At 72.5% G+C, this 57671-nt stretch carries 38 protein-coding genes (2 of these 38 cut by a window edge); 22 read left to right on the plus strand and 16 right to left on the minus strand.

Translation table 11 applies throughout. The features are described 5' to 3' along the window. The 5 genes in view from ACIPUC_RS15335 to ACIPUC_RS15355 are tightly spaced (at most 41 nt apart) and all read left to right on the plus strand, a layout consistent with a single transcriptional unit that may run on beyond the window. Positions 1-755, plus strand: partial view of an oligosaccharide flippase family protein gene (locus tag ACIPUC_RS15335; RefSeq protein ID WP_446589790.1) — the end only. 814 nt of this gene lie to the left of the window's left edge; only the last 755 of its 1569 coding nucleotides appear in the window; its start codon lies off the left edge, out of view; it ends in the stop codon at positions 753-755. 5 nt (positions 756-760) lie between these two features. After that, complete coding sequence (locus ACIPUC_RS15340; RefSeq protein WP_446589791.1) at positions 761-1798, plus strand: hypothetical protein; 1038 nt, start codon at positions 761-763, stop codon at positions 1796-1798. Positions 1799-1827: 29 nt separating this feature from the next. Next, positions 1828-2607 (plus strand): glycosyltransferase family 2 protein, encoded by a 780-nt coding sequence (locus tag ACIPUC_RS15345; RefSeq protein ID WP_446589793.1) that lies wholly within the window; start codon positions 1828-1830, stop codon positions 2605-2607. 41 nt (positions 2608-2648) lie between these two features. Beyond that, entirely contained in the window at positions 2649-3326 is a 678-nt protein-coding gene (locus ACIPUC_RS15350) for a class I SAM-dependent methyltransferase (protein ID WP_446589794.1), read from the plus strand. After that, positions 3320-4327, plus strand: coding sequence for a class I SAM-dependent methyltransferase (locus ACIPUC_RS15355; protein WP_446589795.1), 1008 nt, complete (start codon positions 3320-3322; stop codon positions 4325-4327). Before ACIPUC_RS15350 ends, ACIPUC_RS15355 begins: the two co-directional genes overlap by 7 nt. Here the strand turns inward: ACIPUC_RS15355 and ACIPUC_RS15360 are convergent. Then, positions 4311-5216: a glycosyltransferase gene (locus ACIPUC_RS15360; RefSeq protein ID WP_446589797.1), complete on the minus strand. Its 906-nt coding sequence runs from the start codon at positions 5214-5216 to the stop codon at positions 4311-4313. The genes ACIPUC_RS15355 and ACIPUC_RS15360 overlap by 17 nt on opposite strands. 11 nt (positions 5217-5227) lie before the next feature. Next, the gene (locus tag ACIPUC_RS15365; RefSeq protein WP_446589799.1) at positions 5228-7246 is read right to left on the minus strand and encodes an O-antigen ligase family protein; all 2019 of its coding nucleotides are present in this window, start codon (positions 7244-7246) and stop codon (positions 5228-5230) included. 95 nt (positions 7247-7341) lie between these two features. On the opposite strand from ACIPUC_RS15365, the gene ACIPUC_RS15370 reads away from it, so the two are divergent. Continuing rightward, positions 7342-7953, plus strand: coding sequence for a hypothetical protein (locus ACIPUC_RS15370; RefSeq protein ID WP_446589800.1), 612 nt, complete (start codon positions 7342-7344; stop codon positions 7951-7953). A 17-nt stretch (positions 7954-7970) separates the two neighbouring features. Here the strand turns inward: ACIPUC_RS15370 and ACIPUC_RS15375 are convergent, their stop codons facing one another. From ACIPUC_RS15375 to ACIPUC_RS15405, 7 genes are read right to left on the minus strand one after another with little or no spacing between them, the layout of a single operon-like run. After that, positions 7971-9020 (minus strand): glycosyltransferase family 2 protein, encoded by a 1050-nt coding sequence (locus ACIPUC_RS15375; protein ID WP_446589801.1) that lies wholly within the window; start codon positions 9018-9020, stop codon positions 7971-7973. Continuing rightward, complete coding sequence (locus ACIPUC_RS15380; protein ID WP_446589802.1) at positions 9017-12316, minus strand: DUF4082 domain-containing protein; 3300 nt, start codon at positions 12314-12316, stop codon at positions 9017-9019. The genes ACIPUC_RS15375 and ACIPUC_RS15380 overlap by 4 nt, the downstream gene beginning before the upstream one ends. A 29-nt stretch (positions 12317-12345) precedes the next feature. Then, the gene (locus tag ACIPUC_RS15385; RefSeq protein WP_446589803.1) at positions 12346-13464 is read right to left on the minus strand and encodes a DegT/DnrJ/EryC1/StrS family aminotransferase; all 1119 of its coding nucleotides are present in this window, start codon (positions 13462-13464) and stop codon (positions 12346-12348) included. Next, positions 13461-14291 (minus strand): NeuD/PglB/VioB family sugar acetyltransferase, encoded by an 831-nt coding sequence (locus ACIPUC_RS15390; RefSeq protein ID WP_446589805.1) that lies wholly within the window; start codon positions 14289-14291, stop codon positions 13461-13463. The genes ACIPUC_RS15385 and ACIPUC_RS15390 overlap by 4 nt, the downstream gene beginning before the upstream one ends. Continuing rightward, positions 14288-15430, minus strand: a complete 1143-nt coding sequence (locus tag ACIPUC_RS15395; protein ID WP_446589807.1) for a DegT/DnrJ/EryC1/StrS family aminotransferase — start codon at positions 15428-15430, stop codon at positions 14288-14290. Before ACIPUC_RS15395 ends, ACIPUC_RS15390 begins: the two co-directional genes overlap by 4 nt. Next, on the minus strand, positions 15427-16422 hold the full coding sequence (locus tag ACIPUC_RS15400) for an SDR family NAD(P)-dependent oxidoreductase (RefSeq protein WP_446589808.1): 996 nt from the start codon (positions 16420-16422) through the stop codon (positions 15427-15429). Before ACIPUC_RS15400 ends, ACIPUC_RS15395 begins: the two co-directional genes overlap by 4 nt. A gap of 59 nt (positions 16423-16481) precedes the next feature. Further along, on the minus strand, positions 16482-17567 hold the full coding sequence (locus tag ACIPUC_RS15405; RefSeq protein WP_446589809.1) for a Gfo/Idh/MocA family protein: 1086 nt from the start codon (positions 17565-17567) through the stop codon (positions 16482-16484). 354 nt (positions 17568-17921) lie between these two features. Here ACIPUC_RS15405 and ACIPUC_RS15410 point away from each other — a divergent pair, with 354 nt between their 5' ends. From ACIPUC_RS15410 to ACIPUC_RS15450, 9 genes are all read left to right on the plus strand, one after another. After that, entirely contained in the window at positions 17922-18785 is an 864-nt protein-coding gene (locus ACIPUC_RS15410) for a glycosyltransferase (protein ID WP_446589811.1), read from the plus strand. A 2-nt stretch (positions 18786-18787) separates the two neighbouring features. Next, complete coding sequence (locus ACIPUC_RS15415; protein ID WP_446589813.1) at positions 18788-20089, plus strand: MFS transporter; 1302 nt, start codon at positions 18788-18790, stop codon at positions 20087-20089. Next, on the plus strand, positions 20086-21099 hold the full coding sequence (locus tag ACIPUC_RS15420; RefSeq protein ID WP_446589814.1) for a TolB family protein: 1014 nt from the start codon (positions 20086-20088) through the stop codon (positions 21097-21099). The genes ACIPUC_RS15415 and ACIPUC_RS15420 overlap by 4 nt, the downstream gene beginning before the upstream one ends. A 100-nt stretch (positions 21100-21199) precedes the next feature. Next, positions 21200-22978, plus strand: a complete 1779-nt coding sequence (locus ACIPUC_RS15425) for a VanW family protein (protein ID WP_446589815.1) — start codon at positions 21200-21202, stop codon at positions 22976-22978. Positions 22979-23122: 144 nt separating this feature from the next. Beyond that, positions 23123-25723, plus strand: coding sequence for a SpoIIE family protein phosphatase (locus tag ACIPUC_RS15430; protein WP_446589816.1), 2601 nt, complete (start codon positions 23123-23125; stop codon positions 25721-25723). Positions 25724-26072: 349 nt separating this feature from the next. Beyond that, on the plus strand, positions 26073-26312 hold the full coding sequence (locus ACIPUC_RS15435; RefSeq protein WP_446589817.1) for a hypothetical protein: 240 nt from the start codon (positions 26073-26075) through the stop codon (positions 26310-26312). 89 nt (positions 26313-26401) lie between these two features. Further along, positions 26402-27208 (plus strand): HlyD family efflux transporter periplasmic adaptor subunit, encoded by an 807-nt coding sequence (locus ACIPUC_RS15440; RefSeq protein WP_446589818.1) that lies wholly within the window; start codon positions 26402-26404, stop codon positions 27206-27208. Between the two features lie 131 nt (positions 27209-27339). Next, a complete protein-coding gene (locus ACIPUC_RS15445) occupies positions 27340-29457 on the plus strand; it encodes an NHLP family bacteriocin export ABC transporter peptidase/permease/ATPase subunit (RefSeq protein ID WP_446590424.1) in 2118 nt (705 codons plus the stop codon). Between the two features lies 1 nt (position 29458). Beyond that, entirely contained in the window at positions 29459-32341 is a 2883-nt protein-coding gene (locus ACIPUC_RS15450; RefSeq protein WP_446589820.1) for an NHLP bacteriocin export ABC transporter permease/ATPase subunit, read from the plus strand. Positions 32342-32351: 10 nt separating this feature from the next. Here the strand turns inward: ACIPUC_RS15450 and ACIPUC_RS15455 are convergent, their stop codons facing one another. Next, a complete protein-coding gene (locus ACIPUC_RS15455) occupies positions 32352-32912 on the minus strand; it encodes a hypothetical protein (RefSeq protein ID WP_446589821.1) in 561 nt (186 codons plus the stop codon). Positions 32913-33134: 222 nt separating this feature from the next. Here ACIPUC_RS15455 and ACIPUC_RS15460 point away from each other — a divergent pair, with 222 nt between their 5' ends. Together ACIPUC_RS15460 and ACIPUC_RS15465 are read left to right on the plus strand one after the other, a co-directional pair. After that, positions 33135-37079: a Pls/PosA family non-ribosomal peptide synthetase gene (locus ACIPUC_RS15460; RefSeq protein WP_446589822.1), complete on the plus strand. Its 3945-nt coding sequence runs from the start codon at positions 33135-33137 to the stop codon at positions 37077-37079. A gap of 22 nt (positions 37080-37101) precedes the next feature. Continuing rightward, entirely contained in the window at positions 37102-38460 is a 1359-nt protein-coding gene (locus ACIPUC_RS15465) for a M1 family metallopeptidase (protein ID WP_446589823.1), read from the plus strand. An 83-nt stretch (positions 38461-38543) separates the two neighbouring features. Here the strand turns inward: ACIPUC_RS15465 and ACIPUC_RS15470 are convergent, their stop codons facing one another. Together ACIPUC_RS15470 and ACIPUC_RS15475 are read right to left on the minus strand one after the other, a co-directional pair. Beyond that, entirely contained in the window at positions 38544-39356 is an 813-nt protein-coding gene (locus tag ACIPUC_RS15470) for a CbtA family protein (RefSeq protein ID WP_446589824.1), read from the minus strand. 12 nt (positions 39357-39368) lie between these two features. Next, positions 39369-39596, minus strand: a complete 228-nt coding sequence (locus tag ACIPUC_RS15475) for a CbtB domain-containing protein (protein ID WP_446589826.1) — start codon at positions 39594-39596, stop codon at positions 39369-39371. Positions 39597-39889: 293 nt separating this feature from the next. Between ACIPUC_RS15475 and ACIPUC_RS15480 the strand changes: the two genes are divergently transcribed. Beyond that, a complete protein-coding gene (locus ACIPUC_RS15480) occupies positions 39890-40471 on the plus strand; it encodes a histidine phosphatase family protein (protein WP_446589828.1) in 582 nt (193 codons plus the stop codon). A gap of 59 nt (positions 40472-40530) precedes the next feature. Here ACIPUC_RS15480 and ACIPUC_RS15485 read toward each other — a convergent pair whose 3' ends face one another. Next, complete coding sequence (locus ACIPUC_RS15485; RefSeq protein ID WP_446589829.1) at positions 40531-41967, minus strand: aminotransferase-like domain-containing protein; 1437 nt, start codon at positions 41965-41967, stop codon at positions 40531-40533. Here ACIPUC_RS15485 and ACIPUC_RS15490 point away from each other — a divergent pair. Beyond that, positions 41966-43204: an aminotransferase class V-fold PLP-dependent enzyme gene (locus ACIPUC_RS15490; RefSeq protein ID WP_446589831.1), complete on the plus strand. Its 1239-nt coding sequence runs from the start codon at positions 41966-41968 to the stop codon at positions 43202-43204. The two genes, ACIPUC_RS15485 and ACIPUC_RS15490, sit on opposite strands and share 2 nt — an antisense overlap. Continuing rightward, positions 43201-44556 (plus strand): MFS transporter, encoded by a 1356-nt coding sequence (locus ACIPUC_RS15495; protein ID WP_446589832.1) that lies wholly within the window; start codon positions 43201-43203, stop codon positions 44554-44556. The genes ACIPUC_RS15490 and ACIPUC_RS15495 overlap by 4 nt, the downstream gene beginning before the upstream one ends. Positions 44557-44738: 182 nt before the next feature. Here ACIPUC_RS15495 and ACIPUC_RS15500 read toward each other — a convergent pair whose 3' ends face one another. Both ACIPUC_RS15500 and ACIPUC_RS15505 read right to left on the minus strand, forming a co-directional pair. Further along, positions 44739-46235 carry a hypothetical protein gene (locus tag ACIPUC_RS15500; RefSeq protein WP_446589833.1) on the minus strand — a complete coding sequence of 499 codons (1497 nt, stop codon included), beginning with the start codon at positions 46233-46235 and terminating at the stop codon, positions 44739-44741. A gap of 95 nt (positions 46236-46330) precedes the next feature. Then, the gene (locus ACIPUC_RS15505) at positions 46331-49297 is read right to left on the minus strand and encodes a BTAD domain-containing putative transcriptional regulator (protein WP_446589835.1); all 2967 of its coding nucleotides are present in this window, start codon (positions 49295-49297) and stop codon (positions 46331-46333) included. A gap of 92 nt (positions 49298-49389) precedes the next feature. On the opposite strand from ACIPUC_RS15505, the gene ACIPUC_RS15510 reads away from it, so the two are divergent. Further along, entirely contained in the window at positions 49390-50577 is a 1188-nt protein-coding gene (locus ACIPUC_RS15510) for a winged helix DNA-binding domain-containing protein (protein WP_446589836.1), read from the plus strand. Positions 50578-50651: 74 nt separating this feature from the next. Here ACIPUC_RS15510 and ACIPUC_RS15515 read toward each other — a convergent pair whose 3' ends face one another. Beyond that, complete coding sequence (locus ACIPUC_RS15515; RefSeq protein WP_446589837.1) at positions 50652-51125, minus strand: MmpS family transport accessory protein; 474 nt, start codon at positions 51123-51125, stop codon at positions 50652-50654. A gap of 325 nt (positions 51126-51450) precedes the next feature. Between ACIPUC_RS15515 and ACIPUC_RS15520 the strand changes: the two genes are divergently transcribed. Next, positions 51451-57671 carry the 5' portion of a golvesin C-terminal-like domain-containing protein gene (locus ACIPUC_RS15520; protein WP_446590426.1) on the plus strand. The gene runs 2311 nt beyond the window's last position, so the window shows 6221 of its 8532 coding nt (coding positions 1-6221); its start codon is at positions 51451-51453; its stop codon lies off the right edge, out of view.

Consider the following 57671-nt stretch of genomic DNA (forward strand, 5'->3'; position numbering starts at 1 on the left):
TCTACGTGCTCGCCTTCAACATCTCCGGCTGGCCCGTACGGATCATCTCCGAGGCCGCCCGCAGGGTCTCCTTCGCCGGCTTCTCCCGCCTGGCCGACTCACCACAGGCGCTGGCCGAGGGTTTCAGCCGAGCCCTGGGCGTGGTGATCACCGCCACCGTCCCGCTGTGCGTCCTGCTGGCCGCCCTCGCCGGGCCGGCCGTCCAGCTGATCTACGGAAGCCAGTGGGCTCCCGCCGCCGCGGCACTGCCCTGGCTGATGGCCCTCGGCCTGATCCGCATCGGCAGCGAACTCGCCTACGACTGCCTCGTCGCGATCGGACAGCGCCGGTCGCTCTTCCTGGTGCAGGGGCTGTGGCTGGCAGCCCTGATCCCGGTGCTCCTCGTCGGCGCCCGCCTGAACGGAATCGTCGGGGTCTCGCAGGCCCATGTCGTGGTCGCCGGCGGCATGGTGGTGCCCGTGTTCCTGTACGCGCTCAGCCGTGGAGGCATCGGTGTCGGCCGGGTCGCCAGGGCCTGCGCGTGGCCCTTCCTCGGCGGGGCCGTGATGGCCGCGATCATCCTCGGCCTGCAGCGCCGGCTGGGCGACGGCCCGCTCGCGCTCCTCGCCATCAGCGCGATCGCCCTGGCCGGCTACACGCTGTGCGTCCTGCCCAGCCGCGGCTTCCTGCGCGGCGCCGGCCGCGGCGACCGGCCCCACCGCGGCCGGCAGCGGTCCTCCGCACCGGTGCGGCCCACCCCACAGGACACGAGGTGAACCCGATGCCACGGCGCATCAGCCGGAACCCGCTCGCGGCACTGCTGCTCGCCGTCCTCCTGGCGGTCCTGGGCGCGGCCTGCTCGGGACCGGACCGGTCCGTATCGTCGGACTGTCCGGATGACGCGCCGACCTGCCCTGCGAGCGGGTCCTCGGCGTCACCGGGCACCGGTCCGCCGACCGCGGCCGGCAGTGCGTCCGGCGCCCCCGCGGCCGAGACCGCGTGCGCCTCTCCCCGCGACTGCGGGTTCCCCGACGCCGGCACCACCGGTCCGCGGATCGCCCTCACGCCCCACGAGACCGGGTACATGGCCGTCCGTACCGACGGGCTCGTCATCCGGGGGTGGGACATCACCGGCTCGCTCGACATCTACGCGAACGACGTCACCGTCATCGACACCAAGATCACCTCCGACAACTGGTGGGGCATCAACCTGCGCCCCGGCTTCAGCGGCCTGCGGGTCCTGCACTCCACCATCACGGCCGTGCCCGGCAAGGGGCCGGACAACGGCGGCGTGGACTACGCGGTGTCGAACATGGGAGGCAGTTCCATCGAGGTCGGCTGGTGCGACGTCTCGGTGTTCGGCGACGCCCTGTCCATGGGACAGGGCGATCTGCACGACAACTACGTGCACGACATCGTTCCGTTCGTCAACCTCGGCGGCGAGTGGCAGCACACCAACGCGGTGATCAGCGGCGGGGGCAACACCGGCCACCTGATCATCCGCCACAACACCCTGCTCAACGCGACCAGCGTCCAGCAGGGCGCCTCGGGGAGCATCGGCCTGTTCGCGGACAACGGGGTGGTCCGCAACGTCACCGTCGACAACAACTGGATCGCCGGCGGCGCGTACGCCCTCTACGGCGGTAGCACCGGCGCCACCGAGATCAAGGTCACCGACAACGTCTTCTCGACGCAGTACCACCCCTCCTCCGGCGGCTACGGCGTGGTCGCCCACTGGAACCACAGCGGCGCCGGAAACGTGTGGCGGAACAACCGGATGTCCGACGGCCGCCCGATCCAGCCCGAGCCGGCCTCGTGAGCGGCGCCGGGACGCGCCGTGTCGCGCGGGTGCCCTGGACACTGCTCAAGGCGTTGTTCGGCTGGCTGGTGCTCTTCGAGGCCAGGAACAAGGTCCTGCTGGCCCCCACCGCGGTGCGGCTGCGCCGGATCGAGGACGCCGAGACGCGACGGCTGGCCGCCGCCCTGCCGTCGCCGCCCTCGGCGCTGGTCGCCACGGTGATAGCGACCCACCGGCGCCCCGAGGCGCTGCGTGCCGCGGTGCGCTCGGCCCTGGACCAGACCGTTCGCGACCAGGTCGTCATCGTGGTCGACGACGGCGCCGGACTGCCGGAACTCCCGGACGACCCGAGGCTGTTCGCGGTCTCGCTGGCACGCAACACCGGCGTGGCGGGCGTCGTGCGCAACGTGGGCATCCGCCTCACGCGCTCGCCGTACGTGGCCTTCCTGGACGACGACAACCTGTGGGAACCCGACCATCTGGAACGGGCGTTGGCCGTCCTGGACAGCCCCGGAGGGCCCGACGGCGTCTACACGGCGCTGCGCCGCGTCCTGCCCGACGGCACCGAGAAGGACGTCCTGTCGGTGCCGTACGACCGCCGCCGCGCCGCCCGCGAGGCCTTCCTGGACACCAATGCCTTTGTCGCCCGCCGCAATCGCTCCCTGCACTTCAGCCGGCTGCGCCGGACACCGCAGGTGCTGCCCCGCGAGGACTGGGAGCTGATCCGCCGCTACGGCCGTCGGCACCGGGTCCTCCATGTCCCCCACCCCACCGTCCGATACCTCATGAACCCGGACAGCTTCTACACGCAATGGCAACAGCCCCGCTGAGGCTCGCCCCTTTTCCGCTCCGACCACAGGTGGTTGATCCCGTGCCCCGATCCCGCGCCCTCAGAAACAGATTCGTCGACGCACCCGGCTCGCTGGGCGAACGACTGCGCACCGCCCGCTGGGAGCGGTTCCACCGCTGCTTCCCCGGCATCGAGAGCATGAGCGTCGTGGACCTGGGCGGGACGGCCGAGATGTGGCTGCGTGCACCGCTGCGCGCCAAGCACGTCCACCTGATCAATCTGGAGGAACATCCCGCCGAACTGCCCGACTGGATCACTGCCGAGGTCGCTGACGTCACCGACCCGGCGGTCGCCGCCGCACTGAGCAGCCACGGCGGCTACGACCTGGTGTTCTCCAACTCGACCATCGAGCACGTGGGGGGCCACAGCCAGCGCCGGCGGTTCGTCGCCGCTGTCGAGTCACTGGCGCCGCTGCACTGGATCCAGACGCCGTACCGCTACTTCCCGGTCGAGCCGCACTTCGTGGCGCCCGGCTTCCAGTTCCTGCCGCTGGCCGCCAGGACCCGCCTGGTACGGCACTGGCCGCTCGTCCACAGCCGTCCCGACAGCCCGGAGTCGGCGATGAACGCCGTGGTCAACATCGAGCTGCTGACCGGCGCCGAAATGCGCTACCTGTTCCCCGGATCGGTGCTCCTCAGCGAGCGGGTGCTCGGTGTCACCAAGTCGCTGACAGCCGTACGAACGGAGCTCGCATGCTGAACAACCTGATCAACAGACATGACGCGGACCGGCTGCTGCGCAAGGTGCGACGGCTGGAACTGGACCCGGTGCTGGCCAAGCTGCGGGTGCGCGGCGGCGCACGGGTGGTCCAGCACTGGTCCCGGGTCGACCCGTCGCTGACCGAGTGGTGGGCGATACCGGGGGTCGTCAAGCGGTGGAACCTGCTGATGACCGGGGACGCGGACACCTCCTATCCCCAGTACGTGGCCGCGAAGCACTTCGCGCCGCGCACCGATCTGCGCGGCCTTTCGCTGGGGTGCGGCACCGGCGGAAACGAACTGCTCTGGGCGAAGACCGGTGCGTTCGGCCTCCTGGAGGGCGTGGACGTGGCGCAGCAGCGGATCGACTTCGCCACCCGCGCCGCCGCCGAGCACGGCCTCGCCGGTGTCCTGCGCTTCCGGGTCTCCGACGTCAACCGGATGGCCGGCGACGGGGAGCGCTTCGACGTGCTGCTGGGCCTGCAGTCGCTGCACCATTTCGACGACCTCGACGAGACCCTGCCACGGCTGTCGCAACTGATCGAGCCCGGCGGGACGTTCGTGGTCGACGAGTTCGTCGGTCCCACCCGCTTCCAGTGGACCGACGGCCAGCTGGAGGCGGCGAACGCGCTGCTGGCCCAGCTTCCCGAGGAGCGGCGGCGCCTGGCCGACGGCCGGATCAAGCGCCGCGTCGTACGGCCCAGCAGGCTGTCGATGGTGTTGGACGACCCCTCGGAGGCGGTCGACGCGGCGGCGCTGCTGCCGGGCCTGCGGCGCCATTTCGAGGTCGTCGAGGAACGGCCGTACGGGGGCACGGTGCTGCACATCGCGTTCTCGGGGATCGCGCACCACTTCCGTGACCAGGAGCCGGAGACGCTGGCGCTGCTGGAGCGGTGCTTTGCCGCGGAGGACGCGGCGCTCCCGGATGTCGGGCACGACTTCGTCGCCATGGTCTGCCGCCCGCGCAGCGACGGTCAGGCGGCGGTCAGGGCCCCGGCGTAGTGCGCAGGGCGCCCGGCCGGGCGAGTGCGGCCGCGGCCGCGCGGCTGGCCGGGCGGCCGAGCGCGGCTCGCGAGGCCTCCCGGAGCAGGACGGCGGCGCGGAACGCGGCCGTGGCGAGGGCGCCGTGCCGACGGCGGTACAGGCGGACGCGGTTGAGGGTGAGCAGGGTCCAGAGCCGGGGCGAGATCCGGGAGTCGCCGCCCAGGTGCACGGCTTCGGCGGCCGGCTCGAGCCGGGTGCGGTAACCCCGGTCCCGCGCACGCAGGCAGTATTCGGTCTCCTCGGAGTAGAGGAAGAAGGACTCGTCCCAGGGGCCGCAGGCGGCCAGGCAGTCCGCGGACAGGGCCATCAGGGCTCCGGTCGCCCAGTCCGCGTACGTGGGCCGCTCGTACGCGGCGGGGTCGGTGACCAGTTCGCTCAGGCGGGGGAAGCGCCCGGCCCGGCGGTTGCCGATGACGGCCTCGCCGAGGGCGCGGGTCACGCTCGGCTCCCGGCGGAGGGAGCGTACGAGGGTGCGCCCGTCCTCCTCGTACAGCAGCGGGACGCTGATCCCGATCCGGCCGCCGCGGGCCGGCGGGGCGCCGAGCCCGTCCACGAGCACCTTGGCGCAGCCGGGCCGCATCCGTACGTCCGGATTGCAGACCAGGGCCGCACGGAAACCGCCCTCCCACCCGGCGGCGGCCCCGAGGGCGGCGTTCACCCCGGCCGCGTAGCCGGCGTTGCGGCCGGTCTGGACGACCGTCGCGTCCGGGGCCAGCGAGCGGACCAGGTCCACGGTGCCGTCGGCCGAGTCGTTGTCGGCGACGACCAGGCGCCAGTCCAGCCCGGCCATGCCCTCCGGCAGCGAGGCGAGGAACTCCGCGAGCACCCCGGCGCTGTTCCAGGTCACGACGAGAACGGCTACCGGGCCGGAGCCGGGGAGGGGCCGAGGGGAGGCCGGTCGGCGGGAAGACATGGGAACTCCACGGGTCGGGGCTTCGGCGCCGCGCGCCGGATGAAGCCGAGGTAGCTGCCTCCGGCGGCGATCGTCAGGAAGAACATCCCGGCGAACATCGGGAAGCTGAGTGCGTCGAAGGTGGCGCTGATGACCAGGGAGACGAGGGCCGAGGCGAAGAAGGCCTGTCCGAGCTCACGGTCGGACTCGGTACGGGCCAGCCTGCGGATGGCACCGCCCTGGTGGATGCCGGTGAAGAGGAGGACCAGGAGCGCGATGAGCCCCAGGAAGCCCATCTCGGCCAGCGTCAGCATGTACTGGTTGTCGGTGAAGAAGAACAGCTCGGGCAGGAAGGTGCCGAAGCCGCGCCCGAAGAAGGGACGTTCGCCGACGTAGGGGACGATCGCGCCGTACTTGACGGTGCGCGCCTGGGTGCTGCTGTCGGAGTTCGCCAGGAAGGACCCGAACAGCGTGGTGATGGTGCCGATCAGCCCGGGGACGATCACCTTGAAGCAGGCCACCGAGACCAGCAGCAGACCGATCGCGGCCCACCTGCGCTGCGGCTTCCAGCGCGGCACCATCACCAGGATCACGATGAGCGCCCCGATGATGGAGGTCCGCGACACCGTGAGCGGCAGGGCGCCCCCCATCAGCACCACCGGCCCCCAGCGGCGCCACGCGCTGAGGTGCCGCCGTACCGGATCGAAGGCCTGCTGCACGGCGAAGGGCAGCAGGATGGCGAGCATCCCGCCGAACTCCAGGGGCTGCGCCGTGGTGGAGCGCGGCCGGGTGAAGGAGCCGCGGTCCAGGGTGGTGATCTGGGCGGCGGCCGACTTGAGCCCCGGGATGCTGATCCGGTCGGCGATGTTGGTCGCGGTGAAGAAGTCGTAGTAGCCGATAGCGGCCACCACCGCCCCCATCACGACGGCCCGGCGCAGCAGTACGTCCAGGCGCGCCCGGTCCTGGATCCCCGCCGAGACCAGCACCACCAGGGACACCCACACGAGCAGCCCGATCAGGCCGCGGTCCGCCGCGAGGACCTCCTTCTGCGAACTGCCGCGCGTCGCGTTCGCGAGGTACGAGGCCAGCACCGACACGGCCAGCAGGCACATCACGACCCGGGGCAGCCGGGTGCCCGGGGCCGGCCGGATGCGGCCGGTGATCCAGGCCGCCAGGTACCAGAACAGGCCCAGCAGCGCGAACACGTTGGCCGGGGTGCCCACCCCGCCCATCCCCGGCAGCGTCAGGTTCGAGGGGATGAAGAAGGCCAGCGCCAGATAGCCGCTGAGCAGCGCGACCGCGTCCAGCGGCCGGCCCCGGGCCCGCCGGTGCGCACGCCGGGCGCGCACACCGGACGACCCGTTCGCGCGCCTGCGGCGCAGGGCCGCCACCAGGCTCTCGGTCACGAAGGACAACGTGAAGCCGGCCGTCGTGCAGAGGATGATGACGCCCAGCACCTGCTGGTAGCGGCTCTTGAGCTGGGGCCGCGGCGTCTGCGGGAGCACTACGGGCGTGGTCTGCACGAAGTACGCCGGCTCGACCTTGGCCGCCGCCTGGAGCGCCCCCAGCTGCTCCCCCGCGAAGCCGGTGAGGATGTTGGTCTCCCGGAGCACCTTCTCCCGGTCGGTGCCCGTGACGGTCAGCGTGAGCATCGGGCCGGAGGTGTTCGCGGCGAAGGAGACGGTGTACGGGTCCGTGACGCCGAGCCCGTGCAGATCCCGCGCCGCATCCGTCCCCGACAGGGTTCTGATCAGCACGTCCGCGGTCACGACCAGGGAACCGCCGGCGTTGGCGATGGGATTGCCGAAGGCGGGTGCCAGTTCGGCCACGGCCTTGGAATCGATCAGCGCCACCGAACTCTGCGACTGGTACGCCACGGGCACCGACCGGTACAGGTGGACGGCCGCCAGGAGTCCGATCAGCGTCAGCGGCGCCATCACGTACCAGCGGCGCCGCAGCACCGCGAGTATCTCACCGATGGTCACCGACGGCCCCTACGAGGTACGGGATTTGATGGCGTGCCGACCCGTGCCCTGCAAGGATCGATCACGACGAAGGGAATCGTGTGTCGCCTGGTGAGATGGTTCGCGCGCTGCGCCGGCGCTGGTACGTCCTGTTCCTCGCGATGGTGCTCGCGGCCGCCGGCGCCTACCAGGTGCTCCGCCCCTCCGTGACGTACCTGAGCACGGCGATCGTGGTGCTCAAGCCGCCGGTGACCGGCAGCCAGCCGAACCAGCTCGCCAATCTGCAGCCGCCGCTCGCCGCCGTCTCCTACGCGGCGGTGCAGCAGCTGGGCTCGCCCGCCGGGCAGGCCGAGCTCAGGGCCGCGGGAGTCACCGGCACCCACCGGCTGATCCCGCGCAACAGCGGCACGAGCGTGACCCCGCGCTACCTGATCCCCTCCCTGCAGATCCAGGCCGAGCAGTCCGGCCCGGCCGCGGCCGACACCGCCGTACGGAAGGTCATCGAGCTCTACACGAAGCACCTGGCGGACCTGCAGACGGAGCAGGGCATCCCCGAAGCGGCGCGGATGAGCGTCACCCTGCTGGTGCCGCCGAACGCCGTGGCGCAGACCGGAACCAAGAGCCGGGGGCTGGCCGGATCGGTCCTGCTGGCCGGGATCGCGGGAGTGCCGGCGGCGCTGTGGACCGACCAGTTGCTCGCCCGCCGGGCGCGGCGGGCGGGCGACTGAGCGGAACGGACGGCCCATCAGATCCCCCGGCGCTTCCACGACTGCCACCACAGCCACTCGCGCCCCCGGTCGGCGACCGCCGAGAGCACCAGCGGCTGGAGGTAGGGCATGGCCCGCGCCCCGATGCGCCGGCGCCTGACCAGCGCCCGGTACTCGGGCAGCGACGCGTACCCGCCGGGCAGGCACTGCGCGGCGAACTCCACCAGATCGTCCACCGGTACCACCGCAGTGCGTCCCCGGTCGTACGCGCGGTAGGCGCGCCGCAGCGCGTACCGGGCCAGCCGGGTGCGCGCCGCCACCGACAGCCGGTCGGCCTCCGGGAGCAGCCCGGCGCACTTGTCCAGCACCGAGTCGAAGGCGACGAGCCGCTGGCGCAGGTCGTCGAGCTGTCCGCCGAAGTCCGTGGTGGACATGTTGCCGCCGTGGACCCGGTAGAAGGCCTGGTCGGCGCCGCGGACGTAGCCCACGTCGGCGTGCGCCGCGAGCCGCATCCACATCTCGATGTCCCCGGCGTGCGGGAGCTGCGGATCGTAGCCCCCGACCTTGCGCTGGAGGCTGGTCCGGACGACCACCTCCGGCGAGGTGATGCACCCGGTGCCCTCACGGAAGCGCCGCTCCAGCCACCACCGGCCGGGGTAGACGACCGACCCGGTGGCGAGGGTACGGGCCGCGGGCAGCGGTCCGCCGTGCTGGAAGCGCAGCGGCCGGCCGTAGGCGAAGCCCGCCTCCGGATGCGCGTCGAGGAGGGCCGCGGACCGCACCAGGGCCCCGGGGACCAGCCGGTCGTCCGCCGAGAGCAGGGCGACGTAGTCCCCGTCGGCCCACTCCAGCAGGCCCTCGTTGTACGTGGCGATGTGGCCGCGGTTGGTCTCGTGGACCCGGACCTCGATCCGCGGGTCACCGGCCGCCAGGTCCCGTGCGACCGCCGCGGAGTCGTCGGGCGAGGCGTCGTCGATGATCAGCACCCGGACGTCGACGCCCTCCTGTTCGTCCAGGACGCTCTTGACGCAGTCGGCCAGGAAGTGGCCGTACTTGTAGCAGGGGATCACCACGCTGACGGTGCTCACGGGCCGGCCACCTCCGTGGACCCGTCCGACTGGACGCCGTTCGGCAGGGTGGTGGTGAAGAGGGGACCGACCCAGTAGTTCACCGAGCCGAAGGTGTTCGAGGGGAACGCCGTGGACGCCCCGTACTTGTAGAGCCCGTTGGCGCTCCCGGGCGCGTCGGCCGGGGCCACCAGCGGATAGGAGCGGTGGGCGCCCGTGAAGTAGCCGCCGTCCACAGAGTAGTTGCCGTTCGGCGCGTGGTACGAGGCCACGTACGAGGTGCCGGCCGTGATGGGCACGGGAGTGGCGAACTGCAGCTGCTGCCAGCCCGACAGGGTCTCGCTGCCGAAGGTGCCGGTGGCCAGCAGGGTGCCGGAGGCGGACCACAGGCTGCCGGTGTGCGTGCCCGTGTTGCCGGGCCCCTTGTAGAAGGTGACACCCGTGACGTAGCCGTTGACCGCCGACTGGAACCGGGTGCCCAGCTCCACCGAGTTGGTGTCGTCGCCCATGTTGGCGGTACTCGGCGTCGCGCTGCCGCTCCACAGGGTGCAGGGGCAGGTCACCGTCGGAGGGCTCGCGCTGGTCGTGAAGTTCCACGTGACCGGCGCGGTCATGGCGTTGCCCCACAGGTCGGACGCCTGGACGGACGCCGTGTACACGGTGTTCAGGGCCAGCTCCGAGGACGGGGTGAAGGTCGCGCTGTTCGACGCGCCGAGGACTTTGGTGCCCGGGACGGTGGCGCCGCCGGAATCCTTCACGGTGAACACCAGCGAGTCCGCGTCGACGGCGGTGCTGAAGGTGGCCGTCACCGCCGCCGTGATCTGGGTTCCGGTCGCCGCGGACTGCGGCGAGGTGGTGCTCACGGCGGGCGGGGTCGTGCTCGCGGTGGAGGTGTCCAGGACCGCGTCCACCCAGTAGTTGCTGCCCGAGGCGGCGGTGGACGGGAATCCGCCCGTGGCGCTGTAGCGGTACACGCCGTTGCCGCCGTCGGTACCGCTGCGCAGCGCGGTCAGCGGAGCCAGCCCCGCGTCGCCCGCGGCGAAGGTGGTGTCGAAGGAATAGCCGCCGCGGGGCGCGAAGTAGGAGGCTATGTAGGTGGTGTTCGGCTTGACGGGCACCGGGCTGGAGAAGTTCAGCTGCTGCCAGCCCGAGGCCGTCTCGTTGGTGAAGGTGCCGGTGGCCAGCCGCTGGCCGGAGCTGCTCCACAGGCTGCCGGTGTGGGTCCCCGTGTTGGCGGGGGACTTGTAGAAGCGGACACCGGTGATGGATCCGGGTACCGAGGAGCGGATCTTCACGCCGAGTTCGACGGCGCTGCCGTCACCGGCGTTGACGGTGCCCGGCACGGCCGCGGCCGGCCACACGGTGCACGGGCACTGTTGGGGTCCGACGGTCAGCTGCACGGTGGTGGTGGCACCGATGTTGACGCTGTCGTCCACCGCCCGCACCTTGATCTGCACCGGGCCCGGGGCGGTCGGGGTCCACGTGTAGGTCCAGGAGCCCAGGCCCGTGGTCGCCTTCCAGGTCGTGCCGCCGTCGGTGGACACCTCCACCCGGGCCACGACACCGCCGCCGGTGTCGGCCGCCGTTCCCGTGACCGTCACGGGCCGCAGCGCCGGTACCGTGGCGTTCGCCGCCGGGCTGGTCACGGTGACGGCCGGGCCCACGGTGTCCGTGGAGGCGCTCGCCGCGACCAGGTCGCCCTGCAGGGACTTGGGCTGGACGCCCATGTCGGCGAACACGTTCACCGTGGCCTGCTGCATCCGCTTGTCCTCGGTGACCACCGCGTCGTCCGGGTTGCCGGTGGGCATGTTGGTCAGGCCCCAGGACCACTGCACCGTGCCCGCGCCGAAGACGAGGGCGCGCGAGGTCTGGTCCCGGAACGCCACCAGGCTGTGCGTCGCGGTGCCGTTGCCGTACGTGTTGCCGTAGTCGAGCAGGAGTTTGCCGTCGCTGACGTCCACCGTGGTGGAGGACATCTGGATCTGCCCGGCCGGCCGGCTGGCGTTCTCCACGTCGCTGTCCCACTCGTAGCCGAGCGTGCCGTTGGGGAACGTGGCCGTCTGGGAAGGGGTGAGGGCGGCGACCGAGGTGTGCCGCCACAGCCGCTGCTTGGCGAAGGAGCCCGGCACGGTGATCGCGTCGCTGCGGTAGCCGTTCACGCTGAACATCGAGCCGGTCAGCTGGTTCTGGGGCTGGAAGGGCCGCCCGTTGGTGCCGCTCGCCGGGTCCATGAAGGTGCCCGTCCAGATCCCGCTCGGATCGGGGATGCCGTTCGGCTGGGGGAAGGACAGCTTGGTCTCCTTGTAGCAGACCAGCGTCCGGTCGGCGGTGGAGGTGCCGTCGATGCTCGGGGCGAGGCGGGTCTTCCAGAAGACCTCGTTGCCGCTGAAGTACGTCTGGTGGACGCCGGCGCGGCGGGCGTTCAGCGCGTTCGTGAACTGGTCCTGGGTCCAGTACTCGTCGTGCCCGGAGGACAGGAACACCTTGTGGTTCGTCAGCTGGGCCGCGCCGCGGGTCGACATGTCGATGCCCGACATGTAGCTCACGTCGTACCCGTTGCGTTCCAGCCAGGAGATCATCTGGAACTCGGACCCGTAGATCCCGTTGTCCCCGCCGATGTCCATGGGCCGGTTGTAGCTGACCTCGTACGCCCGCCCGTCCGGGGCCGGGCCCGCGCCGTCGTAGAGGTCCTGGCCGCCGTAGTTGTTGTACGCCTGCCAGGTCTGGTCACTGGTCTGCACCAGGATGTCGGAGCGGCTGGAGTCGTTGCGGACCACGAACGGGTAGGGCATGACCCCGTTGCCGTCCGCCTGGTCGAAGTTGGCCACGTACAGGCCGGAGACGGCGTCGGCCGGCACGCTCCAGGCGGCCGTGACCGGCCAGTTGCCGCAGTCGACCAGCCCGGTGGCGGGCTTGGTGGCGCAGCTGCGCGGATTGCCGCCCGGGGCGAAGTTCGCCGGGTACGTCTGAGCGGCCTGGGCCGCCGTCGACATCAGGCGGGCCCCGTCGCCGCCGTAGTGGCCCAGCCGGTAGACCGACACGCGGTACGGCGTCGGCGACTGGACCTTGAACTGCAGGGTGTCGCCCGCCTGGACGCTCATCTGGGCCGGGAAGCCCTTGATGTCGCCGTACGCGCTGGGCGCGAACCATTCGGACATCGGCGTGCCCGGCTTGGAGTTCTCGCACACGATCGCGTTGGTGCCAGGGCCGCAGGGGTCGGCCGCGCCGGCCACCGCGGACGGGGGGAGGACCGTGGCCATCAGGGCCGCGATCACGGTGAAGAGACCGTACCGGAGCAGCCTCGTCCGTCTGTTCATCTGGACCTCATCTACGTCGGCACGGGGCGTCAGCGCAGGGCGTCGGCGAGCGCGGCCACGACCCGCTGCTGTTGGGCGGCGGTGATCTGCGGGAAGAGCGGAAGGGAGAGCATCCGGTCCGCGGCCAGCTCGGCGTGCGGGAAGGCACCGCGGCCGTGGCCGAGGTGGGAGAAGGCCGGGGTGAGGTGGACCGGGGCCGGATAGTGCACGCCCGCGCCGATGCCCTCGGCGTTGAGCTTGCCGATCAGGGCGTCGCGGTCCGCGCCCGCGGCGACCCGTACGACGTACAGGTGCCACACGTGGACGTTGCCCCGCGCCGTCACGGGCAGGGTGAGGCGTCCGGCGGCCACCAGGTCGCCCAGCAGCGCGTCGTACCGGGCCGCGGCGGCCCGGCGGGCCGCGTTCCCCCCGGCCAGCCGGGCCAGCTTCGCCCGCAGCACCACCGCCTGCAGAGCGTCCATGCGGCTGTTGAACCCGGCCACGTCGTGCCGGTACTTGGCGGTGCCGCCGTGGTTGGCCAGCGCCCGTACCAGTGCGGCCGTCTCCTCGTCGTCGGTCACCACCGCGCCCGCGTCCCCGTACGCGCCCAGGTTCTTGCCCGGGTAGAAGCTCGTCGCGGCGATCCCGCCGCTGCCGGGGGAGCGGCCGTCCCGGGTCGCGCCCTGGCTCTGCGCCGCGTCCTCGACGACCCTGACGCGCGCCGGCAGCTCCGCCGCCAGCTCCGCGGTGGCGGCGCACTGCCCGTACAGGTGGACCGGGACCACCGCGCGGGTGGCCTTGCCGACCGCGGCCAGCGCGGCCCGCGGGTCCATCAGCAGCGTGTCGGGCAGGCAGTCGACCAGGACCGGCCGCGCACCGATCCGGGCGACGGCGCCCGCGGTGGCGATGAACGTGTTGGCGGGCAGCACCACCTCGTCGCCGACGCCGACCCCGCTCGCGCGCAGGGCCAGCTCCAGGGCGTCGGTGCCGTTGGCGACGCCCACGCAGTGCCCGACCCCGGCGAACTCCGCGTACTCGCGCTCGAACGCGCGGACCTCCTCACCGCCGATGAAGCCGGTGCCGGCCAGCACCCGGTCGAATCCGGCCCGTAATTCCTCCGCGACCTCGGCGTGCGCCGCCTTCAGGTCGACGAGCGGTATCTGGTTCATGCGACTGGGCTCCCCATCCGTGTCCCCGGCCACCGGCCGGCGCCGTCTTCCGTGCTGTGCGCCGATGCCCGTGCGGGCACCGGCGCGTCCGCGGCAGGCCCGTCCGGCGCCTCGGCGTCGCGGGCCAGTTCGGCGAGGGCCGCGTCCGCCGCCCGGCGCAGGCGGCGGGCCGGGGTACCGGCCCAGACCTCCCCGGCGGGGACGTCCGCCAGGACGGTGCTGCCGATACCGGTCAGCGACCAGGCGCCGACCTCGGCGTACTCCCGGACCAGCGCCCCCGCACCCACATAGGCGCCCCGCCGCACCCGCACCCCGCCGCCCAGGCGCACCCCCGAGGCGAGCGTGGCGAAGTCCCCGACCGTGTCGTCATGGGTCAGGACCACCTGCGGCATCACCGCCACGTGGCACCCGACCCGGACGGCGGCGGTCAGCACACAGTGAGCGAGCAGCACCGAGCCCGCGCCGAGCACCGAGGACCCCGACACCGCCGCCGTGGGGTGGACCACCGTCGCGTAGCGGCTCGCGGGGAGCCCCAGGCGCCGCACCAGGCGGGCCCGTACGGCGTAGTCGCGCGGACTGCCGACGCAGACCACCACCCGGGCGTCCCCCAGCTCGTGCACGCGCTGCGAACCGCCCAGTACGACCGCCCCGTCGACCTCCCGGCCGTGCAGGGCCGGGTCGTCGTCGAGGTGCCCGGCGAGCCGCCACCGCGGGGCGCGGCCCTGCGCCCGGTCCGCGGCGGCCACGTCCCGCACCGCCTGGGCGGTCTCCCGGGCGAACCCGCCCGCACCGACGATCAGCAGGTCCTCCGTGCCGGGCCCGCTCATCCGCCGGCCTGCTCGCGGAGCACCGCCACCACCCGGTCCTGCTGATCCTCCGTCATGGTGTGGAACAGCGGCAGGATCAGCGAGTCGCGGCTGATCCGCTCGGTCACCGGCAGCGGCGCCGCACCGTGCCCCGCGTACGCCGGCTCCAGGTGCGAGGCCATGATCCCGCGCCGGGCCGAGACGCCCGCCTCGGAGAGCACGCCGAGCAGCTCGTCCCGGCCGACCGGGAACCCCTCGGCCAACAGCACCCAGTACGACTGGAAGTTGCCCTCGCCGTGGCCGGGGTCCCGGACCGGGTGCACGCCGGGGACGGCGCGCAGCAGCTGCGCGTACCGGGCCGCCAGCTCCCGCCGCCGGGCCACGATCGCGTCCAGCTTGCCCAGCTGCACCAGGCCGACAGCGGCCTGGATGTCGGTCATCCGGTAGTTGTAGCCGACCTCCAGGTAGCTCTCGACGATGGGCTTGGTGCTCGCGTGGCGCTGCGCGGCGGACACGTTCATCCCGTGCTCGCGCAGCCGCCGCAGCCGCCCGGCCCACTCGGCGTCGTCCGTGGTCAGCATGCCGCCCTCGCCGGTGGTGATCACCTTGCGGGGGTGGAAGGACCAGGCGGCGAGCAGCGCGCCGTGGCCGACCGACGTGCCGCCCACGGTCGCGCCGATGCCGCAGGCCGCGTCCTCCACCAGCGCCAGGTCCCAGTCGGCGCACGCCGCGCGCAGCGCGTGCACGTCCGCGGGCACCCCGGCCTGGTGGACGGCGAGCACCGCCTTCGTACGGGGCGTGCGGACCGAGTCCACGGTGGCCGGGGTCAGGTTGCCGGTGGCCTCCTCGACGTCCGCGAACACCGGCCGCGCGCCAACGTAGCGCACCGCGTTGGCCGTGGCGATGAACGACAGCGAGGGCACGACCACCTCGTCGCCCGGCCCCAGCTCCAGCGCCACGAGGGCCAGGTGCAGGGCGGTGGTGCACGAGCTCACCGCGATGCCGTGCCCGGCGCCCACCCGCTCGGCGAAGGCCCGCTCGAACTCGGCGACCCGGGGGCCCTGCGCGACCCAGCCGGACAGCACCGCGTCGGCGGCCGCCCGCGCCTCCTCCTCGCCCAGCCACGGCACCATGACCGGGATCCGGGCCTCGGCGCTCAACGGCCGGCCTCCGTGTCTCCGGCGGCGGCGCGCTCGGCCCGCCACCAGGCGACCAGGTCCCGCAGCCCGCTGCGCAGATCGATCTCCGCCGTGAAGCCCAGGCGCCGCGCGGCCTGCGAGGTGTCCGCGAGGCGGCGGGTCACCCCGTTCACGGCGCGGGCCGGGCCGTGCTCCGGCACCAGGTCCGCGCCCGCGCCCATCGCCTCCAGCAGGCCGAGCGCGAGCTCGAGCAGGCTGGTCTCGGTCCCGCTCGCGACGTTGAACACCTCGTCGGTCAGGTCCGACTCCGCCGCCAGCAGATTGGCGCGCGCGATGTCCCGCACGTCCACGAAGTCCATGGTCTGGGTGCCGTCTCCGAGGATCAGCGGCGGTTCGCCCGAGGCGATCCGCTCCATCCAGCGGATCAGCACCTCGGTGTACAGCCCGTGGATGTCCATCCGGGGCCCGTACACGTTGAAGTAGCGCAGCGCGACGTAGTCCAGCCCGTACATGGCGTGGAAGCTGCGCAGCATGCCCTCATTGAAGGCCTTCGCAGCCCCGTAGAAGGTGTCGTTGTTGTAGGGGTGGTGGCGCTCGGTGGTCGGGAAGGCCTCGGCCAGCCCGTAGACGGAGGCCGAGGAGGAGGCCACCACCTTGCCCACCCCGGCGGCGGCGGACGCCTCCAGCACGTTGAACGTGCCGTCCACCATCACCTCGTTGGCCAGCCGCGGTTCCTCCGCGCACTGGGTGATCCGGATGGCGGCGAGGTGGAACACCAGGTCGGCGCCCTCCGTCGCCTTGCGGACGGCGGCCGCGTCCCGGATGTCGCCCTCGACGACCTCCACCACGCCGCTCGGCAGGGCGCGGGCCAGGTTCGCCGCCCGCCCCCGCACGAAGTTGTCGAGCACCACGACCTCGCGTGCCCCGTTGTCCACCAGCAGGTCCACCAGATGCGAGCCGATGGTGCCCGCCCCGCCGGTGACCAGAATCCTCTTGCCTCGTACGCTGCTCAACGCCCTGCCCCTACTGAGTCGGTCACGGTCGTGCGTGGAAAGGGTCTGCGGACGTCTGGTCAGCGGCCGGTGCGCAGTCCGACGACCGCGCCGCGGAACTCCAAGCTCCGCGAGGCCGCTTCGAGAATGTCCAGCACCTTCAGGCCGGCCCGGCCGTCGGTCAGCGCCGGACGGCCCGTGCGGATCGCGGCGGCGAACTCCTCGACCATGCTGCGCAGCGCCTCCTTCTCGCCGAGCGCGGGCGCGACCATGTCGCCGGTCCGGTAGGAGACGAGCATGTCCCGGCGCTCGTCCGCGCCGATCTCCTGCGGGGCCGTCAGGTCCACTCCGCGGTCGAACACCGCCACCCGCTGGGAGGGGTTGAGGTCGTCCCACACCAGCGTCCGCTTGGAGCCGCCGACCATGGTGGTCCGCACCTTCACCGGCGAGAGCCAGTTGACGTGGACGTGCGCGATGGCGCCGGTGCTGAGCTGGAGCGTCAGGTACGCGACGCAGGACTGGCCGGTCCCGATCGGGTCGGCCCCGTGGGCGGCGACGGCGACCGGCTGGACGTGGTCCGGGAGGATGAAGTCGAGGACCGACAGGTCGTGCGGGGCCAGGTCCCACAGGACGTCGATGTCCTTCTGGACGAGCCCCAGGTTGATCCGGACCGAGTCGACGAACTGGATGTCGCCCAGTTCGCCGGAGCGGACCATCTCCCGGATGCGGCCCACGGCCGGGGTGTAGCAGTACGTGTGGTCGCACATCAGCGTGAGACCGCGTTCCTCCGCCTCCCGTACGAGCTTCAGCCCGTCCTCGTACGTGGCCGCTAGGGGCTTCTCGACGAGGACGTGCTTGCCGGCGCGCAAGGCGGCCAGTGCCACGTCCAGGTGCGTCCCGGCCGGCGTGGCCACGGCCACCGCCTCGACGGCCGGGTCGGCGAGGACCGCCGCGTAGTCCGAGGTCGCCTGCACCGTGGAGTACCCGCCCAGCACCCGCCGGGCCCGGTCCACGTCCAGGTCGCAGAGCCAGCGCAGCCGGAACTCGGGACCGGACTGGAAGTTGCGGACGAGGTTGGGGCCCCAGTAGCCCGCGCCGACCACGGCGACACCCAACGGTTCCGCGGGCCCCGGGCCGGCGGCGGCGTCCTGCGCAGTGTCCTTCACGGCGTTCTCCTTCGCTCCGCGCGACGCGCCGGCCGGCGCGTCGGCCACTCGTGGCCGGGACCCGTGCGAGGGAAGGGCGTGCCGTCGACGGCAGGCGGGAAGCCCGCGCGCCCCGTGCGTAACCTGCTCAACGGTGATGGCCCCCCACAACCGATGGAGGCTCCGCGACATCCGCGTGCCTCCGCCCCCCGGCCGCCCGGCGCTCCCCACGCGCCGGTCCGGCCACGGGCAGGCTGCGTGTTCCCCCAGGCAGCCGGCCCCGTAACGAGCGTCAATCTAGTCCACCGGGCCTGCGCCCGGGGAGAGTTGGGGACAAACGCCTGGCGTGGGTGTTCGACCGTGCATACTTCCGGGGTGACCAGCATCGTGATACCGGCCCACAACGAGAGCCGGGTCATCGGCCGCCTCCTCGACGCCCTCCTGGCAGGCACCCCGGCCACCGGAACCGACATCGTCGTCGTGTGCAACGGCTGCACGGACGACACCGCCCGGGTGGCCGGGGAACGCGGCCCGCGCGTGCGGGTGGTGGAGATCCCGACTCCCTCCAAGCACACGGCGCTGCGGGTCGGGGACGAGCACGCGAAGGGCTTCCCGCGGCTGTACGTGGACGCCGACGTCGTCCTCGGCGCCGCCGGCGTGCGGGCCCTGGCCGGCGCGCTCGCCGGGAGCCCGGACCTGCTGGCCGCCGCCCCGGGCCGCGACATCCCGCTGACCGGCTGCGCCTGGCCGGTACGGGCGTACTACCGGGTGTGGCAGCGGCTGCCGGCCGTCCGCGCGGGCCTCTTCGGCCGGGGGGTCATCGCGGTGTCCGAGGCGGGACACGCGCGGATCGCCGCGCTGCCCCCGCTGATGGCCGACGACCTGGCCGCGTCCCTCGCCTTCGGCCCGGGGGAGCGGCGCGTGGTCGAGGCCGCGCGGGTCGTGGTCCACCCGCCGCGCACCTGGGCCGACCTGATCAGGCGTCGGATCCGGGCGGCGACGTCCTCGGCCGAACTGGAGCGGTTCCAGGAGTCGTTACGCACCGGCACCGCCGCCGCCCCGACGGCGCGCACGGGCACGGCCGACCTGCGTGCCCTGCTCTGGTCGGACCCGCGGCTGCTCCCCGGCGTCGTGGTGTTCGTCGCGGCAGCCCTCGCCGCCCGCCGGGGGGCCCGCAGGGCCATCCGGAGCGGCGACTTCGACACCTGGCTGCGGGACGAGAGTTCGAGGAGCTCCTGAGCATGTACCTCGCGGACCGCTCCGCCCCCGCCGGGGCGCAGGGCGCGCCCGACGGCGGTCCCGGACGGACCCCGGTGGTGGCCTCCGCCGTCCTCGCCCTGGGCACGGTCAGCCTGGTCACCGACATCTCCTCCGAGATGGTCACCGCCGTACTGCCCCTGTACCTGGTCGCCGGACTCGGCCTCAGCCCGCTCGGCTTCGGCGCGCTCGACGGCGTCTACAACGGGGTCAGCGCCCTGGTCCAGCTGACCGGCGGGCACCTCGCCGACCGGGTCCGCAACCACAAACTGATCGCCGGCATCGGCTACGGCCTGTCCGCCCTGTGCAAGCCGCTGCTGCTGCTCGCCCACAGCCTCGGCCCGGTCGGCGTGGTCCTCGCGCTGGAGCGCACCGGCAAGGGCCTGCGCACCGCCCCGCGCGACGCGCTGATCTCCCTGTCCACCCCCGCCGGGGCGCAGGGCCGCGCCTTCGGCGTGCACCGGGCCATGGACACCACCGGGGCGCTGCTCGGCCCGCTGGCCGCCTTCCTCATCCTGAGCGTGGCGGTCGACGGGTACGACGCCGTGTTCGGGGTCAGCGCCTGCGTCGCCGCCCTGGGCGTGCTCGTCCTGATCCTCTTCGTACCGAGCACCCCCGCCGCCCGCACCGCCCCTGCGGATCCGGCCGTTCCCTCCGCCGGTGTGCGCGAGGCCCTCGGCCTGTTGCGGCTGCCCCGGCTGCGGGCCCTGGCCGGCTGTGCCGCGCTGCTCGGCCTCACCACCGTCAGCGACGCCTTCGTCTACCTGCTGCTGCAACGCCGCACCGGCATCGCCGACCAGTGGTTCCCGCTGCTGCCGCTGGGCACCGCCGCCGTGTTCCTGCTGCTGGCCGTACCCGCCGGGGCCCTCGCCGACCGCATCGGGCGGCGCACCGTGTTCCTCACCGGCCACGTCCTCCTCCTGACCGCGTACGCACTGCTGCTGTGGGCCCCGGCCCGGCCCGCCCTGCCCTTCCTCGTGCTCGCCCTGCACGGCATGTTCTACGCCGCCACCGACGGCGTGCTGCCCGCCGCCGTCGCGGCCACCGTGCCCCGGGAGCTGCGGGCCACCGGCCTGGCCATCGTCGGCACCGGCCAGGCCCTGGCCCGCTTCGGCTGCTCCCTGGCCTTCGGCGCGGCCTGGACGTTCTGGGGCACCGGCCCCGCCCTCTCCGCCGCCGCGGCCGGCCTGCTGTGCAGCGCGGCCGTCGCCGCCCGCGTGCTGCGCCCGCCGGCCGACCCGCCCCGACGCCCCCGCAGAACCCGAGGAACCCGAGGAACCCGATGACGCTGTCGCGCCGCCTGCTCGTACTCACCGCGGCCGTGCTGCTCCTCGGCGCCCTCGCCGCCGGGCTCGTCCTGCGCGCCGCCTCCCGCGCCGACCAGCCGCGGCAGGGCGGCCCCACCGTCGCCGCGGGCAGCCTCACCCTCACCCAGCCGGACCGGCTGGCCTTCCTCAACGCCGCCCAGGGCCCGCACCGCGGCGCCCTCGCCTCGGTTCCGGCCGGGACCCCGCAGGCCGCGCGCACGGCCTCCGACCTCACCTGCCGGCGCTTCCACGCCGCCGCGGGCACCGGCGTCTGCCTGCGCTCCACGCCCGGCGCCCTCGCACAGGACAACCAGGCCCTGATCGTCGACTCCGGCCTGCGCACGCTGCGCAGCTTCCCCCTGGCGGGCACGCCCAGCCGGGCCCGGGTCTCCCCGAGCGGCCGGTTCGCCGCCTGGACGGTCTTCGTCTCCGGCGAGTCCTACGGCGCCGCGTTCTTCTCCACCCGCACCGCGATCCTGGACACCCGGGACTGGCGGCTCGACGCCAACCTGGAGGAGTTCACCGTCCTCATGGACGGCCGCGAGTACCGCGCCGCGGACGTGAACTTCTGGGGCGTCACCTTCGCCAAGGACGACGACACCTTCTACGCCACCCTGGCCACCGCCGGCCAGACCCACCTGGTCAAGGGCTCGATCTCGGGGCGTACGGTCACCACCCTCGCGCAGAACGTCGAGTGCCCGTCCCTGTCCCCGGACGAGACCCGCATCGCGTACAAGAAGCGCGTACGGGCCGGCGCCTCGCTGTGGCGCGAACACGTCATGGACCTGGGAACCCTGCGCGAGCACCCGCTCGCGGAGAAGCGCAGCGTGGACGACCAGGCCGGCTGGCTCGACGACAGCACCCTGGTCTACGCCCTCCCCGCCGAGGGCGCCCCCGACACCACGGACCTGTGGACCGCCCCCGCCGACGGCTCCGGCGCCCCCCGCCTCCTGACCCCCGCGGCCTCCTCCCCGACCCGCCTGGGCTGACCCATGTCCGCTTCGTGACAAGAGTTACATCCGCCCCACAATCGAGCATTTCCCGTGAATCATTATTTCCCGGAATCGTCGTATACCGGCCGGGAGTGACATGGGACGCGCAGGCAGCTGGACGGGTAACTGGCGCATCGCCCTGCCCGCGGCGGGCGGAGCCGTCGTACTCGGCCTGGGCGGCCTCTACGTCACCGGACTCGTGGCGGGCGGCGACATCGCCCAGGGCACGCGCGTGCGCGGGGTGGACATCGGCGGCATGAGCCGGGCGGAAGCGCAGCGGACGCTGGCCGCAGCGCTCGGGCCCGGCGCCGCGGCGCCGCTCGAGCTGAGGATCGGCGACCGCGTCGAGCGGATCGCCCCCGCCGCGCTCGGGCTGTCCCTCGACACCGGGGCGACCGTCGACCGCGCCGTACGCACCAGCCACGGACCGGCCACCGTCATCGGCGATCTCCTCGCTCCCGGCGACCGGGACGTCGAGCCCGTGATCCGGGTGGACGAGGGGACCGGCCGCGCCGCGCTCGACCGCATCGGCGCCACCACCGCGCAGCCCGTGCGCGAGGGGACGATCGCCTTCGAGGAGGGCACGGCCAAGGCCGTCGCCCCCCGTCCCGGCGTCGCCCTGATCGAGGACCGGGCCCTCGACACCCTCCGCGACGCCTACCTGCGGCCGGACGCCGGCCCCGTCACGCTGCCCGTCGAGCGCACCCAGCCGCGCATCGGGGCCGAGGAGACCGGACGGGCCATGCGGCAGTTCGCCCGGCCCGCGATGTCGGGCCCCGTCACGCTCACCGTCGCCGGCCGGCGCATACCCATCAGCCCCGCCGTCCTCGGCGAGCACCTGAAGATGGCCCCCGACGGCGAGAGCCGTCTCGTGCCGTCCCTCGACTCGGAGGGCCTGCTCGCCGACCCCGCCGTGGCCCGCCCGCTCGAGGAGGCCACCCAGATCCCCCGCGACGCCGAGCTCGGCGTCGGCGCGGACGGCCGCGTGGTCCTCGGGGACCCCGGCAGCGCGGGCCGGCAGGTCACCCAGGCAGCGCTCGGCAAGGCCGTGCTGCCCCTGCTGACCCGCTCGGGCGCGGCCCGCAGCGCCGAGCTCCCCACCGTGGCGGTCCAGCCGGACCTCACGAGCGCCGAGGCGCGGCGGCTCGGCATCAAGGAGAAGGTCTCCTCCTTCACCGTGGCCTTCCCGGCCGCCCCGTACCGCACCACGAACATCGGCCGGGCCGTGGAGCTCATCAACGGCTCGGTGGTCATGCCGGGGGAGGAGTGGAGCTTCAACCGCACGGTCGGCGAGCGCACCCCGGAGAACGGCTTCGTCGACGGAATCATGATCAACGACGGCCAGTACGTGAAATCTCCCGGCGGCGGCGTCTCGGCGGTCGCCACCACCCTCTACAACGCGGTCTTCTTCGCGGGCCTGAAGCCCGTCGAGCACGGCGCCCACTCGTTCTACATCGAGCGCTACCCCGAGGGCCGGGAGGCCACCGTCGCGTGGGGCACCCTCGACCTGCGCTGGATCAACGACTCCGGCCACCCCCTGTACATCCAGGCCGAATCCACCGACACCTCGCTGACCATCACCCTCCTCGGCACGAAGAAGTACGACGAGGTACGGGCGACCAAGGGGCCTCGCACCAACGTCACGCAGCCCGGCAAGCGGACCGGCAGCGGACCCGTCTGCGAGGTGCAGACCCCGCTCGAGGGCTTCGACGTCACCGTCGGCCGCGTCTTCGTCCAGGACGGCCGGGAAGTGAAGCGCGAGGAGTTCAAGACCCACTACACGCCGCGCGACGAGGTCACCTGCACCCCGGAGCCCGAGCCGACCGGGGCCGCCCCCACCCCCTCCGCCACCCCCGCGGGGGCACCCGTCAGGTGATCGTCCGGGCGCGCTCCGTGCGCTTCACGGGTACCGGACGCCCCGAGGTGCTACAACTGGGATCGTGACCCTTCCTCGCCACCCGTGCCGGGCACGTCGGTGCGGTCACCCCTAGGCAACCGAACCAGAAGCGTCGCCGGACAGGTGTTCGTCCTCCAGGTGGCGATCGTGGTGTTGCTCGCCGCCGGTGCGCTGCTGGCTCTGGTGCTCCAGTCGCGACACGACATCGACCGGGAAGCACGCAACCGGTCGGTGGCCGTCGCCCAGACCTTCGCGCACTCCTTGGGGCTGCAGGAGGCCCTGAAGGCGCCCGACCCGGCCGCCGTCCTGCAACCCCTCGCCGAGGCGACGCGCAAGGACGCGGGGGTGGACTTCATCGTGGTGATGGACACCCAGGGCATCCGCTACAGCCACCCCCAGCCGGAGCGCATCGGACAGCGCTTCGTCGGCACGATCGAGCCCTCGCTCGCCGGGCGGGTGCACACCGAGAGCGTGCAGGGGCCGCTCGGCAAGGAGATCCAGGCGGTGGTGCCGGTCACCGCGCCCGACGGCAAGGTCGTCGCCCTGGTCTCGGCCGGCCTGACCGTGGAGAACGTGACCGGTGTCGTCGACCGCCAGCTCCCCGTCATCCTGCTGGCCATCGCGACCGGCCTGGCCCTGGCCACCGGCGGCACGGCCCTGATCAGCCGGCGGCTGCGCCGGCAGACGCACGGGCTCGGCACGCAGGAGATGACCCGCATGTACGAGCACCACGACGCGGTGCTCCACTCCGTCCGCGAAGGGGTGCTGATCACCGACGGTGACGGCCGGCTGCTCCTGGCGAACGACGAGGCCAAACGGCTCCTCGGGCTGCCGGACGAAGCCGAGGGCCGCCGCATCGACGACGTACCGGGCCTGGACCGCCGGATGGCGGACCTGCTGCTGTCCGGCCGGGTGGCCACCGACGAGGTGCTCGAGACCGGGGACCGGCTGCTCGTGGTCAACCAGCGGCCCACCCACACCCAGGGCCGGGCGGAGGGCACCGCGGTCACCATCCGCGACTCCACCGAGATGCGGCTGCTGACCAGCCGGGCGGAAACCGCCCGCAGGCGGCTCAAGCTGCTCTACGACGCCGGGGTCGGGATCGGCACCACCCTCGACGTGGAGCGCACGGCCGAGGAGCTCGCCGCCGTCGCCGTCCCCCGGTTCGCGGACTTCGTCACCGTCGACCTCGCCGATCCGGTGCTCGACGGCGACGAGCCCGGCCCGGGAGTCGACATGCGGCGCACGGCGGTCGCCGGCATCCGGTCCGACCACCCCCTCTACCCCCTGGGCCGGCTGATCGACTTCCTGCCGTCCACCCCGCAGGCCCGCGGCTACGGCACCGGGCAGGCGGAGCTGGTGCCCGTTCTGGCCGACGCGCCGGGCTGGCAGGCCCAGGACCCGCCGCGTGCCCGGGCCATCGTCGAGTACGGGATCCACTCGCTCATCGCGGCCCCGCTGATGGCCCGGGGCGTCGTGCTCGGGGTGGTGAACTTCTGGCGGTCGCAGAAACCGGAGCCCTTCGACGAGGACGACCTGTCACTGGCCGAGGAACTCGTCGCCCGCGCGGCGATCAGCATGGACAACGCCCGCCGCTACACCCGTGAGCACGCCCTCGCCGAAACGCTCCAGCGCAGCCTGCTGCCGCGCGCCCTGCCCGAGCAGAGCGCCATGGACGTGGCGCACTTCTACCTGCCCGCGCAGTCCGGGGTGGGCGGGGACTGGTTCGACGTGATCCCGCTGCCCGGCAGCCGGGTCGCGCTGGTCGTCGGAGACGTCGTCGGGCACGGTCTGCACGCCGCGGCCACCATGGGGCGGCTGCGCACGGCGGTGCACAACTTCTCCTCCCTCGACCTGCCCCCCGACGACCTGCTGGCCCGGCTCGACGACCTCGTCCAGCGCATCGACCACGACGACGCCGGGGACGGCGACGGCACGCACGTCGGCGTCCTGGGCGCGACCTGCCTGTACGCCGTGTACGACCCGGTGTCCCAGCGCTGCACGATGGCGCGGGCGGGGCATCTGCCGCCCCTGATGGTCACTCCCGACGGCACGGCGCAGATCGTGGAACTGCCGACCGGCCCCCCGCTGGGCCTGGGCGGCATGCCCTTCGAGACCGCGGAGCTGTACCTGCCGGAGGGCAGCCAGCTCGTGCTGTACACGGACGGGCTGGTCGAGGAGCGGTCCCGGGACATCGCCGAGGGCCTGGAACTGCTGCGCACGGCGCTGAGCCGGCCCGGCCTGGACCCGTACGAAAGCTGCCGGGCCGTGCTCGACGCCCTCCTGCCCGCCCGGCCGACCGACGACGTGGCGCTGCTCGTCGCCCGGACGCGGATCCTCGGCCCGGACCGGGTCGCGCAGTGGGACGTGCCGCCCGACCCGAGCGCCGTCGGCGCCGTACGCAACGCCGCGGCGGGCAAGCTCGACGAGTGGGGCCTGGGGGACCTGGGATTCGCCACGGAACTGATCCTCAGCGAACTGGTCACCAACGCGCTGCGCCACGGCCGCGCGCCGGTGCGGGTCAGGCTGCTGCACGACCACACGCTCACCTGCGAGGTGTGGGACGGCAGCAGCACCGCCCCGCACCTGCGGTACGCCGCCACCACGGACGAGGGCGGGCGCGGGCTGTTCCTGGTGGCGCAGCTCAGCGACCACTGGGGCACCCGGTACACGCCCGAAGGCAAGGTCATCTGGGCGGAGCAGGCGCTGCCCGGCCCCTCCTGAGGCACACGCTTCCGTCCCGCCTTCAGGAAATCTGCACATCGTGTGCGCGAACGGGCCCGCGCGCGTTCACCGTTGCGCGAGATGTCGGACATGTCCCGCGTGATTGATGGCCGTTTGTCCCAAACCTGCCGTGCGGCCGACGGGCCCCCTATTTCCGTTACTCGATATCGCAGAGAAGCTGTGACCATTCGGTGAACGAAGCGCCACACCCGCCATTCGAGGAGCTCGGAGGTCCGCGGAAGGGCGTCAACGGGATTGGCCCGGCAGCCCGTTCGCGTGCTTTCATCATGCCCGCTGCGGCCGTCGGAAAAGGCGGCTGAGTTCCCCCTGCACATGAAAGGTGCGCATCATGCGTGACAACATCGAGACCCGTGAGATCGACGACACCGAGCTGGACGCCGTCTCCGGCGGTGTCATCAGCGTCTCCGGCGGTCTCGCCGGCGCCGTGACCAGCGACGTCAGCAGCGTGGTCGGCCTCGTCGGCTCCCTCGACACCGTCCAGACCGCGACCGGTCTCGTCGCCGGCGTCCCCGGCCTCGTCTCGGGCGTCACGGGCGTTTCCGTGAACGTCGGTCGCGCCGGTCTCTGAGCCTGATATCGCATGAACCCCGGAGCGTCCTCCTCGGCTCCGGGGTTCAACGAATTCGGCTGAACGAATTGCAGTTGAAGGAATAGTCCGTGCAGTTTCGCCAAAAGGCTCTTTCCAAGCTGCAATCGCCGGAAGAGCTCGACCTGCCCGTACGCTTCGCGCGCCCGCAGGGACGCCTCGTCCTGGCCGTCACGGTGCTGGTCATGGCCGCCGCCGCCTTCTGGGCCGTCACCGGCACCGTCACCGCCAAACTGAGCGCACCCGGGATCCTCACCCACGCCGAGGGCGGTTACGTGCTCCAGAGCCCGGTCGCGGGACAGGTGACCGAGGTCCTCGCCGAGGAGGACCGGCTGCTGGCCCCCGGCGCGCCCCTGCTCACCGTCCGTACGGAGCAGGGTGACAAGCCCGTGCGCGCGGTGACCGGCGGCCGGCTGACGACCCTGGTCGCACGGGTGGGCTCGGTCGTCACGACCGGCGCGGACGTGGCCACCCTGGAACACGTGAAGAACCCGGACGACCCGCTGGTGGCGGTGCTGTACGTGCCGGGCGCCGGCGGCGCGGCGATCACCGTGGGCGCCTCCGTCGACCTGACCGTCCAGTCCGTTCCCCAACGGCAGTTCGGCGTCCTGCGCGGCCGCGTCACCGCGGTGGGCCGCGCACCCCAGACGCCCGCGCAGATCGGCGGCTTCCTCGGCGACAAGGGCCTCGCCGAACAGTTCTCCCGGCAGGGCAACCCGGTCGCGGTCCTCGTGCGGCTGGAGCGCTCCTCCGCCACGAAGTCCGGCTACCGGTGGTCCTCCACGGACGGGCCCCCGTACACCGTCGAATCCAGCACCCCGGTCACCGGCGCCGTCCACCTCGCCGCGCAGCGCCCCGTCGACTGGCTGCTGCCGTGAGCGCGCCGCGCAGGGCCGCCGCCCAGGGCCGGTCCCGCCGCAGGTCCGCGCACGCGCCCGCGTCCCGCAAGGCTCCCCGGCCCCCCAGGACCAGAAGGCCCCGGACCGTACGCACCCCCACCGTGCTCCAGATGGAGGCGGTGGAGTGCGGAGCCGCCGCCCTGGCCATGGTGCTCGGCCACTACGGCCGCCACGTCCCCCTGGAGGAGCTGCGCATCGGCTGCGGCGTCTCCCGCGACGGCTCCCGCGCCAGCAACCTCCTCAAGGCCGCCCGCGGTTACGGGCTCAAGGCCAAGGGCATGCAGATGGACCTGGCGGCCCTCGCCGAGGTGAGCGCCCCGGCCGTGCTCTTCTGGGAGTTCAACCACTACGTCGTCTACGACGGCATGGGCCGCCGCTTCGGCCGCAGGGGCGTGTACGTCAACGACCCCGCCAAGGGCCGCCGGTTCGTCCCCATGGACGAGTTCGACACCAGCTTCACCGGGGTCGTGCTCACCTTCGAGCCCGGCGACGGCTTCCACCGCGGCGGACGCAAGCCCGGCGTCCTGGGCGCCATACCGGCCCACCTGCGCGGCACTTCGGGCACCCTGGCCGCCGCCGTCGTCTCCAGCCTCCTGCTGGTGGCCGTCGGCGCGTCGGTGCCCGCCCTCAGCCGCACGTACATCGACATGTTCCTCATCGGCCGGCAGACGTCCCTGCTGGGCGTGCTGTTCACGGCCATGGCCGTCACCCTGGTGCTCACCGCCGTCCTCACCGGCCTGCAACAGGCCAATCTGCTGCGCGGGCGCATCATCTCCTCCACCCTCGGCAGCGCCCGCTTCCTGCGGCACCTGCTCCGCCTCCCGGTCACCTTCTACTCCCAGCGCAACCCGGCCGACCTGATCCAGCGCCTGCAGTCCAACGACGCGGTCGCCGAAACCCTCGCCCGGGACCTGGCCGCCGCGGGCGTGGACGCCGTGGTGGTCGTGCTGTACGCCGTGCTGCTGTGGACCTACGACCCGCAGCTCACCGTCGTCGGCGTGCTGATCGCACTGCTCAACGTGGTGGCCATGCGCGTCGTGATCCGCCTGAGGGCCACCGGTACCCAGAAGCTGCGCGCCGAGAGCGCCCGGCTGACGAACACCTCCTACAGCGGTCTGCAGCTCATCGAGACGATGAAGGCCACCGGCGGCGAGAACGGCTTCTTCCGCCGCTGGGCCGGACAGCACGCGGTCACCCTCGACGTACAGCAGCGGCTCGGCGTTCCCGGCGCCTGGCTGGCGATCGTCGCGCCCACGCTGGCGGCCCTCAACAGTGCGCTGATCCTGATGATCGGCGGACTGCGCGCCGTCGAGGGGCACCTGTCCGTCGGTCTGCTCGTCGCCTTCCAGGCCCTGGTGACCAGCTTCACCGCGCCGATCTCCCGGCTGGGCGGCGTCGCCGGGCGGATCCAGGACTTCGGGGCCGACGTCGCCCGACTCAAGGACGTCGAGAACTTTCCCGTCGACCCGGTCTTCTCACGGCGCGAGCCCGCCGCCGGCGCCCGCCGCCTCAAGGGCCACGTGGAACTGGACAACGTCACCTTCGGCTACAGCCCGCTGGACGCACCGCTGCTCAAGGACTTCTCGCTGTCGGTCGGCCCCGGGCAGCAGGTCGCGCTCGTCGGCGGCTCCGGCAGCGGCAAGTCCACCGTGTCACGGCTGATGTCGGGCCTCCACACCCCCTGGAAGGGGGCCATCCGCATCGACGGGATGCGCCTGGAGGACATCCCGCGCAGCGCGCTCGCCGCCTCCGTCTCCTTCGTCGACCAGGACGTGTTCCTCTTCGAGGGCACCGTCCGCGACAACGTCGCGCTGTGGGACCCCTCCATCCCCGACGAGGCCGTCATCGCCGCCCTCCAGGACGCCGCCGTGCACGACGTGGTCGCCCGCCGCCCCGGCGGCATCCACAGCCGCGTCGAGCAGGACGGCCGCAACTTCTCCGGCGGCCAGCGCCAGCGGCTGGAGATCGCCCGGGCCCTGGTGCGCCGCCCCAGCGTCATGGTCCTCGACGAAGTGACCAGCGCCCTGGACGCGGTGACCGAGCAGGCCGTCATCGACAACCTGCGGCGCCGCGGCTGCGCCTGCGTGGTCATCGCCCACCGGCTGAGCACCGTGCGCGACAGCGACGAGATCGTCGTCCTCGACCGGGGCACCGTCGTGGAACGCGGCCGGCACGAGTACCTGGTCGCCGCGCGGGGCCCGTACGCCGCCCTGGTCAAGGAGCACTGACATGACGTACGCCCACCAGGCGACGGCCCCCGTCCCCGCCGCGCCGGGCGCACCGTACGACCCGGTCGTCGCGGCCCTGGGCCAGTTGGGCGCACCGGTCGACTGCACCGGGCTGCGCAGCCTGTCCCTGGAGGGCCCGCTCGTCCTGTGGCTCGTCGTCCACGGCGAGCTGGACCTCTTCGCCGTCGACGCGGCGCAGGCCGGGCACTGGCACTTCCTGGGCCGGCTGGACGCGGGCACCCTGCTGCTGGGCCCGGTCGACGGCCCCGAGCACACCCTCGTCGCCCGGCCCCTGCAAGGCTGCCGGCTGCGCCGCATCGAGCTGCGCGAACTGCCCGCCTCCGACCACTACGCGCCGTACCCCCACGGGTGGGCCGACCAGGGCGAGTACGGCGCCCCGGCGGAGCACCACCCCAGCCCCCTGGAGGACGCCTTCGCCCGCGGCATCGGCCGCGGCCTGCGCGTGCTCTACCAGGCACCGCTGGACGGCCGCGCCACCACCGGGCACGGCGCGGCCGACGAGGACATCCTGTGGATGCACGTCACCCCCGGCAGCGTGCGGTACGGCGCCCTGTACGAGGCGAACGCGGCCGGGCACGGCGCGGCCGGCAGCCTCCTCCTCGACCCGGCGATGTGGCAGGGCATGGTCGACCAGCAGTACCGGCTGCTGTACGCCCTGGACCGCTCGATCGAGGAGCTCGAGCGCGTCCACGAGGACCGCATGGCGGCCGGCATCGAGGCCGGCCAGGCGGCCCGTACCCAGGCGGACCGGACCCTGCTGGCCTCCATCGGCCGCTCCGGCGGCCGTTCCCGGCAGCGGGGCGCGAGCGTCGACGCCACCCTCGCCGTGTGCCGCCTGGTGGCCGCCGAGGCCCGCATCACCCTGTCCGAACCGGGCGGGGCGGCGTCCGAGCGGACCGACCCCGTCGAACACATCGCGCTCGCCTCGCGGGTACGCACCCGCGTGGTACGGCTCGGCGGGCGCTGGTGGCGGGAGAACAGCGGCCCCCTGGTGGGCCGGCGGGAGAAGGACGGCGCCCCGGTCGCGCTGCTGTGGCGGCGCGGCCGGTACGAGGCGGTCGACCCGGCCGCGGGCACGCGCGAGCGCGTCGACAGCCGCGCCGCGGCCGCCCTCGAACCGCGCGCCGTCATGTTCTACCGCCCGCTGCCCGAAGGGCGCCTCGGCCTGCCCGCCCTGCTCCGCTTCAGCCTGCGCGGCACAATGCCGGAGCTGCGCGGCCTCGCCCTGGGCGGGCTGGTCGCCGTACTGCTGGGCGCACTGGTGCCCATCGCCACCGGCAAGGTGCTCGGCCGGTACGTCCCCCAGGCCGAGAACGACCTCATCGTGCAGACGGCGTCGGCCCTGATCGCCACCGGCGTGGTCGCGGCCGCCTTCATGCTGCTGCAGAACCTGTCCGTCCTGCGCCTGGAGGGCCGGATCGAGGCCACCTTGCAGCCGGCGGTGTGGGACCGGCTGCTGAGGCTTCCGACGACGTTCTTCGCCGGCCGCTCCACCGGCGAACTGGCCGGCGCCGCCATGGGCATCAGCGCCATCCGCGGCATGCTGTCCGGGGTCGGCTCGGTCTGTGTACAGGCGGGCGCGGTCGCCGTGATGAACCTCGTCCTGCTGCTCGTCTACAGCGTGCCGCTGGCGATGGCGGCGCTCGCCATGCTCGTCGTCGTCGCGGCGGTCTTCCTGGGCCTGGGGCTGTGGCAGCTGCGCTACCAGCGCCGGCTGATCAGGCTCGGCAACCAGCTCAACAACCGGGCCTTCCAGACCCTGCGCGGGCTGCCCAAGCTGCGCGTCGCCGCGGCCGAGAGCTTCGCCTACGCCGCCTGGGCCCGGGAGTTCGCCCGTACCCGCGAGCTGCACCAGCGCGTCGGCCGGGTGCAGAACGTGAGCACCGTGCTGGGCGCGGTGTACCTGCCGCTGTGCACGCTGGTGATGTTCGTGCTGCTGGCCGGACCGGCCCGCGGAGCCATGTCCGCCGCCGAGTTCCTCACCTTCAGCACCGCCCTGACCATGCTGATGGCCTCGGTCACGCAGCTGACCGGCGCCCTCCTGTCGGTCGCCGCGGTGCTGCCGATGTTCGAGCAGGTCAAGCCGCTCCTGCGGGAGCCGCTCGAGGCGGAACGCGGCGGCATCCGGCCGGGCGAGCTGACCGGCGCCCTCGAAGCCAAGAACCTGTCCTTCCGCTACACCGACGACGGCCCGCCGGTACTCGACGGCATCGACTTCCGGGTGCGGCCGGGGGAGTTCGTCGCGATCGTCGGGGCCAGCGGCTGCGGCAAGTCGACCCTCCTGCGGCTGCTCATCGGCTTCGAGAAGCCGCTCTCCGGCAGCGTCCTGTACGACGGCCAGGACCTGGCGGCACTCGACCAGGCGGCCGTGCGCCGCCAGTGCGGCGTCGTCCTGCAGAACGCACAGCCCTTCACCGGCTCGATCCTCGACTGCATCTGCGGCTCCGAGCCCTTCTCGCTCGAAGAGGCCTGGGAGGCCGCGGCGATGGCCGGACTGGCCGAGGACATCAAGGCCATGCCGATGGGCATGCACACCATGCTCTCCGACGGCGGCGGCACGGTCTCGGGCGGCCAGCGCCAGCGGCTGATGATCGCCCAGGCCCTCATCCGCACGCCGCGCGTCCTGTTCTTCGACGAGGCCACCAGCGCGCTGGACAACGAGGCCCAGCGCGTGGTCATCGACTCCACCCGAAGCCTGCGCGCCACCCGCATCGTGATCGCCCACCGGCTGTCCACGATCATGGACGCCGACCGGGTGATCGCCATGGCCGACGGCCGCATCGTCCAGCAGGGCCCGCCGGCCGACCTCCTCGCCGACCCGACGGGCCTCTTCCACGAACTGGTCCGCCGCCAGCTGAGCTGACCCCGGGCCGCTACACGGGGCAGGGGCGGTACTCGAGGCTGAGTTCGCGGTCGACGGCGTAACTGGTCCGCATCGACGCGTCGATGACCTGCTGCCAGGACCCGTACTTGGCGTAGAGCTGGTCCGCGGTCGGCCCGAGCGGGTTGCCGTACTTGGCGGTGTTCCGCTCCTCCAGGATCCGCACCTCCTCCGGGCTCATCCCGGCCCGGGTGATCTCCTTGGCCTGGTTGCGCATGTCGACGAGCTCCCGGGCGATCTCCTCGTCGGAGGCCCCTGCCTCGCGCATGTTGGCCTCGGTGCGGTGCATGTCCTCGAGGAGGCCGTGGTAGCGCATCCGCGTCCGCTGAGCCTCCACCTTCTCCCCGTACGGCAGGACCCGGATGCGGCACACGACCGGGTCGGTGCTGGGACAGGGGTCGTCGGCGCTGACGGGCGGGGAGAGGGGGGCGGTGATGAGGGAGCCGCACGGCTCCCATGCGGCGGCCGCGGAGGAGGCGGCGGTGGTCAGCAGTGCGAGGGCGGCCACGACCGGGACGAGGCCGCGGCGGAGCAGCGAAGGGGGAGGATGCATGCCCGCATCCTTGGCGGGCGCGGCGCGTCCCCACACGCGGACACACCGTTGATCACTCCTACGAGGGGCCGCGGCGTCTTGGCCGCGCTCGAGGGTTCAACGCGAAAATTCTCGATGGCGCACTAGAATGGCGGGTTGTTTGGCGCCGGACCGGAACAACCCGGGCAATCCCGGGCTCCGCCGGCGACCCGGGAGGGTTCCGGGAACGAGACGCGAGGGCCGATGGCAGCCACACCAGAGCGCGGTGAACCCACTCTGCTCGACGACGCGGCAGCGTCCGGCGACGGGGCGGTGTCCGAGGGGGGCGTACCCGAAGAGCCGGGCAAGTCCGCCCTGTTCACCGCCGGGCCCACCGCCCCGCCGCGCACCCTCGTCGACATCCTCGAGGCCTCCGTACGGGCGTACCCCGACGAGCCCGCCCTGGACGACGGCACCGCCCAGCTGACCTACCGCGCGCTGGCCGCCGAGGTCGAGCGCAGGCGGCGCGCCCTCGCGGCCGCCGGAGTCGGACTCGGCGACCGGGTCGGCGTACGGGTGCCCTCCGGGACCAACGAGCTCTACGTCTCCATCCTCGCCGTCCTCGCCGCGGGCGCCGCCTACGTGCCGGTCGACGCCGAGGACCCCGACGAGCGGGCCGAGCTGGTCTTCGGCGAGGCCGGCGTGCGCGCGGTGCTGGGCGCCGGACAGCGCGTCGACGTCACCGGACCCGCGAACGCCGCCGCCCCCGCCCCCGCAGCCCGGCCGGGCCCCGAGCACGACGCGTGGATCATCTTCACCTCAGGCTCCACCGGCAAGCCCAAGGGCGTCGCCGTCAGCCACCGCAGCGCAGCCGCCTTCGTGGACGCCGAGGCCGCGCTGTTCCTCGCCGAGGAGCCGATCGGGCCGGGCGACCGGGTCATGGCCGGACTGTCCGTCTCCTTCGACGCCTCCTGCGAGGAGATGTGGCTGGCCTGGCGCTACGGCGCCTGCCTCGTCCCCGTACCCCGCTCCCAGGTGCGCAGCGGCGCCGACCTCGGCCCCTGGCTGGTGGAGCAGGAGATCACCGTGGTCTCCACGGTGCCGACCCTGGCCGCGCTCTGGGAGCCCGAAGACCTGGGCGAGGTCCGGCTGCTGATCTTCGGCGGCGAGGCCTGCCCGCCCGAACTGACCCAGCGCCTGGTCACCGAGGGCCGCGAGGTCTGGAACACGTACGGCCCCACCGAGGCCACCGTCGTCGCCTGCGCCGCGCTCCTGACCGGCGAGGAGCCGATCCGGATCGGCCTCCCGCTGAACGGCTGGGAGCTGGCCGTGGTCGACGAGTCCGGCGAGCCCGTGCCGATGGGCGGCAGCGGCCAGCTCGTGATCGGCGGCGTCGGCCTCGCCCGCTACCTCGACCCGCGGAAGGACGCCGAGAAGTACGCCCCGCTGGAATCCCTCGGCTGGCAGCGCGCCTACCGCAGCGGCGACCTCGTCCGAGCGGAACCGGAAGGACTGGTCTTCCTCGGCCGCGGCGACGAGCAGATCAAGCTCGGCGGCCGCCGCATCGAGCTGGGCGAGGTCGACGCCGCACTCCAGGCCCTGCCCGGCGTGGCCGGCGCGGCCGCCGCCGTACGCACCGCCCGCAGCGGCAACCAGCTGCTCGTCGGCTACCTGGTCACGCAGGAGGGCTGGGACCACGCGGCCGCCGTCGAGCGGCTGCGCGCCGAACTGCCCGCCGCCCTCGTCCCGCTGCTCGCGCCGGTCGAGGAGCTGCCGACCCGCACCTCCGGCAAGGTCGACCGCGACGCGCTGCCCTGGCCGCTGTCCGAACCGGAGGCCACCGGCCCCGCCGAGCAGCTGTACGGCACCGAGGCCTGGCTCGCCGAGCAGTGGACCGAGACCCTCGGAATCGCCGTCACCGGCGCCGCCGACGACTTCTTCGCCATCGGAGGAAACAGCCTCGCCGCCGCCCAGCTCACCACCCGGCTGCGCGCCCGCTACCCGAGCGCGGCCGTCCTCGACATCTACCAGCAGCCCACCCTGCGCAAGCTGGCCCGGCGGCTGGAGAAGTCCGTACAGGACGACGGCGCGGCCCGGACCGTCGCGCCGGTCCCGCTCCGCGCCAAGGTGGTCCAGTCGCTCCTGCTGCTCCCGCTGTTCACCCTGGTGGGCCTGCGCTGGACGGTGGCACTGCTGGCCCTGGGCAACGTGCTGCACCGGTTCGGGCCCTACCCGTGGGCGCCGACCGCCTCCTGGTGGCTCGTCGCCGCGGGCGCGGCACTGCTCTTCAGCCCGCCCGGCCGCCTCGCCATCGCGGCGGGCGGCGCCCGCCTCCTGCTGCGCGGGGTGAAGCAGGGCCGCTACCCGCGCGGCGGAAGCGTGCACCTGAGGCTGTGGACCGCCGAGCGGCTGGCCGAATACGCCGGCGCGACGCAGCTCACCGGTTCCTGGCTGGAACGCTACGGCCGGGCCCTCGGCGCCAAGATCGGCCCCGAGGTGGACCTGCACTCCCTGCCGCCCGTCACCGGCATGCTCAAGCTCGGCCGGGGCTGCGCCGTGGAGTCCGAGGTGGACCTCTCCGGGCACTGGCTGGACGGGGACCGGCTCGAGATCGGCCCGGTCAAGGTCGGCGCGGGCGCGGTCGTCGGCACCCGCAGCATCCTGTTCCCCGGCGCGCGGGTCGGCAAGCGGGCCGAGGTGGCCCCCGGCTCCGCCGTGGTCGGACAGATCCCCACCGGCCAGCGCTGGTCCGGAGCCCCCGCCGGCAAACTCGGCAAGGCCAAGTGGAACTGGCCCAAGGAACGCCCGCCGCGCGCGGTCCACTGGCGGGCCATGTACGGGGCGGCCGGCTTCTGCCTCACGGCCCTGCCGGTGCTCGCCACCCTGCCCGCCCTGCTCGTGGTCAGCCGGTTCGTGCCCGCCGACGCCGGGCTCGCCGCGGCCCTGCGCGGGGCGCTGCTCGCCGTGGTGCCCGGGGCGCTCGCCTTCGGATGCGCGTACGCGCTGCTCCTGCTGGTCTCCGTACGCCTGCTCAGCCTCGGCCTGCGCACGGGCAACCATCCGACGCACAGTCGGGTCGGCTGGCAGGCCTGGACGGTCACCCAGCTGATGGACCTGTCCCGGGAAACGCTCTTCCCGCTGTACGCCGGACTGATCACCCCGGTGTGGCTGCGGCTGCTCGGCATGAAGATCGGCCGGGGCGCCGAGGTCTCCACCGTCCTGGCACTTCCCAGCCTCACCACCGTCGGAGAGGGCGCGTTCCTCGCCGACGACACCCTGACCGCCCCCTACGAACTGGGCGGCGGCTGGGTCCGTATCGGACACTCCGAGATCGGCCGCCGGGCCTTCCTCGGCAACTCCGGAATGACCGCGCCGGGCCGTACCGTCCCCGACGACGGGCTGGTCGGCGTGCTGTCCGCCACCCCGAAGAAGGCCAAGAAGGGCAGCTCCTACCTGGGCCTGCCGCCCGTCAGGCTGCCGCGGTCCGCCGCCGACGCCGACCAGAGCCGGACGTACGACCCGCCCGCGCACCTGCTGTGGGCCCGCGGCCTGGTGGAGCTGTGCCGGCTCGTCCCGGTCTTCTGCTCGTCCGCGCTGGCCGTACTGACCGTGGCGGCGCTCTGCGCGCTGATCACGGCGACCGGCCTGGGGACCTGGGGGACCGCCCTGCTGTCGGGCGTCGTCCTGCTCGCCGCCGGCGTGGCCGCGTGCGCGGTCTCGGTGGCCGCGAAGTGGCTGCTGGTGGGCCGCCACCGGACCGGCGAGCACCCGCTGTGGAGCGGCTTCGTGTGGCGCAACGAGCTGGCCGACACCTTCGTCGAGGTACTGGCCGTGCCGTGGCTGGCCGGATCGGTGCCCGGCACGCCGCTGATGGCCCTGTGGCTGCGCGCACTGGGTGCCCGGATCGGTCGCGGCGTGTGGTGCGAGAGCTACTGGCTGCCCGAAACGGACCTGGTGGAGCTGGGTGACGCGGTCAGCGTGAACCGTGGATGCGTGTTGCAGACACACCTCTTCCACGACCGGATCTTGAGGACGGATACTGTGGTCCTCCGTGAGGGCGCCACCCTGGGCCCGGGCGGAATCGTCCTGCCCGGGAGCACGGTCGGGGCCCGCAGCACCCTGGGTCCCGCCTCCCTCGTGATGGCCGGGGAATCCGTGCCCGCCGACTCCCGCTGGCTGGGCAATCCGATCGAGGCGTGGCGGTCCTGACAGGGCCAGAACGGAAGCGGCAGTGAACGGCCAGCAGACAGCGGCAGCGGACCCGTACTTTCCGGCCAACGGCGACTCCCGTTACCGCGTGCACCGGTACGAACTCGCTCTGGAATACCGTCCCGGACCCAACCGGCTGGCCGGGACGGCCCGGCTCAGCGCGATCGCCGGGCGGGCGCCGCTCGCCGAGTTCCACCTGAACCTGGCCGAGTTCAAGATAGGCCGGGTCCTGGTCAACGGCCGGGCCCCGCACTACACGCACCGGGGCGGCAAGCTCCGCCTCCGGCCCGCCAAGCCGCTGCCGGCCGGCGCCGCCTTCACCGTGGAGGTGCACTGGGCGGGCAACCCCAAGCCGGTGCGCAGCCCCTGGGGCGGCCTCGGCTGGGAGGAACTGACCGACGGCGCGCTCGTGGCCAGCCAGCCGGTCGGCGCGCCCTCCTGGTACCCGTGCAACGACCGGCCCGCCGACAAGGCCTCGTACCAGATCTCGGTCAACACGCCCTCCGCCTACACGGTGGTCGCCGGGGGCCGCCTGCTCACCCGGACCACCAGGGCCAGCACGACCACCTGGGTGTACGAGCAGTCCGCGCCGACCTCCAGCTACCTCGTCGGCCTGTCCATCGGCATGTACCAGACGGTGCTGCTCGGCGACCCCGGGCTCGGAGGCGTCCCGCAGAGCGCCCACGTACCGGCGCACCTGCTGCCGCGGTTCTCCCGCGACTTCGCCCGGCAGCCCGCCATGATGCAGCTGTTCGAGGAACTGTTCGGGCCCTACCCCTTCGGCGAGTACGCGGTGGTCGTCGCCGACGAGGAGCTGGACGTCCCGGTGGAAGCCCAGGGCCTGTCCATGTTCGGCGCCAACCACGTGGACGGAGTCCGCGGTTCGGAGCGCCTGATCGCCCACGAACTGGCCCACCAGTGGTTCGGCAACAGCGTGACCATCGCCGACTGGCGCCACATCTGGCTGAACGAGGGCTTCGCGAAGTACGCCGAGTGGCTCTGGTCGGAACGCTCCGGCGGCCGCTCCGCGCACGAGCTCGCCGCCGCCGCGCACCGGCTGCTGGCCTCCCAGCCGCAGGACCTGCGGCTGGCCGACCCCGGCCGCAAGCTGATGTTCGACGACCGCCTGTACCAGCGCGGCGGTCTCGCCGTGCACGCGATCCGCTGCGCCCTGGGCGACGCCGCGTTCTTCCGCATGCTGCGCGAGTGGGCCACCGTGCACCGCCACGGCGTGGTGACCACCGCCGCGTTCACCACCCACGCGGCCCGCTACACGACCGAGCCGCTGGAGGACCTGCTCGCGGCGTGGCTGCACGGGACGCTGCTGCCGCCGCTCCCGCTGCCGCCGATGCCGTTGCTGCCGCCGCGGCCGCAGCCGTAGGACAGGCGAGGGCATGACACTGCCCCGCCCGCCCTTGCGGGCGTGGCGGGGCAGTGTCGTACCGGCAGCGCGCGGAACGCGAATCAGCCCAGGGCGGGTTCCCGTCGTGGCACGGACGCATCGGCGTCGGCCGGACGGGCGGCCAGGAGCCGCTGGGCCAGAACCCCGAACACGATCGCGAACACCGCCCAGAGCACGGCCTGCACGGCCAGCGAGGCGACCCGGAACTCCCACAACAGGGCTGCGGGGAAACCGGGCTTGACCGCGTCGTCGTTGTCCGGCAGGAACGCGAACGCGAGGCCGACGGCGACGACGAAGCCGGCGCCGGCGGCCAGGGTGGCGTTCCAGTTGCCCAGCCGCGGGGCCAGCCGCCGGCCCGCGATGACCGCGCCGACGCCGAGGAGCACGCTGAGCAGGATCATCAGGAAGAACAGCGTGGTGCGCTGCCCGATCGTGTCGGGGTTCCCGACGGCCGGGGGAGTGGCCGGGTACTTCAGGAACGGCACCAGGTAGACGGTGGCGAAGGCCGCCGCCGCGGTGAGGGCCGCCGTCGCCCGCGGGCTGAACCCGCCCACGCGCCCCAGGGCGAAGGAGAACGCCAGGGAGGCGATGCCGCCGAGGGCGACACCGTAGACGAGAACACCGGTGGCCAGCCCGAGGGTCGACTGCACCGGTCGGCTGACCAGCTCTTCCTCCTCCTCCGCCGCCCCGGCTTCGGCGCCGTGCCCGGCGTGGGCGCCCGCCGCGTCCTGCGCGGCCTGGGCCTCCTCCACCGCGATCGAGCCGTTGACGGGGGGCTCACCCACGACATAGGCGACGGCGAAGGCGAACAGCCCGGCGATCAGGCCCGCGAGCATGCCGCGGACCAGGAGGCCTCTGACAGTTGAGGCGTACATGTGCGCGGCCTCTCAGTGGCAGGGGAAGCCGAGCAGATGACGACCGTCGTGCACCCACTCGTGCACTCCGGCACCGGAGAACACGGACGTGGCGCCCTGCTCGGCGCCGACGAAGTACAGGGCGACGAGCATCAGAAGGCCTGCGAACAGAGCCCAGGGCAGTACCGCGCGCAGGGGCAGCGGAGCCGGCAGAGAGCCGGAAGGGGTGGGGATGGCGGTGGAGACGACAGCCTCGGCCATGGTGGAACCTCCTCGGGGAACACGCGTCCCATACGGTGGTGCAGGACGACGGTCCGCGGGTCTGACTCGCCGCGGCTCACCCCAGGGGGATGCCGCCGCAGCACACAGTGGCGCGACCATGCCGGATTCACACCGGACTTCCGCCTCGCCGTCGTCACTTTGTTGAAATGTCGCCTGACCGTACCGCGCGCCGCACCCGCCGCCAAGGGCGTGAGGCCCGCATCACTTCCGCGCGCCCCCTGAGTAGAGTGCCGGCTTGTTGATCTCCGACGACCGCAACCGCAAAGGCCCCGATGACAGTCCGGCTGACCCTGATCTCCCCCGCGACGAGCGAAGCCCTGCGGGAGGTCCGGTTCGACGACGAGAGCCCCCTCGATCCGGCGGGACTCGCGCGAGCGGAGGCCGCCGCGGCCGCGACCGTCCCGGCCGCCCGCGCCTACACCTCCCCCTCCCTCCGCTGCCGCCAGACCGCCCAGGCCCTGGGCCTGCGGCCGGAGCCCTCGGCCGACCTGGCCGGCTGCGCCATGGGGCGCTGGCGCGGCCGGACCCTGGACGCCGTCGCCGCCGCCGAAGAGGAGGCCGTCGCCGCCTGGCTGACGGACCCGGCGGCAGCCCCGCACGGCGGGGAGTCGCTGCGCGAGGTACGCCTACGGGTCGGCGCCTGGCTCGACACCCTGCCCGACCGGTCCGGGCACATCACGGCCGTCGCCGAACCGGACGTCATCCGCGCGGCGGTGGTCCACGCCCTCGCGGCAGCCGACGAGACGTTCTGGCGCATCGACGTCCGGCCCCTCACCGCAACCCACTTGACCGGCCGCGCCCACCGCTGGAACCTGCGCATCGGAAGCACGCTGGAGCAAACGGCCGGGCGGTGACTCCCGATCGCCGCAGGCGGTGACGTGAACCACCGCTCGAGCGAGCCAGGACAACACGCCTAGCAGGACTCGTTTACCCCCGGGCCGAGTTCGGCGAGAGCGGCTCCCAGCCGGCGCGCGCCCTCGGCCAGTTCGGCGTGATCGGCGGTCGCGGCGAAGCCGATGCGCAGGTGGGCCGCCGGCGGCTCGGTGGCGAAGTAGCGGCTGCCGGCGCTCACGGCGACGCCGTGCTGCCGGGCCGCGCCGGTGAGGACCGTGTCGTCCACGCCCGACGGCAGGCGGATCCACAGGTGCAGTCCGCCCGTGGGCAACCCGGCCAGGGCCGCGCCGGGGACCTCCCGCGCGACCGCGGCGGCCAGCACGGCGCACCGCTCCCGCAGCGCCGTTCCGAGGGAGCGGACGTGCCGGTCCCAGGAGGGGGAGCTGAGCACCTCCAGCGCGGCCTCCTGCAGCGGGCGGGCGACGAAGAAGTCGTCGACCAGGCGCACCGCCCGCATGCGCTCCATGACCGGGCCGCGCGCCACAAGTGCCCCGATCCGCAGGCTCGGTGCGGCGGGCTTGGTGAGTGAGGTGACGTGGACGACCGTGCCGTCGCGGTCGTCGGCGACCAGCGGCCGCGGTACGGCGCCGCCGTGCCCCAGGTGACGCGCGAAGTCGTCCTCGAGCACGAACGCGCCCGAGGCGCGCGCCACGTCGAGGATCTGACGTCGCCGTTCGGGCGCCAGCACGGTGCCGGTCGGGTTCTGGAAGGTCGGCTGGCAGTACAGCAGCCGCGCACCGGTCATCGCGAACGCGTCGGCCAGCATGTCGGGCCGCAGGCCGTCGGCGTCGAGCGGTACCGGAACGGGCCGCAGCCCCGCGGCGCGGGCGGCGGCCAGGGCCCGGGGATAGGTGGGGGACTCGACCAGGACCGGGCTGCCGGGCCCGGCGATGGCCCGGAACGCGATCGACAGGGCGCTCTGGCCGCCGGCGGTGACCAGTACGTCCTCCGGCGCCACGCTGCCGCCGACGATCCGCGCGAACACCGTGCGCAGCGCCGTCAGGCCGCCGGCCGGGGCGCGGTCCCAGGCGTCCGGGCGGCGCGCCGCCCGCGCGAGCGCCGCGCTCAGGGCCCGGGTGGGCTGGAGCGAGCGGTGCACGTAGCCGCCGTCCAGCGTGATCGCCCCGGCCGGCGGAGGGCCGAGCGGGTCGGCGATCAGGTGGGTGTCGACGGCGCGGTCGGTGAGGGCGACCGTCTGCCAGTCGGTGTCCGTGCCGTCGCCGCCGACCGCGTCGCGGAGCCGGCCCCGCTGCGCGGCGAACGTCCCACTGCCCGGACGGGTCACCACCGCTCCCTCGGCGGCCAGCGCGGCGATGGCCCGCGCCACGGTCGCCGGGCCGACCCGGTACTCCTTGATCAGCTCCCGGCTGCTCGGCAGCCGGTCGCCGGGCGACAGCCGGGAGACCAGCGCACGGAGGCTGTCGGCCAACTCCCCAGAAGTGCTACCGTCATTCATGAGAGACAACAGTAGCGCTATCGGCCCGGGTCGGGAAGCACTTCGGCTGGACGTCGCCGCTCTGCGGGCCGACACCCCGGGGTGCCGCGAGGTCATCCACTTCAACAACGCGGGCTGCGGACTGCTGGCGGCGCCCGTGCGGGACGTGATGGTCGGCCATCTGAACCTCGAAGCCCGGATCGGTGGTTACGAGGCGTCTGCCGCCCGGGCGGCCGAAGTCCGCGCGTTCTACACGGAGATCGCCGCCCTCATCAACACCACGCCCGACAACATCGCCTTCGCGGGCAGTGCCACCCACGCCTACGCCAACGCCCTGTCCTCGATCCCGTTCGAGACCGACGACGTCATCCTGACCACCCGCGACGACTTCGTCTCCAACCAGATCGCCTTCCTCTCCCTGCGCAAGCGCTTCGGCGTGCGCATCGTCCACGCGCCCAACACCCCGGAGGGCGGCGTCGACGTGGAGGCGATGGCCGCGCTGATGCGGACCCACCGCCCCCGCCTGGTGTCCGCCACCCACGTCCCCACCAACTCGGGCCTCGTCTCGCCCGTCGCCGAAATAGGCCGTCACTGCCGGGAGCTGGACCTGCTCTACCTGGTCGACGCCTGCCAGTCGGTGGGCCAGTTCGTCATCGACGTGGAGGAGATCGGCTGCGACCTCCTCACCGCCACCTGCCGCAAGTTCCTCCGCGGCCCGCGCGGCTCCGGATTCCTGTACGTATCCGATCGCGTCCTGCGCGCGGGCTACGAACCGCTGTTCATCGACATGCACGGGGCCCGCTGGACCGAGCCGGGCAGCTACGAGCCCGCCGCGACGGCGGTCCGGTTCGAGGAGTGGGAGTTCCCGTACGCCACGGTGCTCGGCAGCGCCGCCGCGACGCGCTATGCACGCACGGTCGGCATCGAGGCCATCGAGCAGCGCACCCCGGCGCTCGCGGCCCGGCTCCGCGACCGGCTCGCACCGATCGCGGGGGTGCGCCTGCTCGACCGCGGTCCGCGTCTCGCCGCGCTCGTCACCTTCGGCGCAGCGGGCTGGCAGCCGCAGCCGTTCAAGGCGGCCATGGACGCCCGCGGCATCAACTCGGCGCTCAGCCTGCGCGAGTTCGCACAATTCGACTTCGGGGACAAGGACGTCGACTGGTGCCTGCGCCTGTCGCCGCACTACTACAACACCGAGGAGGAAGTGGACCACGTCGCGGACGCGGTCGCGGACCTCGCCGGCCAGGGACGGCGATGACGTTCCCCAAGCTCGCAACTCCGTTCGAGCAGGGGAGACCCCATCCACAGACGCGGGCCGAGGGGCCGTCCACGGAAAGCCTCTGGCGCAACGGCGACTTCCTCAGGTTCTGGTTCGGCGAGACCCTCTCGCTCCTCGGCACCCAGGTCACGAACCTCGCCCTGCCGCTGACCGCCATCATCGCCTTCAACGCCACCGACGAGCAGGTCGGCATCCTGCGGTTCCTGCAGCTCGTCCCGTACCTCGGGCTCGCCCTGGTCTTCGGGGTGTGGGCGGACCGGGCCCGACGGCGGCGGATCATGCTCGGCGCCAATCTCGTCCGGATGATCCTGCTGGCTCTCGTCCCCGTCCTGTACTGGACGGACGCGCTCGGCATGGGCTCGCTGCTGGCGATCGCCTGCGCCGTCGGCGTCGCCTCGGTGCTGTTCGACGTGAGCTGGATGGCGTACGTACCCACGCTCGTACGCGACCCCGGGCGCTATGTGGAAGCCGGCGCCAAGATGGGGATGAGCTCATCGGCGGCCGATGTGGCGGGGCCCGGACTCGCGGGTGTCCTGGTCGGCGCACTGACCGCGCCCGTGGCGCTGATCGTCGACGCCTTCTCCTATCTGGTGTCCCTGATCTCGCTGCTGCTCATCCGCACGCCCGAGCCCCGTCCCGGGACGCCCGCCGCCCGGCGGCACCTGCCCACCGAACTCCGGGACGGCCTGCGCCTGGTGCTGAAGAACCCCGTCCTGAGGTCGCTGGCCCTGATCGGGTTCTGCTGCAACTTCTCCATGATCACCGTATGGACGATGTTCCTGCTGTACGGAACACGCGACCTGGACCTGGGCTCTACGGTCCTCGGCGGCATCTTCGCCACGGCCTCCGTGGGCGGACTGATCGGCGCGGGGATCTCCCGCGAGGTCATCCGGCGCTTCCGGCTCGGCCCCGTCTACCTCGTCGCCCAGTCGGCCCTCCTCATCGGCCCGACGCTGATCGTCCTGGCCACCGGCCCCCGGCCGGTGATGGTGGGGATGTTCGTCCTGTCCTTCTTCACCACCTACCTCGGACTCGGCGTCGCCGGCGTCGTCATCGTCAGCCTGCGCCAGGCCAGTACCCCGCAGTCGATGATGGGCCGGATGACGGCGGTCTTCCGCACCCTGCTGTTCGGCGGCGGCGCACTCGGCGGCCTGTTCGCGGGCCTGCTGTCCGGCCGGATCGGTGCCCGGGCGGCATTGACCGTGGCGGCGATCGGCTCCGCCGCCGTGCTGATCGCGCTCGTGCTGTCCCCGGTGAGCCGGCTGCGCGGCCTGCCGTCGCCACCGGAAGAACCCGCAACGCCGGCAGCGCACGGGCAGGCCGTCGGCTGACACGGAGCACGCCGAAGGGCCCCACCTCGTGCCGTGGGGCCCTTCGGTCGGAAGAGGCGTCCCGGACCGGGGAGGGTTCGACGGCGGACCAGCCCTCCGGCGCGGGGAGCGACCCGGGGTCCGAGCCGCAACGCCGGTGTCCCGCCACGACATCGTGGCGGGACACCGGCGACGGTCCTCGGTTACAGCAGCTCCCACGTCGCGTTCCAGGAGCCGTTCGGGACGGTCTGCCACCGGTGGGAGACGTTGCCGTCACCGCCCCTGACCGCCACCTCCAGCCGCCCGTCGAGGTTGGCCGCCGCCGCGACCTGACCGGAAAGGGTGTTCCCGCCGAGACTGCCGAAGCCGGCCACCCAGCTGCCGTTCTTGACGGTCTGCCACTTGTTGTACAGGCGCCCGTCCCCGCCGACCACGAAGGTCTCCAGCCGGCCGTCCGCATTGCTGCCGACCGCAACGCCCTTGAGGGCGGAACCGCCCAGGCTCTCCCAGCCGCCGACCCAGTCGGCGCCGGGCGACTGCTGCCACGTGTGGTAGAGCTGCCCGTCCCCGCCCACCGTGAAGACCTCCAGCCGCCCGTCGTCGTTGCGGCCCACCGCGACGGCACTGCTCGTCCCGCTCCCGCCCAGGTCGCCCCAGCCCGCGGACCAGCCACCGCCGGCGCTGGTCTGCCACTTGTCGTAGACCCGGCCGTTGCCCCCGGTCACGAAGACCTCCAGCCGCCCGTCCGCGTTGCGCCCGGCCGCGACTCCGACCAAGTCCGTACCGCCCAGGCTCTCCCAGCCGCCGAACCAGTCGGCGCCGGGCGACTGCTGCCACTTGTGGTAAAGCTGCCCGTCCCCGCCGATGGTGAAGAGCTCCAGCCGGCCGTCGGCGTTGCTGACGGCCGCCACCCCGCCGCGCATGCCGCTCCCACCGAGGTCGCCCCAGCCGGACCACCCGCCGTTCGGTGCCGTCTGCCACTTGTTCAGCACCCCTCCGCCCGAGAAACGGAAGGCCTCCATACGACCCGATGTGCTCGCCGGGCTGCCCGTGCTGGTCGCGAGGGCGACACCGTCGTTGACGAACTCCATCGCGCGGCCGTACCGGATCGCGGTGAAACTCGCCAGCTCCGACCAGGAGTTGAAGCCCCGATTGCCGTAGTTGCTGTCGGCGGAGGGGTTCTCGACCGTCTCGCCGTTCTCGTTGAACGAGTAGACGTAGGCCCCCTGACTGTGGTCGGCGGGATTGCGCCAGTGCGAGAACAGTTCCATGTGCCCGTCGGGGCCGGCACCGTCCGCGTCGCGCACCATCGCGTCGCCCGGCCGGAAGTCGTCCCTGGAGATGACGTGCATGCCGTTGCCCGCCTGGGCGTTGGCCAGGAAGTCTTGGGTCAGCGGGCTCGACCCGAGGTGCCAGGCCATCGCCACCAGGCCCGAGCAGTCGCGGCGGTAGCGGTGGCCGCCGTCGATGTCCCACTCCTGGTTCGCCTGGGTGTAGGTGATGCCGCGGTCCACCCAGCTCTGTGCCCGGGTCATGATCTCGGTCCGGCTGACCGTGCCCGAGAGCGACGACGCCGCCTGTGCGGGCGCCGCGTTCATCAGTGTGACCGTACTCGCCGCGATCACGGCGGACACCGCCAGGCAGAGCCCGCCGGTGAACCGTCCGGATCGGTAGCGCTGTCGCTGTCGCTGATTTTCCATCGCTGTCGGATCCCCCTCGTCGCACCGTTGTCAGCCGCCGGGCTTCCCCTCTCCCGGCGTCCTCCTTGCTGGTGACGACGCTCCCAGCCGGCGCTCTAAGTTCTCTCTAGGTCCTTCAGGGCGCTCGCCGCATCGGCCGGCTCGGTGTACTCGCGGGCACCGAACTCGGCGAAGATCTCCATGGCCCGGCCGCGGACGGCTCCGGCACGGGCCGGCTCACCCGCCGCGGCGTACACCGCGGCGAGATCCCGCATCGTGCGGGCCCAGAACAGCGGCAGGCCCAGCGCGGTCCACACCTCCGCCGCCTCCGTCAGGTGGACCTCGGCGGGTCCGAGCTCGCGGACGGCCAGGTGGAACTCGCCGATGGTGCGCAGCACCAGGGCCTCGCCGAACCGGTCACGGTGGGCCCGGCACACCGCCAGGGCCCTTTCGAGGGGCTCCAGCCGGGCGGTGCCCAACCGGATCCTGGTCTTGGCCAGTGCCTGTTCGGCGTAGGCAACCATCAGCCGGTCGTCAAGGGCGCGCAGCATCTCCAGCGACTCCTCCAGCAGGGACTGGGCCGCGCCGTGGTCGTTCATGGCGCGGCGGACCAGGCCGGTGGTGCGCAGGGTGAGCGCCTCGCCCCGGCGGCTTCCCACCCGCCGATAGGCGGAGAGGGCATCGTCCAGAGCGGACAACGCGGGGGCGTACCGGCCCTGTTCGAGGTCGACGGAGGCTGCCAGCCGAGCGGCGTAGCCGAGCCCAGCGTCGTCCCCGACGGCCCGGAAGCCGGTGACCGCACCGCACAGGGCCTCCCGGGCCGCCGAGAACCGCCCCTGCTCCCGGTACGCGCTGCCGGTTCCGGCCAGGGTGACCGCCCGGCCCCGGACATCCCCCGCCCCGGAGAACAGGCGGAACGCCGCGCCGAAGTAGTCGTGGGCCCGGTCGAAGCGGTCCTCCGCGTAGCGGAGCTGGCCCAGACCCGACAGCAGCATCGCCTCACCGGTGCGGTTGCCCGCGCGCCGGGCGGCGCCGAGGGCGGCGTCGTGGGTGCGCCACCACTCGTCGAAGCGGTTGCGGACACCGAAGGACGAGGAGCAGAGCGCGACCGAGATCTCGCAGACCGCCACGTCGAGGTCGAGGGCGGCGGCCCGTTCGACCGCGAGGACGAGCCCGGGCGCCTCCTGTTCGAACGAGTCGGCGGGCGGGCTGAGCAGGCTCGGAACCGGCCGGGCGGTGGTGTACTCGGCGCACGGCTCCACCTCGCCGGAGGGCGCCTGCCCGCGGATCAGCCAGAGCCAGGAGCCGAGTACCCGGGAGAGCGCCGCACGCCGTTCGGCCACGCTGTCCTCGGCCTCGGCCCGCTCCTCTGCGTACACCCGCAGCAGCTCGTGCAGCCGCAGGCGCGGTTGCCCCGCCCCGGCCACGTCCAGAAGGTGCGCGTCGATCAGGGATCCGACCATGTCCTCGGCGGTCCGGTCGTCGGCGTCCAGCAGCGCGCCCACCGCCCAGGGTGCGAAGTCGACCGCGCCCAGCAGACCGATCAGACGGAACGCGCGCCGGGCGGGCGGTTCGAGCAGCCGGTAGCTCAGGGCGACGCTCGCCCGTACCTCCAGGTCGGCGACGGCCAGTTCGTCGAGGCGCCGCCGCTCGTCGGAAAGCCGGTCCACCATGGTGGTCAGCGTCCAGTGCCGACGGGTGGCGAGCCGTGCGCCCGCGGTGCGGATGGCGAGCGGCAGCTGCCCGCACATCGTGACGATCCGGCGAGCGGCCTCCGGCTCGGCGGCGACCCGGTCATGGCCCGCGATGCGGGCCAGCAGTTCCACCGAGGCGTCGGCGCCGAAGACATCGAGGTCGACGCGGTGCGCCCCGGCCAGTCCCGGCAGCCGGTTGCGCGAGGTGATCAGCACTCCGCACGTCGGGCTGCCCGGCAGGAGCGGGCGGACCTGCGCCTCCGCCCCGGCGTCGTCCAAGACCATCAGGATCCGCCGACCGGTCAGCACCGTGCGGAAGAGGTCCACCCGCTCGGCCAGGGGCTCGGGCACCTCGTGGCCGAGCGCACGCAGGAACCGGCCCAGGATCTCCCCGGCAGTGGCCGGGCTCTCCGTCACTCCGCGCAGGTCGGCGTAGAGCTGCCCGTCCGTATAGGTGGCGGCGACCTGATGGGCGGCCTGGGCCGCGAGCGTCGACTTTCCCACGCCGCCGGTGCCGGACACCACGCACACCGGCACGGTGGTGCGGGTCGCGGTCAGCGCGGTGCCGAGCGAGTGGAGCGCCTCGTCCCGGTCGGTGAAGTCCACGGTCGCGGGCGGCAACTGGGCGGGTACGGGTACCGGTGGCTGCCGCGCCTCGGTGGCCAGGAGCGCCGGATCGGCCCGCAGAATCGCCTCGTACAGACGGCGTGCCTCCGGACCGGGATCGATCCCGAGCTGCTCCGCCAGGACGCGCTTGCCGTCCTGGTAGACGTTCAGCGCCTCGGCCTGCCGGCCGACACGGTACAGGGCGAGCATCAGCGCACTGCGGCTGCGTTCCCTGGTCGGATGGCCGGCCACCAGAGCGGTCAGCTCCGCGATGTCCGGCGCGATCCCCTGCGCAGCCTCGGCCGCGATCCGCTCGTCGAGCACGGTGAGGCGTTCCTCGTCGAGGCCCGCCGCCTCTCCCCGCAGGGCATCGCCGATACCCCCGAGCGCAGGGCCGCGCCAGAGGTCCAGCGCCGACCGGAACTCCCTCGCGGCGATGTCGTGCCGGCCGGTGGCGGCGGCCCGGCGGCCCCGTTCCACAAGATCGGTGAAGGCCTCGCGGTCGACCTGTCCGGCCTCGACGCGCAGCAGGTATCCGGGCGCCCTGGTCTCTATCGCGTCGCCCAGCTCGCGGCGCAGGGACCACACGTACGTCTGGAGGAGGGTACGGACCGTCTCCGGCGGGCTCTCGCCCCAGATCGCGTCGATCAGCCTCTCGGCGGAGACGACGCGGCCCTGGTGGAGCACGAGTGCGGCAAGCAGCGCGCGCGGCTTCTTGCCGCCGAGCGGCAGCCGCTGCGAGGAACGCCACACCTCCACGGGCCCGAGCAGTCGGAATTCCATACCACCTCCGGACGGAATCTAGTGCCGCCTTCGGCCGTGGTGCCAGCGAGTATTCCCGCGTCCGCACCGGCAGCGAGTCGTAGCGTGGAACCATGCCGACGACCCCGGTGTCCTGGACCGCCGCGAGCGCCCGCCGGATGGACCGGCAGGGGCTGCTGACCCCCGCCGCGACCGCCGCGACCGCCGCGACCTCGCCCGCCGACATCGCCGGGCGGATGCTCGGCGCGCACGCCCAGGTGGCGTCCGCTGCGGAGCTCTCCATCGCGCTGCGCCTGGACGGTGCGACCCGCACGGACGTGCGCGACGCGCTGGCCGGCGGACACGGCCGGGGGCGGCGAGGACCGGGCACGCTGGTCAAGACCTTCGGTCCGCGCGGCACCATCCACCTGCTGCCGGCCCAGGACCTGCCCTGGTGGACCGGGGCCCTCTCCGCCCTGCCCGCCCGGCGCAGCCCCTTCCGCCCCGAGGCCGGGATGACGGCCGCGCAGACGGACGAGGTGATCGCCGCGATCGGCGACGCGCTCACCGGCGTCGAACTGACGGTGGACGAGCTCACCGAGGCGATCGTGGCACGGACCGGGTCCTGGGCCGCGGACCCGGTCATGCCCGCCTTCCAGACCATGTGGCCGCGCTGGCGCCAGGCCACGCACACCGCCGCCCACCACGGAGTGCTGGCCTTCGGCCGCGACCGGGGGCGCAAGGTCACCTACACCAACCCCGGCTGCACCCCCGCTCCCCCCACCCGGTCGCTGCACGAGCTGGCCGACCGCTATCTGCGCGCCTACGGTCCCGCCACCGCCCGGGACTTCGCCGCCTGGCTCGCCGCACCCGACGGCTGGGCCGTCGAGTTCTTCGCCTCCCTCGCCCGGAAGGCACTCATCGAGGAGGTGGCGTTCGCGTCCGGCCGGGCGTGGCTCGCCGCCGGGGACACCGTCTTCCCCGACGAAGCCGCGCGCGGCCTGCGGCTGCTGCCGTACTTCGACGCGTACGTCGTCGCCTGCCGACCCCGCGAGCTGCTGTTCCCCGGCTCCGCGGCCGCCCGCGCCCTGGCCGGCGGGCAGGCCGGCAACCACCCCGTCCTGCTGGTCGACGGTGTGGTCGCCGGTGTCTGGCACCAGCGCCGTACGGGGCGTCGCACCGCGCTCACCGTGGAGCCGGTGGGGCGGCTGAGCGCGGCCCAACGCCGCGCGCTGGACGAACAGGTGGAGCGTACGGGCGCGATGCTCGAGGCGACCGCGGAGCTCACCCTCGGCAAGGTCACCGTAGGCCCCCACGCCTGACCCGGCTTTCCCCAGCTCGTACCACCACGCTCTTTTCACAGTGGCAGCGCCCTTGGTGAATGGGCGTCATTTGCTCATTTCAGAAGGTGGGCCGATCCCGTACACGTGGCGCGTCCGTACTCGCCGGAAGCGGTGGCGCGTTGCACATGCTTACCCTGAACGGCGAGCGTGCAACTCGCATTTCCGCCCTTCTCGTCGAGTGTGATGTTCACGATCGGCGATTCGCCCGCAGGGACCCGAACGGTCTTCTTCCAGGGCAGCCGCACATTCTTGTCCACCGTCGCCGTGCCGGATTCGCTGGGGCCGAGGTAGGCGATCTCGGCCGTGCCCGTACCGGTGACCTCGTAGGTGACCGCGACCGAGGGGGTGGCGGCCGGCTCCGGGTCGTCAGGTGTGGACAGGATCCCGTATCCGACAAGTCCGCAGGTCGCGAGCAGCAGCACGCCGATGACGGCAATGACGTTCCGGTCAAGGGCCCTGGTTTCACGGCCCTTTGACGGTTCGACGTCCTGATTGTCCGTCACTTCAATGGGTTTCGTCGAGGCCATGAGAAGTCCGCGCTTTCGGTCGAGGTATTGCCGGATGGAAAGTCCCGGTGCGGAACCGGGACTTTATACACCACGCATCTGGCGCCGAGCGAGCCCGACGGGAATTCAGGCAGAGAGTGCAGCTATGGGGCGGCATGTCCTATTTGCCTTTGGGATTGACATTGAATTGGCAGGCTGGCTAAACACGGCAAGCACCTCAGGGCGTCCCCGCACGCGCCGTGAATTGGCATGCCTGCAAACAGTGTGAAGATCGAAGGGCTCGGATGTGAAAATTCCCTACAGGAGATATCTCTCCTGTCTAGTGGTGTCGGCGGTGGCGGGTAGCATGCTGCCGCAGGTCGCCTACGCGGCGGCTCCGGCTGACACGCCCTCGGGCGACGGCAAGGGCATCGTGGACACCGTCGCCGGATGGTTCTCCGACGATGACGACCAGCCGAAGGCCCCGGTCGGCGGGAAGCTGGCGATACCCAGCCGGGAGAAGCTCCCGAAGGGCGAGAAGCTTCCCAAGGCCGAGCGGGTCAAGGAGCTGACCGAGCGCCGCACCGCGCAGTCCCGCTTCTGGCAGTTGTCCGACGGCCGGATCGAGGCCGAGCTGACGGCGGTGCCGACCGCGTACAGGTCCGGCAATTCCTGGAAGCCGATCGACACCACGGTCCGGGCGACCGGGGACAAGGGCTTCGACTTCGCCAACACCGAGAACACCGGCAAGAGCTGGTTCGGTTCCGACGCCCGCAAGCTGATGCGCTTCGAGGCGGAGGACGGCCGCGCGCTGACCCTCGGTCTGACCGGCGCCGGTGCGCTGAAGCCCGAGGCGAAGGGCGACAAGGTCGTCTACCGGAACGCGGTCGCGGGCGCGGACCTGTCGTACCGCGTCGGCCAGGGCGAGGTGAAGGAGGACATCGTCCTGAACGAGCGGCCCACCGCGCCGGTCTCGTTCACCTTCACCCTGAACGCCGAGGGACTGACGCCGCAGGCGCGCAAGGACGGATCGGTCGCCTTCTACGGCGAGGCGCCGAACACGCCCGTGATGGTGATCCCGGCCCCCTACATGACGGACGCCAAGAAGGATCCGCTGTCGCCGACCGGTGGGACGTACTCCACGAAGGTCACGCAGCAGCTGGTCCGCGACGGTGACGGCTGGAAGCTGACGGTCACGCCGGACGCGCAGTGGCTCGCGGCCGAGGAGCGCCAGTACCCGGTCGTCATCGACCCGACGATCACCGTGACCCCCATCGCGTCGTCATCGCAGGACACGATGGTCCTGTCCGACCAGTCGGCGGTGAACTTCAACAACACCTGGAAGCTGTCGGCCGGCAAGACCGACACCGGGATCGCCCGCTCGCTGATCAAGTTCCCGCTCACCGAGATCCCGGCGAACGTCAAGGTCGACGCCGCGGACCTGAGCATGTACTACGACCAGTCGCACACCACCAACGCCAACGCCGTCACCATCGCGGCGCACCGGGCCACCGGCGCCTGGGACGAGACCACCGCGACCTGGAGCAACACCAGCGCGCTGGTCGGCGAGCTGTCCGGCACCACCGTCCAGCTGGACGAGGGCGACGCGGGCACCGCGGCCGTCGGCGAGTGGCCCACCGGTTCCACCACGGGCGGCGCCGCGACCAACGACGACTACGCGTACAACAAGAACGCGCTCACGGGTGAGACGTACACCTGGCAGCCCCAGGTCCCGCGGACCGCGACCTACCGGGTGGACGTGCACTACCCGGCCGCCGCGGACGCCGCCACGGCCGCCCCGTACACGGTCACCCACAACGGCGGTACGAAGAACTACACCGTCAACCAGACCGGCAGCGGCGGCGTCTGGAAGACCCTGGACACCAACGAGCTGAGCTTCGCCAAGGGCAACGCCGGCAAGATCGTCCTCGGGGACACCGGCAGCTCCACCACGCGTACGCTCGCCGACTCGGTCCGCCTGGTGGACCCGGCGCAGATCACCAAGCCCGTCGGCGTCTACAACCAGTGGCACGACTTCCCCGTCACCGACACGGTGCAGAAGTGGATCTCCGGCACGGCCACCAACCACGGCTTCGTGCTGAAGGCCACGGACGAGTCGGGCACCGCGCTGACCGGCGGTCCGCGCTACGAGGCGGCCGACGGCAACACCTACGGCGGCGAGACCTCGACGTACCCGCGGCTGACCGTCACCTACGGCCAGGTCGGCACCTCGCTGAACTCGCCGACCGTCGTCCGCTCGACGGGCCCCGAGCTGTCCTGGCCCGCGTACGCCAACGGCACCGGTGACACGAACCTCGACATGGTCGAGTACCAGCTGCACCGCTCCACGCAGCAGGCGTTCACGCCCTCGGCCGCGACGCTGATCGCCCCGATCGCGCCCACGGCCACCACGTACACCGACACCACCGCGGTGCCGACCCCGGACTCCAGCCCCTCGGAGATCGGCAAGTCGTACTACTACCAGCTGGCGGTCAAGACCAAGGGCGGGCAGGTCCTCGGGTCCCCGACCCGGATCGTGGGCATCCCGAAGGCCGGCCGGACGATGAAGATCATCCAGGCGGGCCAGACGGACACCACGCTCTCCTCCCTCCAGCCGACCACCAACCACGACGGCCTGAAGTCCTACAACATCGGACAGACCTGGCTGAGCGTCGGCAACAACTCCGGCACGTACGGCAAGACCCGCGCCGCCATCAAGTTCCCCACCACGGACATCCCCACCACCGCCACGGTGCTGGAGAACAAGATGTACATGTGGGGCGCGGAGACGACCAGCACCACCAACGGCGCGATCTACGAGCTGCACTCGCTGACCCGCGACTTCACCGAGACCACGGCCACGTGGAACAACGCGAACGCGACCACCGCCTGGACCACGCCCGGCGGCGACTTCTCGGCGACCGTCTCCGACACCGTCCCGCAGATCACCGACGAGGTCGGCCGGCACTGGTGGGACGCGACCGGCCTGATGCAGGGCTGGGTCAAGACCCCCACCACCAACAAGGGTGTCCTGGTCAAGCTCAAGGACGAGACGACCACCGGCCCGCAGGAGCGCACCCTGTTCCTGTCGGCCGAGGCGGCCGACGCCCAGCTGCGCCCGTACATGCAGGTCATCTACGTGGACTCGACCACCGAGGACACGTACTACGCGCCGACCACACCGGCCCGGATGACCCCGAACTCCCAGTACACGGTGGCGTTCACGGTCACCAACACCACCAGCACCGCCTGGGCCGCCGGTGAGCGCGAGCTGACCTACACCTGGAAGCTGCCCGACGGCACGGACGTGACCACCAGCGGCAACCAGCTCAAGACGGCGATCCCGGCCCTGCTGCCGGGCAAGTCCGCCACCGTCCAGGCGCAGGTCAAGACGCCGATCAACTCGGACGAGGGCAACAAGCGCCTCGACTACGCGCTCGGCTGGGACGTCCGCAAGATCTCCGACGGCAGCTGGCTCTCCGCCGGCGCCCCGGCCATCGCGCCGCTGAAGCAGAACGTCACCGTCGAGGACCCCACCTCCAACACCCTCGGCCTGGAGAAGTTCTACGCCTACACGGGCAAGAACACCGGCGCCGGCTCGACGGTCATGAACAACCTGGCCTCCGGCAACAGCGTGTGGTCCTACAACGCGTTCAACAACCCGGGCCGCGGCGTGAACACCTTCGCCCGGCTCTCGTACAACTCCCTCGACACCAGCGACAGCGTCCTGGGCGCCGGCTGGTCCGGCCAGCTCGCCGGTCCGCTGCGCCTGGGCGCCCCGCTGGAGTTCCACCCGAAGCCCAACCCGACGGAGATCCGTCTCCCGGACGGCGACGGCACCACGCACGTCTTCCGCTGGGACGCCGCCACCAGCGCGTGGAAGGCCCCCGCCGGTGTGCACTTCAAGCTGGCCGCCAAGGCCGGCCTGGACTGCCAGCCGACGAAGGACCCGGTCCCGGACGCCTGGACGCTCACACGCCCTGACGGCACGCGGTTCCTGTTCGGCTGCGACGGCCACCTCACCTCGCTCGTCGAGAAGAACGGCAACACCCAGACCTACACCTACGAGGAGCACAAGAACGGCGGCAAGCCCGCCCGCTACCTCAAGTACATCACCGACCCGGCCGGCCGGCAGTCGCTCACCGTCGAGTACTACCTGAAGCAGGACGCGACCTACGAGTACATCGACGCCACGGGCAACAAGGTCTCCGGGACGAACCTGACGAACGCCAAGATCTACGACCACGTGAAGTCCATCACGGACGTCTCGGGCCGCAAGACCTCGTTCTACTACACCGTCGAGGGCCTGCTCGGCCGGTTCACCGACGGTGTCGGCTCGGCCCAGCCCAAGGACTTCAAGTTCACCTACGACGCCACGCAGGGGAACAAGAACGTCAAGCTCGTCAAGGCCACCGACCCGCGCGGCAACACCACGCAGCTCGCGTACCACGCCCCGCAGGCCGGTGACAACCCGAAGTACCACTGGTGGACCAAGACGATCACCGACCGTCTGCTGGGCGCCACGGGCTTCGGCTACGCCGTGAACGCGGTCAACCCCAAGTTCACCGACACCGCGGTCACCGACGCCGAGAACCGCGTGACCACCCAGGTCACGGACGATTTCTTCCGCCCGGTCCAGGCCACCAACGCCAAGTCCCAGACCACCAAGATGAGCTGGGACGCGGACAACAACGTCACGTACCTGGAGGAGCACAACGGCGCGAAGACCGCCTACTGCTACGACCAGAAGACCGGCTACCCGCTGTGGCTGCGCGACGCGGAGAACAACAAGACCGGTGTCCCGCCGTCGGCCGACTGCGCACCGGGCACCTACCCGGCGAACTCGGTGAAGTACGAGTACCAGACCCGGCTGGACGGCTACTCCGCCGACCTGTTCGCCAAGACCTCCGCGGAGGGCCGCAAGTGGCAGTTCGGCTATGACACCTTCGGCAACCTGAAGACGGTCACCGACCCCAAGGGCGTCGTGACGCCCACCGCCGGTGACTACACCACCTCCTACGAGTACAACTCCTACGGCCAGCTGACCAAGGCGATCGACGCCAACGGCAACCCGACGACGTACGGGGGCTTCGGCCCCGCCGGCTACCCGGCGACGATCACCGACGCCCTCACCAAGTCGACCTCGTACGTCTACGACGCGCGCGGCCAGGTCACCGAGGTCACGGACCCGCTCGGCAAGAAGACCACGCAGACGTACGACACGTTCGGCCGTCCGCTGGTCAGCACCGTGCCGAAGGACCAGAACGCGGGCGTTCTGATCACGACGCCGGCCCCGGTGTACGACGCCAACGACAACGTCACCACCTCCACGTCGCCCGGCGGCGCGGTGTCCACGGCGGTGTACGACGCGGCGGACCAGGTCTCCTCGGCCACCGCCCCGAAGGACACCCCGACGTCCGCCGAGCGCAGGTCGAGCTACACCTACGACAAGGTCGGCAACCTCAAGACGACGACCGAGGCGAAGGGCACGCTCACCACGGCGGACGCCACCGACTACGTCACCACGCACGGCTACGACGAGATCTACCAGCTCACGTCCGTGGCGAACGCGGTCGGCGAGAAGGTCTCGTACTCCTACGACGGTGTCGGCAACCTGGTCAAGACGGTCGACCCGAAGCAGAACGCCACGTCGAACCCCGACGACTACCGGTCCGTGATCGACTACGACCTGAACCACCGGATCACGGTCGCCACGGACGCGGCGGGCAAGACGACCAAGAAGTCCTACGACAAGGACGGGCTGCTCGTCTCCGCCACGGACGCGGAGAACAACACCACGACCGTCGTCTACGACGAGCGCGGCAAGCAGATCGAGGTCAAGGTCCCGTACTCCGGTACGACGGTCCGCTCGACGAAGTACGAGTACGACCAGGCCGGCAACACCACCAAGGTGATCACCCCGCGCGGTACCGAGACGGCCACCGTGGACGACTTCGCCCAGCGCACCGAGTACGACGCGCTGAACCGCCCGGTCAAGCAGTACCAGCCGTACGACCCCAGCGACGCCCGCTTCAACAAGGCGGACGTGTACACGCGGACGGACTACGACGCGGCGGGCCGGGTCGTCAAGACCTCCCTGCCGCCGTCGACGGGCCAGACGGTCCGCAACGACACCACGTACAGCTACTTCGACAACGGCTGGACCAAGTCGTCCACCGATCCGTGGTCCATTTCCGCCAGCTACGACTACAACGAGATCGGCAAGCAGACCAACCGCACGCTGACCTCGGCCGGCGGGTCCTCGGACCGCAGCATGACCTGGTCGTACTTCCCCGACGGCAAGCTGAAGTCGAAGTCCGACGACGGTGTGCCGGTGGGCAAGTCCGTGGTGCTGGCCGACAACTCCGACACCCAGAACACCGCCTCGACGGGCACCTGGACGAAGGGCTCCCTGACCGATCAGCACGGCTACGACCACCAGGTCCACGCCGCGGGCACCGGCACCGACGCGTTCACCTGGACCCTGAACGTCCCCAAGGACGGCACGTACACCGCGTACGTGAAGTTCCCGCAGGTGGCGGGCGCCGCCACCACGGCCAAGTACACCCTCACCCACGGCACCACCAC

This window comes from Streptomyces sp. LARHCF249 (genome assembly GCF_052871255.1).

Bases quoted from the DNA above. Each gene is read 5' to 3' on its own strand.
- ACIPUC_RS15340 (WP_446589791.1), top strand. From the start codon at position 761: ATGCCACGGCGCATCAGCCGGAACCCGCTCGCGGCACTGCTGCTCGCC.
- ACIPUC_RS15355 (WP_446589795.1), top strand. From the start codon at position 3,320: ATGCTGAACAACCTGATCAACAGACATGACGCGGACCGGCTGCTGCGC.
- ACIPUC_RS15370 (WP_446589800.1), top strand. From the start codon at position 7,342: ATGGTTCGCGCGCTGCGCCGGCGCTGGTACGTCCTGTTCCTCGCGATG.
- ACIPUC_RS15380 (WP_446589802.1), bottom strand. From the start codon at position 12,316: ATGAACAGACGGACGAGGCTGCTCCGGTACGGTCTCTTCACCGTGATC.
- ACIPUC_RS15385 (WP_446589803.1), bottom strand. From the start codon at position 13,464: ATGAACCAGATACCGCTCGTCGACCTGAAGGCGGCGCACGCCGAGGTC.
- ACIPUC_RS15390 (WP_446589805.1), bottom strand. From the start codon at position 14,291: ATGAGCGGGCCCGGCACGGAGGACCTGCTGATCGTCGGTGCGGGCGGG.
- ACIPUC_RS15415 (WP_446589813.1), top strand. From the start codon at position 18,788: ATGTACCTCGCGGACCGCTCCGCCCCCGCCGGGGCGCAGGGCGCGCCC.
- ACIPUC_RS15420 (WP_446589814.1), top strand. From the start codon at position 20,086: ATGACGCTGTCGCGCCGCCTGCTCGTACTCACCGCGGCCGTGCTGCTC.
- ACIPUC_RS15425 (WP_446589815.1), top strand. From the start codon at position 21,200: ATGGGACGCGCAGGCAGCTGGACGGGTAACTGGCGCATCGCCCTGCCC.
- ACIPUC_RS15435 (WP_446589817.1), top strand. From the start codon at position 26,073: ATGCGTGACAACATCGAGACCCGTGAGATCGACGACACCGAGCTGGAC.
- ACIPUC_RS15445 (WP_446590424.1), top strand. From the start codon at position 27,340: ATGGAGGCGGTGGAGTGCGGAGCCGCCGCCCTGGCCATGGTGCTCGGC.
- ACIPUC_RS15450 (WP_446589820.1), top strand. From the start codon at position 29,459: ATGACGTACGCCCACCAGGCGACGGCCCCCGTCCCCGCCGCGCCGGGC.
- ACIPUC_RS15455 (WP_446589821.1), bottom strand. From the start codon at position 32,912: ATGCATCCTCCCCCTTCGCTGCTCCGCCGCGGCCTCGTCCCGGTCGTG.
- ACIPUC_RS15460 (WP_446589822.1), top strand. From the start codon at position 33,135: ATGGCAGCCACACCAGAGCGCGGTGAACCCACTCTGCTCGACGACGCG.
- ACIPUC_RS15470 (WP_446589824.1), bottom strand. From the start codon at position 39,356: ATGTACGCCTCAACTGTCAGAGGCCTCCTGGTCCGCGGCATGCTCGCG.
- ACIPUC_RS15475 (WP_446589826.1), bottom strand. From the start codon at position 39,596: ATGGCCGAGGCTGTCGTCTCCACCGCCATCCCCACCCCTTCCGGCTCT.
- ACIPUC_RS15480 (WP_446589828.1), top strand. From the start codon at position 39,890: ATGACAGTCCGGCTGACCCTGATCTCCCCCGCGACGAGCGAAGCCCTG.
- ACIPUC_RS15490 (WP_446589831.1), top strand. From the start codon at position 41,966: ATGAGAGACAACAGTAGCGCTATCGGCCCGGGTCGGGAAGCACTTCGG.
- ACIPUC_RS15485 (WP_446589829.1), bottom strand. From the start codon at position 41,967: ATGAATGACGGTAGCACTTCTGGGGAGTTGGCCGACAGCCTCCGTGCG.
- ACIPUC_RS15495 (WP_446589832.1), top strand. From the start codon at position 43,201: ATGACGTTCCCCAAGCTCGCAACTCCGTTCGAGCAGGGGAGACCCCAT.
- ACIPUC_RS15500 (WP_446589833.1), bottom strand. From the start codon at position 46,235: ATGGAAAATCAGCGACAGCGACAGCGCTACCGATCCGGACGGTTCACC.
- ACIPUC_RS15505 (WP_446589835.1), bottom strand. From the start codon at position 49,297: ATGGAATTCCGACTGCTCGGGCCCGTGGAGGTGTGGCGTTCCTCGCAG.
- ACIPUC_RS15510 (WP_446589836.1), top strand. From the start codon at position 49,390: ATGCCGACGACCCCGGTGTCCTGGACCGCCGCGAGCGCCCGCCGGATG.
- ACIPUC_RS15515 (WP_446589837.1), bottom strand. From the start codon at position 51,125: ATGGCCTCGACGAAACCCATTGAAGTGACGGACAATCAGGACGTCGAA.